The sequence below is a fragment of the Rahnella inusitata genome (assembly GCF_003263515.1).
Lineage (GTDB): Bacteria > Pseudomonadota > Gammaproteobacteria > Enterobacterales > Enterobacteriaceae > Rahnella > Rahnella inusitata.
In genome coordinates this window covers 113,938-171,608 of record NZ_JYDE01000001.1, presented here as the reverse complement: position 1 = coordinate 171,608, position 57,671 = coordinate 113,938, and the positions used below count along the sequence as shown (strand labels likewise).

41 protein-coding genes and 1 pseudogene (2 of these 42 only partly in view) are annotated in these 57,671 nt (G+C 54.5%); 29 read left to right on the top strand and 13 right to left on the bottom strand.

From position 1 onward, the window contains the following. The 3 genes from TU92_RS00720 to TU92_RS22405 all read right to left on the bottom strand — a co-directional run. Window positions 1–322: the 5' portion of a TetR family transcriptional regulator gene (locus TU92_RS00720; RefSeq protein WP_112164058.1), read on the bottom strand. Its footprint begins 281 nt before the window's first position; only the first 322 of its 603 coding nucleotides appear in the window; its start codon is at window positions 320–322; the stop codon falls past the left edge of the window. A gap of 183 nt (window positions 323–505) precedes the next feature. Next, entirely contained in the window at window positions 506–2,104 is a 1,599-nt protein-coding gene (locus TU92_RS00715; RefSeq protein WP_112164057.1) for a tannase/feruloyl esterase family alpha/beta hydrolase, read from the bottom strand. Between the two features lie 100 nt (window positions 2,105–2,204). Then, window positions 2,205–5,999 (bottom strand): autotransporter outer membrane beta-barrel domain-containing protein, encoded by a 3,795-nt coding sequence (locus TU92_RS22405; RefSeq protein WP_244207840.1) that lies wholly within the window; start codon window positions 5,997–5,999, stop codon window positions 2,205–2,207. Here TU92_RS22405 and TU92_RS22400 point away from each other — a divergent pair. After that, window positions 5,983–6,144 carry a hypothetical protein gene (locus TU92_RS22400; RefSeq protein WP_244207839.1) on the top strand — a complete coding sequence of 54 codons (162 nt, stop codon included), beginning with the start codon at window positions 5,983–5,985 and terminating at the stop codon, window positions 6,142–6,144. The two genes, TU92_RS22405 and TU92_RS22400, sit on opposite strands and share 17 nt — an antisense overlap. A gap of 38 nt (window positions 6,145–6,182) precedes the next feature. Here the strand turns inward: TU92_RS22400 and TU92_RS22395 are convergent, their stop codons facing one another. From TU92_RS22395 to TU92_RS00700, 3 genes are all read right to left on the bottom strand, one after another. Continuing rightward, complete coding sequence (locus TU92_RS22395) at window positions 6,183–8,627, bottom strand: beta strand repeat-containing protein (protein ID WP_244207838.1); 2,445 nt, start codon at window positions 8,625–8,627, stop codon at window positions 6,183–6,185. A gap of 564 nt (window positions 8,628–9,191) precedes the next feature. Beyond that, the gene (ovoA, locus tag TU92_RS00705) at window positions 9,192–11,333 is read right to left on the bottom strand and encodes a 5-histidylcysteine sulfoxide synthase (RefSeq protein WP_112164056.1); all 2,142 of its coding nucleotides are present in this window, start codon (window positions 11,331–11,333) and stop codon (window positions 9,192–9,194) included. 156 nt (window positions 11,334–11,489) lie between these two features. Next, window positions 11,490–12,608 carry a tyrosine-type recombinase/integrase gene (locus TU92_RS00700; RefSeq protein WP_112164055.1) on the bottom strand — a complete coding sequence of 373 codons (1,119 nt, stop codon included), beginning with the start codon at window positions 12,606–12,608 and terminating at the stop codon, window positions 11,490–11,492. Window positions 12,609–12,917: 309 nt separating this feature from the next. Here TU92_RS00700 and TU92_RS00695 point away from each other — a divergent pair, with 309 nt between their 5' ends. Then, complete coding sequence (locus TU92_RS00695; protein WP_112164054.1) at window positions 12,918–14,465, top strand: methyl-accepting chemotaxis protein; 1,548 nt, start codon at window positions 12,918–12,920, stop codon at window positions 14,463–14,465. 118 nt (window positions 14,466–14,583) lie between these two features. Here TU92_RS00695 and TU92_RS00690 read toward each other — a convergent pair whose 3' ends face one another. Further along, window positions 14,584–16,131 (bottom strand): methyl-accepting chemotaxis protein, encoded by a 1,548-nt coding sequence (locus TU92_RS00690; protein WP_112164053.1) that lies wholly within the window; start codon window positions 16,129–16,131, stop codon window positions 14,584–14,586. Between the two features lie 862 nt (window positions 16,132–16,993). Between TU92_RS00690 and tssB the strand changes: the two genes are divergently transcribed. The 27 genes and pseudogenes from tssB (at window position 16,994) to TU92_RS00555 (ending at window position 51,719) form a co-directional block, all read left to right on the top strand. Then, window positions 16,994–17,491: a type VI secretion system contractile sheath small subunit gene (gene tssB / locus TU92_RS00685; RefSeq protein ID WP_112164052.1), complete on the top strand. Its 498-nt coding sequence runs from the start codon at window positions 16,994–16,996 to the stop codon at window positions 17,489–17,491. 29 nt (window positions 17,492–17,520) lie between these two features. Further along, window positions 17,521–19,068 (top strand): type VI secretion system contractile sheath large subunit, encoded by a 1,548-nt coding sequence (tssC, locus tag TU92_RS00680; RefSeq protein ID WP_112164051.1) that lies wholly within the window; start codon window positions 17,521–17,523, stop codon window positions 19,066–19,068. 14 nt (window positions 19,069–19,082) lie between these two features. Next, window positions 19,083–20,435, top strand: coding sequence for a type VI secretion system baseplate subunit TssK (tssK, locus tag TU92_RS00675; RefSeq protein ID WP_112164050.1), 1,353 nt, complete (start codon window positions 19,083–19,085; stop codon window positions 20,433–20,435). Continuing rightward, on the top strand, window positions 20,432–21,118 hold the full coding sequence (gene tssL, locus TU92_RS00670) for a type VI secretion system protein TssL, short form (RefSeq protein WP_112164049.1): 687 nt from the start codon (window positions 20,432–20,434) through the stop codon (window positions 21,116–21,118). Before tssK ends, tssL begins: the two co-directional genes overlap by 4 nt. Next, window positions 21,118–22,800 carry an OmpA family protein gene (locus TU92_RS00665; protein WP_112164048.1) on the top strand — a complete coding sequence of 561 codons (1,683 nt, stop codon included), beginning with the start codon at window positions 21,118–21,120 and terminating at the stop codon, window positions 22,798–22,800. Before tssL ends, TU92_RS00665 begins: the two co-directional genes overlap by 1 nt. A 32-nt stretch (window positions 22,801–22,832) precedes the next feature. Next, a complete protein-coding gene (gene hcp / locus TU92_RS00660; RefSeq protein WP_112164047.1) occupies window positions 22,833–23,324 on the top strand; it encodes a type VI secretion system effector Hcp in 492 nt (163 codons plus the stop codon). 161 nt (window positions 23,325–23,485) lie between these two features. Then, a complete protein-coding gene (gene tssH / locus TU92_RS00655) occupies window positions 23,486–26,137 on the top strand; it encodes a type VI secretion system ATPase TssH (protein WP_112164046.1) in 2,652 nt (883 codons plus the stop codon). Then, the gene (locus TU92_RS00650; RefSeq protein WP_112164045.1) at window positions 26,134–28,467 is read left to right on the top strand and encodes a type VI secretion system Vgr family protein; all 2,334 of its coding nucleotides are present in this window, start codon (window positions 26,134–26,136) and stop codon (window positions 28,465–28,467) included. Before tssH ends, TU92_RS00650 begins: the two co-directional genes overlap by 4 nt. Next, the gene (locus TU92_RS00645; protein ID WP_112164044.1) at window positions 28,467–29,339 is read left to right on the top strand and encodes a hypothetical protein; all 873 of its coding nucleotides are present in this window, start codon (window positions 28,467–28,469) and stop codon (window positions 29,337–29,339) included. Before TU92_RS00650 ends, TU92_RS00645 begins: the two co-directional genes overlap by 1 nt. Before the next feature lie 24 nt (window positions 29,340–29,363). Next, window positions 29,364–32,426, top strand: a complete 3,063-nt coding sequence (locus TU92_RS00640) for a T6SS effector BTH_I2691 family protein (RefSeq protein ID WP_112164043.1) — start codon at window positions 29,364–29,366, stop codon at window positions 32,424–32,426. Between the two features lie 23 nt (window positions 32,427–32,449). Then, on the top strand, window positions 32,450–33,232 hold the full coding sequence (locus TU92_RS00635) for a DUF6708 domain-containing protein (RefSeq protein ID WP_112164042.1): 783 nt from the start codon (window positions 32,450–32,452) through the stop codon (window positions 33,230–33,232). A gap of 21 nt (window positions 33,233–33,253) precedes the next feature. Next, entirely contained in the window at window positions 33,254–34,036 is a 783-nt protein-coding gene (locus tag TU92_RS00630; protein ID WP_112164041.1) for a DUF6708 domain-containing protein, read from the top strand. 21 nt (window positions 34,037–34,057) lie between these two features. After that, entirely contained in the window at window positions 34,058–34,849 is a 792-nt protein-coding gene (locus TU92_RS00625) for a DUF6708 domain-containing protein (RefSeq protein ID WP_112164040.1), read from the top strand. Between the two features lie 21 nt (window positions 34,850–34,870). Next, window positions 34,871–35,641, top strand: coding sequence for a DUF6708 domain-containing protein (locus TU92_RS00620; RefSeq protein WP_112164039.1), 771 nt, complete (start codon window positions 34,871–34,873; stop codon window positions 35,639–35,641). Window positions 35,642–35,763: 122 nt separating this feature from the next. After that, the gene (locus TU92_RS00615) at window positions 35,764–36,591 is read left to right on the top strand and encodes a hypothetical protein (RefSeq protein ID WP_112164038.1); all 828 of its coding nucleotides are present in this window, start codon (window positions 35,764–35,766) and stop codon (window positions 36,589–36,591) included. Window positions 36,592–36,738: 147 nt separating this feature from the next. Continuing rightward, a complete protein-coding gene (locus tag TU92_RS00610; RefSeq protein WP_112164037.1) occupies window positions 36,739–37,959 on the top strand; it encodes a hypothetical protein in 1,221 nt (406 codons plus the stop codon). Further along, entirely contained in the window at window positions 37,956–41,378 is a 3,423-nt protein-coding gene (locus TU92_RS00605; RefSeq protein WP_112164036.1) for an ImcF-related family protein, read from the top strand. Before TU92_RS00610 ends, TU92_RS00605 begins: the two co-directional genes overlap by 4 nt. Before the next feature lie 2 nt (window positions 41,379–41,380). Beyond that, window positions 41,381–42,973, top strand: a complete 1,593-nt coding sequence (gene tssA, locus TU92_RS00600) for a type VI secretion system protein TssA (RefSeq protein ID WP_112164035.1) — start codon at window positions 41,381–41,383, stop codon at window positions 42,971–42,973. A gap of 13 nt (window positions 42,974–42,986) precedes the next feature. Further along, window positions 42,987–43,259, top strand: a pseudogene (locus tag TU92_RS00595) (PAAR domain-containing protein); the annotation flags it as partial. Between the two features lie 131 nt (window positions 43,260–43,390). After that, complete coding sequence (gene tssF, locus TU92_RS00590; protein ID WP_112164033.1) at window positions 43,391–45,154, top strand: type VI secretion system baseplate subunit TssF; 1,764 nt, start codon at window positions 43,391–43,393, stop codon at window positions 45,152–45,154. Next, a complete protein-coding gene (gene tssG / locus TU92_RS00585) occupies window positions 45,118–46,206 on the top strand; it encodes a type VI secretion system baseplate subunit TssG (protein WP_112164032.1) in 1,089 nt (362 codons plus the stop codon). The genes tssF and tssG overlap by 37 nt, the downstream gene beginning before the upstream one ends. Then, window positions 46,178–46,717, top strand: a complete 540-nt coding sequence (gene tssJ / locus TU92_RS00580; RefSeq protein WP_244207837.1) for a type VI secretion system lipoprotein TssJ — start codon at window positions 46,178–46,180, stop codon at window positions 46,715–46,717. The genes tssG and tssJ overlap by 29 nt, the downstream gene beginning before the upstream one ends. Beyond that, window positions 46,717–47,151, top strand: coding sequence for a type VI secretion system baseplate subunit TssE (gene tssE / locus TU92_RS00575; protein WP_112164085.1), 435 nt, complete (start codon window positions 46,717–46,719; stop codon window positions 47,149–47,151). Before tssJ ends, tssE begins: the two co-directional genes overlap by 1 nt. 26 nt (window positions 47,152–47,177) lie before the next feature. Next, entirely contained in the window at window positions 47,178–48,545 is a 1,368-nt protein-coding gene (locus TU92_RS00570) for a VasL domain-containing protein (protein WP_112164030.1), read from the top strand. Window positions 48,546–49,108: 563 nt separating this feature from the next. Then, window positions 49,109–50,533, top strand: coding sequence for a cytochrome ubiquinol oxidase subunit I (locus TU92_RS00565; protein WP_112164029.1), 1,425 nt, complete (start codon window positions 49,109–49,111; stop codon window positions 50,531–50,533). Window positions 50,534–50,535: 2 nt separating this feature from the next. Then, on the top strand, window positions 50,536–51,543 hold the full coding sequence (gene cydB / locus TU92_RS00560) for a cytochrome d ubiquinol oxidase subunit II (RefSeq protein ID WP_112164028.1): 1,008 nt from the start codon (window positions 50,536–50,538) through the stop codon (window positions 51,541–51,543). An 11-nt stretch (window positions 51,544–51,554) separates the two neighbouring features. Continuing rightward, the gene (locus tag TU92_RS00555) at window positions 51,555–51,719 is read left to right on the top strand and encodes a DUF2474 domain-containing protein (RefSeq protein WP_208640489.1); all 165 of its coding nucleotides are present in this window, start codon (window positions 51,555–51,557) and stop codon (window positions 51,717–51,719) included. 33 nt (window positions 51,720–51,752) lie between these two features. Here TU92_RS00555 and TU92_RS00550 read toward each other — a convergent pair whose 3' ends face one another. From TU92_RS00550 to TU92_RS00525, 6 genes are all read right to left on the bottom strand, one after another. Further along, a complete protein-coding gene (locus TU92_RS00550; RefSeq protein ID WP_112164027.1) occupies window positions 51,753–52,331 on the bottom strand; it encodes a TetR/AcrR family transcriptional regulator in 579 nt (192 codons plus the stop codon). A gap of 47 nt (window positions 52,332–52,378) precedes the next feature. Beyond that, a complete protein-coding gene (locus tag TU92_RS00545; protein WP_112164026.1) occupies window positions 52,379–53,875 on the bottom strand; it encodes an MFS transporter in 1,497 nt (498 codons plus the stop codon). Window positions 53,876–54,095: 220 nt separating this feature from the next. Then, complete coding sequence (locus TU92_RS00540; RefSeq protein ID WP_112164025.1) at window positions 54,096–55,610, bottom strand: ABC transporter substrate-binding protein; 1,515 nt, start codon at window positions 55,608–55,610, stop codon at window positions 54,096–54,098. Between the two features lies 1 nt (window position 55,611). Beyond that, a complete protein-coding gene (locus tag TU92_RS00535; protein WP_112164024.1) occupies window positions 55,612–56,643 on the bottom strand; it encodes an ABC transporter ATP-binding protein in 1,032 nt (343 codons plus the stop codon). Continuing rightward, the gene (locus TU92_RS00530) at window positions 56,627–57,604 is read right to left on the bottom strand and encodes an ABC transporter ATP-binding protein (RefSeq protein WP_112164023.1); all 978 of its coding nucleotides are present in this window, start codon (window positions 57,602–57,604) and stop codon (window positions 56,627–56,629) included. Before TU92_RS00530 ends, TU92_RS00535 begins: the two co-directional genes overlap by 17 nt. Further along, window positions 57,601–57,671 carry the final stretch of an ABC transporter permease gene (locus TU92_RS00525; protein WP_112164083.1) on the bottom strand. Its footprint extends 790 nt past the window's final position, so 71 of the gene's 861 nt are visible here — the last part of the coding sequence; its start codon lies off the right edge, out of view; its stop codon occupies window positions 57,601–57,603. Before TU92_RS00525 ends, TU92_RS00530 begins: the two co-directional genes overlap by 4 nt.

Genomic DNA, 57,671 nt, shown 5'->3' with positions numbered 1-57,671 from the left:
ACATGGCCTCATGCCAGAGCGGAATGGCCATCATCGATTGTTCATCTTGCGGGTCGATAAGTAGCAGGTTCAGGCGTTCCCGTGCGGTTAGCTGCAGGCTTTTCTGCAGAAGCTGAGCTTTGAGGGTTTTCATCACCTGCGCATAAGCCTGTGCGCGCAATTCGGCGGCACTGGAAAAGTGATGATGAACCTGTCCCGTTGCGACGCCTGCTTCCTGAGCCACGCGGCGAACTGTCGTGGCAGCTAACCCTTCGCGGCGGGCGATGTGCGCCGCGGCTTCCAGCAATGAAGCTCGGCGATCTTTTTTACACAGATAGGCCAAAGAAAAACCCGATATGAAGAACTCACAGCGGACGATAATGCCAAGAGTTGAACGGATGTTCAAGTTTTTTGAGAACGTTCGTTCACCTATGAATTTATACAGGTAAACAGAGGGAATGTAGTTGCAATTTAAGCTAAAAAAGTACCCGTCATAACCGACGGGTACCCTGAGAAGTAAAATAAATTATTGCGTTACGCATTCGAAACTGCTCGCCACGCGGGTATCACCCTGCCCTTTGTACTTCGGGAACAAAGGATAATCGCACAGCGGCATTTCGCGTCCGGCGGTGGCTTTATTGGTGTCGATCATGACTTGCTGGCCAGGGTCGATGCCGTGATCTACCCACTTATCCAGCGTCCCGAGCGAATCCCAGCTCAGACGGAATGGCCCGCTGTAGTGCGTAAATCCCGGAGCAAGATAAAACCGCGCAAACTGGCGCAGCGTTTTTTCACCAAACTGTGTCTTAAGTCTGTCGTAATACGCGACGGTATTTCCTGGCGGCACGGCCATGTCAGCAGTGCCGTGCATCATCAGCAGTTTGCCGCCATGCTGCACAAAAGCGCGAATATCCGCATCGTTGTTATCAACCTGAGAAGCCAGTTCCTGCAAGCGCGCCTGGTGCGTGGCCGGGTCGAAGGTCAGGGAATCGTAGTCCGGCGACCGCATCACTTCATAACGTACCGCCTGATCGCCCATCATGTACGGAAACGAGATGATCAGATTGGAGGCTTCCGGATTGGGTTTATCCGCCCCGGAACCAAACACGCTGACTATCGAGGCAGCGTCTGCGCCCTGTAAAATCGGCCAGGGCGCGAAGCGGTCGCCTGTCGGCAGAGTGACGCCCAACGACACCGGTTTGCTGAGCATCTTTACCAGCGACATTTGCTTATCTGAAAGGCACCCTGCGCCGTCATCTTTCCCGTTCTTGCAACGCAAATGGGCCAATGTAAAGGTCGCGTCGCAGGCTTTGACGTTCGCCACGATGCCATCGCTCAGGCCGTCAAGTTTGTCGCATGCGCCCATCACAGCGTTGGCGATAAGTGCAGATTTCGCCGGAGAAATCCACGCGCCGGGCGTGTTGTAAACTGCCTGGCCGATGCGGATCCCTGCCATATGTAACTCGACGACGTTGTAGACCGGGTGGATGGCAATTGCGCCATCGTAGTCCAGCGGAAAGCGCTGAATGGCGGCGAGCGCCTCGTGGCCGCCCTGCGAGTTACCCTGGAAATACATGCGTGAAGGCTTGCGGCCGTAAGCTTGCTGAATCAGCGCAATCGCAACGTCATGGGTTTTCTTGATCTGCGCACCGGCGAAGTTTTCCCAGGCTTCATCATTGAGGGTAAAGGACGCATCGGAGACGCCACCCTGATGGCCGGAGTCGCTGCCAAAGGTGGCGTAACCCTGCTTCAGTGCGCCGGGTGTTGCTGCGGGAGCCAGTCGTGCGGTGTCAGCGCCTTTAATCGCGCCGTCAAAACCGCTCCCGCCGAGCTGCAATGCTTTACCATTCCAGAGGAGCGGCAAATAGAGCTGAAACTCAATATTGGGGGCTTTCAGATCGACCGGTTTGATCTGACCTTCCAGCTTACAGTGCGGTTCGTTGGGCTGACCGGCCATCGCCACGGCAGTTATCACCGCGCCGCGCGTCGGTAATCCAATGCTGGCGGCATCAACGTGCGCAGTTTTTAGACCGACGCACTGCGCCTGGGTGAATGCTTTTGGGGGAGCGGCGGTGGCGGCACTACACATCAGCAGTAAGAAGCAGGTCAAAAGAGGAGCTTTCATCAGACAGCGTTCATTTCATCGAAGTTAATGCGGCAGTTTGTCACTAAACGTGGTGTGAAAAAAGCCCTGTATCTCTACAGGGCTTCGCGGTGTTGAATTATCAGAACGTCCAGCGAACGCCGCCGGTATAGCCCCAACCTTTTGCGCCATTACTGTTCATCTGTTTACGGTAGTCCACTTCAGCATACAACGACACATCATTTTTAAAGGTGATGGTGCCGCCGCCGCCCAGTTCGCCCATCTGACCGAACTTCCCGCTGGCGAAGGTCTGACTGATGTCTGCGTTTTGCGCTCCGATGGTGGTTTTCGCTTCGCCGCCCCAGCCACGGTAATAGTTGGCGCGCAGGTAAGGCGTATATTGCCGCCCTGTTTCGTCAATCCATGTGCGATCGGCGCGCAGCCCTGCACGGCCAATGGTCTGGCTGTAATCCTGATAATCCACCGTGGTGCTGTCTTTGTCGGTGAAGTTATCCATATTGATGCGCGTATACATCAGCTGTGCCTGTGGCTCGAGTTTCACACCGTTGTCGAACAGGAACGGATATCCCGATTCCAGTGATGCGCTCCAGCTTTTTGCCTTCGGCGAGCCAACCTCCTGTTGACGTGGAATGTCAGTCTGGCCGCGATGATTATCAAACGACAACACGCCGTCCATGTAGAATCCGTTCTGTCGCTGCCAGGTCAGATACAGCGCGATGCTGTCGCTGTCGAAGGTCGTGCTGCTGAATCCGTCTGCTGCTTTTGGCCGCATCCGGCTGTTACCGTGAGTGTAAGCCAGCCCGCCGCGCAGGCTATCTTTGTCACCGTCGAGCCGCAATACGTTTCCGCCCACCTGCACTGCGCTGTAATCCATATCGAAATCATAGCCAAACTGCTTGAAGCTGACGTTGGATTTGTAGGTCATGTTCGAGCCGATGTAGCGCAGGAACATCTCACCGCCGGTGCCGTCAGGACGGCTTTGCTCGTGGCGGAGTTCGCCGAGGCGTTTATGCAAATCATCGATAATCGACGCGTTGTAATAGGCCAGCGCCACCGGCGCGGAGATATATGAAGGCACCTGCGGCGTGACGGCCGGACGTCCCGGCGCGCAATTATCGATACCGTTCACCACGCAACCGTCATCTGGCGGATTCGTCAGCGGCGTGCTGGTGGTATCAACCGGTGTGGACGGATCTTCCGGCGTGCCCGGATTGGTCGGCGTGACCGCAGCGGGCTGGATTGTGCGATTACAGTCGTCCCCCTGACAAACATAGGCATTGCCGATGCGATAATCCCAGAACGTGTTATTGATCCCGCCTGCGACTTCGCGCTGATTGGCATCACTGGCACCCGGCGCGAAGCTGTACAGATCATAACGCCACGGCCCGGCGGCCAGATAGCCGCCCTTAAGCGCAAAGCTGCCTGCGCTGGCGTTTCCGCCAACCTGCACCAGTGAAATCCCTTCATAAGCATCCATCGTCGAAGAGTGATTGAGATCGGTGAGTTTGCCCGTGCTGACGTCCGCCGCAGTCAGGTCGAGCAGTGTCGTCCCGCTGCTGGCGTTGCCGGTAATTCTCAGTGAATCGGTGAACTGATTGCTCAGCACGCCGCCTTCGTTGAGATTAGTGATCATTTTTACTGTCCCGCCATCCGACACCAAATCACCATTGATGGTCAGTGAGTTGCCCGGCGAGCCGCTGCCGTTGGTCAGATCGATAAGACCGGCGTTAGTCACAATCGCCGAGTTTACTTCGCCGCCGGAAATCGTCGGATTAACGCCGTTACCGGCAAACAGCGTCGAGGTGCTGTCGATATTGACGTTGCTGTGCGCAAGTTTGAGATCGCCGGTCAGCTCCCACTGCGTGCCATCGACAAAGTTGATCACGTTCCAGCCGTTACCCAGATTCACGCCACGGGTGAGATCATCGGTATCGAAGGTGCCGCCGCGCGAGACAATCTGCGAGAAGCTGACCTGGTTATCCTCACCAATACCGCTGGTAATGTGGCGGGTCTGGGACAAATCAACATTATTGATATATGCCCGGTTAGCATTGCCAGCGCCGAGCGACAGGCTACCGTCGAGGGTGCCGCCGTTCCAGGTAATGGTGTCATCACCTGCACCGGTATTGATATCACCGAACACGTTGCCGGAGGTCAGCAGAACATCATCATTGCCTGCGCTGCCGGAAACCGCCACTGCACTGGCAGAAGACGGCGTAATGATGCCCCGGTTTTCAAACCGTGCTGTGCTGCCGTTACTGAGATCCACCACCGGCGCGGAGAGGCTGGCGGAGGTCAGCACGCCAGTATTGAGCACAGTGCCTGCCGTGCCCGCCACCAGCGCTGAGCCTCCCGCCGTATCGGTGACATTTACCGTAGCAGACGTGACAATGTCACCGGTAGTATTGGCATTGATCCCAGTTCCGCCTGCGCCGGTAACATTAAAGACATAGTCTTCGCCCAGTGTCAGCGCGCCGGAGGTGGTGCTGAGATCGGCATTGGTGAAGTTGAACGCCGTACCACTTCCGTTGACGTTGACGCGCAGCGTGGACGCCGGATCAAACGACGTGGCGGTTCTGATGCCGTTACCGTTGGTGACATTGATAGTGGTGTTTTGCAGCGTCACATTGCCGGTTTCCGTACGATTCTCAATGCCACTGCCCGTGCCGTTGATGTTCAGCGTGGTGTTATTGAGAGAAAGACCCGCCGCGCCGGTATCGAGCAACACGCCGTGAGCAGTGCCGCTGGTCGTGATGTTATTTCCTGTTCCGGTAAGCACCAGCTGCGTGCCGTCAGAGAGACGCACACCGGCGATGCCATTATCGACCGTGATATCACCGGCGCGGGCGACCGACGTACCGCCCCCGCTGGCATCAATCCCCGTACCTTGTGAAACATGTAGCGTGCCGTTGTTGCTGAAAGTACTGCCTGACGACAGGCGTGCAGCGGTGCTGCCAATACCTGATAAATCCACGCTGGCGTTATTTATCACGATGCCATTTTGCGTTGCGCTTATGCCTGTACTGTTAGCCCCGCTGAGGATCAGTGCTGAATTATTTGTCGCGACGCCGTTTTGTGTGGCACTTAAACCGGTGCTGTCGGCGCCGGTCAGCGTGATCTGGTTATTACTGGTGACCGTTCCGCCCAATTGAGAGGTCATGCCGCTGCTGCCTGCTCCGCTCAGGGCTATCACACCGTTGTTGATCACGTTGGCCAGATTGGTGGCCATGTACCCCATAGCGCCGGATGCACTGGAAATCAGTGAGGCCGCACTGGTCAGCGTTGTACTGGCGTCAGGAGCGCCGGTGGCGGTGCCGTCAAGCTGATGTTTCTGCCCGTCAGCGACGCCGCCAATACTGTTTGTTCCGCTAAGCGTTAATGAACTGGCCGTATCCAGATTCCCCTGCGCGCCACCTTCCACGGTCACTGCCCGCGCGCCGGTACCGCTGGCAATGAGTCGGGTCCCGGTGGTATTAATCCGCGCATTTGGCCCCGTGCTGACCAGTGCCATGCTGTCGGTGCCGGATGCGGTTAAAGAAGAGCCGCTTCCAAGTGTCAGGGTGGCGCCGTCGGCAATGCGATACAGCGTGGAACGGTCGGTGTCGACATTCAGAACGCTGGTGGCGCTGTTAATAGTCGACCCCGCGCCGCTCGCACGGTAAGCAATCTGATCGGTATTGTTGAAAGTTGGCGTAGCGGTGCTGGCGATATTGACCGTCGCACCATCGATGGCTTCCGCGCCCAGCGCGCCAACGCCATTGAGATTAATCAGCGAGCCATTACTCAGCGTCGCTACAGCTTTTGCCCCGCTGGCAGTAACGCCACGGGTGCGGCTGGCGATGCTGCCCCCGTTTGCATCAATCGTTCCGCTGGTCGTTGCCGTCGTGGTCAGGCCGCTGGTGCCGCTGTTAACCATTATTCCTGCGCCGCCGTCGTTGACGCTGATATTACCGGTATTGATGCCAGTCGCACCGGTTTCGACCCGCAGGCCGGTCGCACCTGCGCCGGTAAAGGTGATATCGCCGGAATTAGTGAGCGTGGCGCGGTTACGGGCGATGTAGCCAGTCAGCCCGTTCTGTGCAGAAGTGAGAACAGCTGCCTAAGTCAGCGCAGTGCTTTGCACCGGTGACCCGGTATTGGTGCCCGCCAGCGTATGCCGCTGACCGTCAGCGATTGCGGCGACCGCGTTGGTGCCGGAAAGATTAAACGTGGTGTCGGTGTCGATACTGCCGGTGGCACCGCCTTCGATCACCATCCCGGTCGCGCCGTTGCCGGAAACTTCAAAGGTCGCATTCTTACTGGAAATGACCGTGCTGCCGGTGCCGGTACCCAGCACGCCGACGGAATTCGCGCCGGATGACGTCAGGGTCAGGTTGGTGCCGTCAAAATCAGCGCCCTGTTCGAGACGGAACATGGTTGAACCGGTGGTCGTCACATCAAATGCGTTATTACCAATACTGTTGATTTTTGCATTCGGGCCGAAAGCAAAGAAGCCAATCTGATTACTGCCTTCGCTAAACGTAGGAATGGCGGTTGAAGCGACATCCACCGTGGCGTTACCGCGTGCATGAACACCAATTGCCCCGTTGCCGGTGAGATTGACCGGGCCATCGACGCTAGCCGAGGCCGTGCCGCCGGTGCCCTGACCTTCTACCCACACGCCGTAATTGCGCGTGCCGCTGGCCGGATCCGAACCGCCTGCGACGTTAATCGTGCCGGTGGACGTCGCGGAGGCGGTATTTCCCTGCGTAGCCACCACTTTGACGCCGGTGGCGTTAACACCGGTCAGGTTGATGATGCCTGCATTATTAATATTTCCGCTGGCATTCAGTACTGACATCGCGATATTTTCGCGAGGAATGGCGGTTGCCTTGCCGGTTACATCGATATTACCGTTATTGAGCATGGTGATGCCGGTGCCTCCGCTGGCCAGCATCCCCGCACCATTTTGAATTCTCGAACCCAGCACGATGCTGCCATTATTGATTGCGCTGCCGCCGCTGGTGACCTGCACACCCGCCGTTGTTCCACTCTGATTTACAGCGGTATCCGCGGTGCTGTCGGTCAGACTGTTTTGCGGGCCACGCCCGAGATAAATCATGCCGCCCGCGTTGTTGATAAATGAGGCTGTCGCATCCCCCACCAGCACGCCGCTGGTGCTTCCCGTCGCGCTCGAACCATTCACCCCGACGTTAATATTGCCGCTGTTGGTTGCCGCTGAACCTGCACCAAGATTGACCGCCGCGGTCGTGCCGCCGGTGGTGGCGAAGTTGACGATACCGTTGTTATCGAAGGTACTGCCGTTTTGTACCTGAACGCCGTTCGAACCAAAACCGGCAGAACCGACGCCGGTACCGTCGACGCGGTTAATAAATCCGCCGTTGATGACACCGTTGTTCGTCGCGCTGCTGGCATCAAGATATACGGCTGAGCCTTCAGAACCCAACGAACCAGAGCTGCTGACTTTGCCGTTTACCGTCGCTTCTGCACCATTACTCCCGCGGATGGCACCGCCATTTGCGCCAATGACTTCAAGCGTTTTCCCCGCCGCGACGTTTACTTTTGCATTGGCACCGGTGGCGTTAATCACTATGCGATTGCCGATGGATTGAGCCACATCGTCAGTCGGATCATCAGCGGAAATCAGGTAATCGACGGTGTTAGTGCTGCGGATAAACGCTTTGTTGAAGTTAGACAGATAAGTACTTTTATCCAGATTTCCGGATTTGAGCTGTGTGATCAGCCAGTCGTTGTAGGTTTTCAGGCCTGCTGCATTGGTCACGTTAAAGCTGTTGGTTGCGCCATCCACGGTCTGAACGGTGAACGCGCCGTTATAGGTCATCAGGTTTTGTACGGAAAGCTGGCGGGGAACGGTCGGGTCAGCAGCGGTACCGGTGAAGGTAATGCGGTTATTGGAATTCCAGTTCAGGGTGGAATCTGCACCGCTGGTGCCATCGACATTAAATAAGGTGCTCTGCTTGGCCGCCATTGTCCAGGCATTGGTGGCCGCATTTGCCGCTGAAGTCGTCTTTCCAATATTCACGTTTAACGTACCGCCGGTATTCACATCAGCAATACGGGTATTGATGTATTGATTGTCCTGCACGTTCACAACGTCGGCGACCGATGTACTCGCATCGATGGGTGCCAGTGCCACAAGACTGGCCGGGTTATAAACCTGAAAAGTGGTATTCCCGCCAGTCGTCGGATCTGGAATGGTGATACCAAAGTTCGCAGGTCCTATATCCAGACGGTTCGCACCGAGCACGCCGTGATCGTTAACAATTCGGTTGAGGCCTTGCAATGCACCGAGTGTGGTATTCACCGAGCCATCAACACCGGGCGCGAATTGCTGATTCCCGGTGAGCTCAGTGACCGCACCACCCGTTACCAAAAGATTACCGTTTAACTGGTCATTATCGACTGGATTAAAAGCCTGCAAGGTCACGGCATAAAGCGGGCTGGAAAATAAAGACACTGTTGGAGAACCGATCACGGCAAGGACGGCAATGGCTACTTTGGATAAGGGCAATCGGGTATGCATAAATTCCTCTGAATGGGATAAAGGCCTGGCTGTCGGAAACTCCGTCTCCCCTGTCACCAATTAAAGCCAGTTAATCAAAATGATAAAATTAAAAGCCATCCTCAGAGATAATGCACATAGCCTGCTAAATGTACAATTTGAGTTAATTTTATGTATAGATTAAGTAAGAACTTTGTGCAAAAAAATACGATGATTTAAGTGAAATTAATCATTGATAATGAGAGCTTTTCTTATCTTTGATGCTAATCCCTGTCATGAAATCCATTCTGAAAATGAGCCTGATGACTTCTCTCTGTGGTTTCTTTCATTCATCTAAAAACCGAATATCGCGAAATAATGTCATTGTGGTGGCGAGCCGACTGATAAATAAGTGATACCAAAGTCGGGTAGTTATTAAAGGTTATTTAGTTACAACATTCTATTGGCGTCATTAACAAACAGGACCGAGAACACCTTAACTATCATGAATAACTTCGTCTTTCAGAGATAATGAGGAGGCAAAAAAAAACGGCCACATTTGCGGCCGTTTTAGTGTTGAGTTACTGCTTTGGCTTACTACAAGATTTAGCGCTTACGCCAGAGTGTCAGTTCTGCAACAGTATGCTGGAATTTACGGGCAGTCTCCCGGATAACAAACGGCACATTTTGAGGCCCCTGTACTTCCTCAAATTCGGCGGCCAGTATGCGTCGCAATGCCTGATGCGTGGTCACCGCTTCACCATTTTCACGAAATCCACCGAGCCAGTTTTGCTTCGGCGTGTAATCTTCCTGCCAGGTATAAGGCGATGACAGCATCAGCAAACCGCCAGAACGAATCATTGGGGCAATATCTTTCAGGAAGCACGCCGGTTCCCGCAAGCGATCCAGCAGATTAGCGGCAAGAACAAGATCGTACAATTCGGCCTGCGGTTTGAGGTTACAGGCATCGCCTTGTACGAAGCTCACGCGTCCGGTTTCCCGTTCAGTGATATTGGATTCTGCCAGCACCGCCTGACAATAATCCACCAGTTCGCCCTCTTCCGGGATCACATAACGGCAGGCTTCACCACGCGCGAGTGCCAGAGCGACATCGATAAAGCGGGCGGAATAATCCATCCCGACGACCGTATCGAAATGTCGTGCCAGTTCAAAACTGGCTCGGCCAGTAGCACAACCAATATCCAGCGCTCTCGTGCGCGAAGAAACGTGTTTTATCGCGATATCAACCAGTTGCGTCGCATAGTTTGGTACATCAAAATGGCGTGGGCCATACTGAAAATCGAGGTACTGCGCGACCAGTCCGTCTGTTTCATACGGATTTACTGTCTGAACTTCCTGATGACTGGACACCACATAGCGGAAGCCAGCGTGCTGGAAGAAGTGACGGCGGAAAGCATAACGCGCAGATTTCAGCGCTTCATTGCCGGTCGAAATCCAGCTGCCGCCTTTGATCATCGAATGTTTCCCATCGAAGGTCGGCGTTGAGAAATCGTCATATAATGGATGAACGCGGAAACCGTTATAACCCCCGATTGGCGTGGATGACCACTGCCACACGTTCCCCACCACATCGTAAAAATCGCCCTGCGCAAAGTGATCGACCGGACACGAAGAAGCCCAGTATTCCAGATTGATATTGCCCGGCGCCTTTTCCCAGTCAGGCTGATCGCCCGGCACCTGTTGACGCAGAATCATCCATTCAGCCTCTGTCGGCAACTGCACGGATTCACCTGTCTGCGCTGCTTTCCAGCGACAGAACGCCGCGGCTTCCAGCTGGTTAACTTCCGCTGGCCAGTCCCAGGGCATCGGCACTTCTTCTGTCATCAGCCGGAGTTTCAGTTGCTCAGGCTCGCGCACCGAACCGACCCAAAATGTCGGCATTTCTGCCTGAGTAAAGTCACGCCAGCCTGCCCCTTCGTCATCCCACCATTGCGTATCCTGGTATCCCCCGGCAAGCATGAAAGTATAAAACTCAGCATTGCTCACCAGCATCTTGCTGGCGCTAAATCCCTGAATTTTATGCTCAGATGAGCCGTATTCATTATCCCAGCCATAGGTATCATCAACCTTGCCGAGAGTGACAACGTCACCTTTCACTGTCACCATCTGGTTCTCAGGCACGGTTTTGCGGTCAGTTCTTGCTTCTTTGCACGCGGGCCAGTGTGGCTGAGTTTTTACCCATTCCACCGGCAACTGGCGGATCAGCACGCTGGAGGTTTCCAGATGGATACGCTCATGTTCGATGCCCATCAGAATCACCCACGCCGGACTGTTCCAGTCGATCGGCAAACTCAGCGGCATGGTGTCAATAATGCCTGTCACTTCCTCGCGCACCCTCTTACGATATTCACGCAAGTTCGCCACGGACGGCCAGTTGTAGTTTTGATCATCGAGATCGTCCCAGCTCATTTCATCCACGCCAATCGCCAGCATCGATTCAATTTGTGAATCGATGCGCTGCGGCAATTGCCCCGCGGCCATCAATTTATTAATAAAGAACGTGGCGGTGTGGCCAAAATAGAAAATCAGCGGATGACGCAGGGTAATCGCTTTGTTGTAATACGCTCTTTCATCAGCCAGGCAGTCAAACAGGCTTTCGTATAATTCCCAAGTCTGAATAAAGTATTTACGAATTTCATGACGTTTTTGCTCCGCCGTCCCGGTGCTCAGCAGGAGTGTTTTTGTCGCTTCTGGCAGCCCGATAGCGTGCGGTTGTTGTGGATGCATCATTTATTCCTCAGTCTTCTGGCATTGCCAAATCAATCTACAAGTGTAGCAGCTCAGATCCGCTGTCCCGTCGATGCGCAACCTTACCGCGTGTTGGTTATTATTCCTGGGCATTCTTTCAACAGTGTGAAAAAAACGTTATGGCGTTAAAAGCGGTTAATTCTCCATATACAGCAGCGATATTTCAGGAATCTGCAAGAACTCGCCTTCATACTTATGCCGTAATGATAAATAATCTGGCGCATTAATGATGCCCTCAATATTGTCAGAAAATGCGTCGAGCGCCTGTTTCATCTGCGGTAAATAGTCATGGGTGTCATAAACGCGGTCGATCCCCTCCAGCGAGTGATTCATGATTTTGCGCGCGACATCATTGGAAACATCCAATGAGGAAAGTTTTGAGCGGGCGGTCCGGCGAAGATCCCTTGTGGTAAAAGGCGCGATACCCAGCCCGCGTTCAGCGCGCAGCATTCTGCGAATCACCTGAGTAATGGCCCCGCGAGATAACGGTTTCTGAGCATCTTTCGGCGACGGCACCAGCCATGGCGTCTCTTTCGGGCTGGCGGCGATAAGCTTATCAATGCAAATTCGCATCAACGGCGTCAGCGGCAGACTGTGATCACGGGCCGACTTGTTGCGTGTCCCCTGTCGCCAGACATTAATCCGCAAATGAAACTCATCTTTACGCGCACGAACGACTTCGTCCGGGCGACGCGCGGTAAGTAAACAGAGTCTCAGCGCCCAACGACATTGCTCTGAAATATCCCACAGATCTAATCCGTGCCAGAAAATCCAGATTTCAGCATCGGTTAATGTCCGTTCGCGTGGCGGTGTATTTCGCCCGCCGACGTCCCGACGTTTCATCGCGCCGAGCGGCGAATAAGGCAGATAACCCTGGGTTTCCGCCCAACTAAAAAATTGCTTACACAGCGCAAACACCCTTTTCGCCTCGGAGATTTTCCCATCGGCCAGCAGCACGTTGAACAAACGGTTCAGCCGCAGGCGGGTGATTTTATTCAGCGGGACGTCGCCTATCACCGGCAGCACATGTTTCATGATCGACGAAACGGCAATTTCAGGGCGCCGGCGTGTGAGGAGTAATGAAAGCCGGATCCACACTTTGATTACCTGACCGACGGTCGCATTTCCCTCTTCATCGAAGTCATCCAGTTTTGCCAGTGGCGTGGCTTTGATTTGCTGAAGATAGGCCAGCACATGACGCCCCACATTTTCAGAGGCGAAGTCAGTATCGGTATCAGAGAGAGGGTCATTCATCAGCGATGTTTCACAGGAAAATCATGGGCTGCAGTTATAACAAGCCTGATGATCATAGGCAAAAGGTTTATGACTCCAGACCTATTAAGTCTGGAGTCACAATGACAACGAAGCATGAAAAATAAGGGACTTAGCACGGGAATTATGAACACCTGTATCGTCGAAAATATGCACAGATTTGTTATCTGATGCTCTTTTATCTCAACATCTGTGTGATATCCCTAAAGAAAATTTCTCTGAGGCCGACAACCTGATAGTTAAGGAACAGTTATCTACTTCAACCGCAGCCTGACAAGGGAATAAGTCACCATGCGCAATAACCAGCCTGTATCTCAGCAGGAATATCAGTATCCCGACGATGCCACATTAATGTCGACGACGGACGCCAGCAGCCAGATAACTTACGCCAACGATGCGTTTATTGACGTCAGCGGTTTTGCCAGCGAAGACATCATCGGCCAGCCGCATAATATTGTTCGTCATCCCGATATGCCGCCTCAGGCATTCAAAGATATGTGGTCGACGCTGCAACAAGGTTTTCCGTGGACGGCGCTGGTGAAAAATCGCCGACGTAACGGAGATCATTACTGGGTGCGCGCCAACGTGGTGCCGATCATTCGCGGCGGCCAGACCCGCGGTTATCTTTCGGTACGGACAAAACCGACCGCGGCGGAAATCACCGGGGCTCAGTCGCTGTACGATAAAATGAATCGCGGTGAACTCAACAACCGCAGACTGCATAAAGGTTTACTGATCCGCACCGGCGTCACCCGCGGGCTCTCCGTACTGAAAACACTTTCCGTTCGCTGGAGGATCCGCAGCGGATTACTCGCACTTCTTTTGATCAATTCCGTCATGGTATCGATGCTCTCCGCACTGACCGCGTCACAAATGATTTCCGTTCTGGCATTTAACGCGTTGGTAATCTTCTTTCTTGGCCTGTGGCTCGAATGGCAAATTACCCGACCGCTTGAACAACTGTGCAAACAGACTCTGCAGGTTGCGAGCGGTGCCAGCCATACGATCGCGCCAATGGAGCGGACGGATGAAATTGGTATGACGCTGCGGTCAGTCGGGCAACTTGGTCTTATTTGCCGGTGGATGGTGGACGATGTTCACAGTCAGGCGCAGAAAGTGAAAATCGCCAGTGAGTCTCTGGCGCAGGGAAATGATTCCCTCAGTCAGCGGACCGAACAGACGGCAGCCAACGTTGGCGAAACCGCTGCCGCAATGAATGAAATGAGTGCAACCGTACAAAGCAACACGCAAACCGCCGCCGAGGCCGATAAGTTATCGCTCGATGCCAGTCAGGCAGCAGAAAAAGGCAGCAGCGCGATGCAAGCCGTGGTCGGCACGATGCAGGAAATTACTGCCAGTTCTGAGCAAATCGCATCAATTACGAATGTGATAGATAGCATCGCGTTCCAGACCAACATTCTGGCGTTGAACGCTGCCGTCGAAGCGGCGCGTGCGGGTGAACAGGGTAAAGGATTTGCCGTCGTCGCCGGAGAAGTGCGTAGTCTGGCGCAACGCAGCGCATCTGCTGCCAGTGAAATTAAACGTCTGATTGATGCCAGTGCCGATACGGTTATTTCCGGTTCAAAACAGGTGGCGCAGGCTGGAAAAACCATGGAGGAGATTGTGTTGCAGGTTCAGAACGTTTCAGCGCTTATTGCCCAAATCCGAACGGCCACCGGCGAACAAAATTTGGGATTATTGGATATCGCTAAAGCCATCGAGGAGCTAGATCGCATTACTCATCAGAATTCCGTTCAGGTGCAGGAAGGTGCACTGGCTTCATCCGGTTTGAAAAAGCAGGCGGAAAGACTGGTTGATGCGGTAGGCGTATTTCGATAACTGATTTGATGGCGGCTTTCTAGCATTTAAATCTCGTAAGTTTCGCGATTTATCTTATCTTCAGATGACGGGTATATTTGGGACATAAATAGCCGGGCGATTAAGCCCGGCGTAATCATTACACCGCCGCTAAGCGGAACGCCGACACAGAATTAGTCAGGTGATGCACCTGCTCTTCAAGCGACGCGGCTGCTGCCGCGGATTCCTGAACCAGCGCCGCATTTTGCTGCGTCACACCGTCAATTTCTGTCACCGCCTGTTCTATCTGACTGATCCCACGACTTTGCTCATCCGACGCCGTCGAGATGTGCTCCATCAGCACGTCCACCTGTGTTACCGACGTAATGATCGCCGTAATGGAATCACCGGTACGGGAAACCTGATCCGACCCTTCTTTTATATTGGCAACCGATTCAGAAATCAGGTTCTCGATCTCCTTCGCGGCCACGGCGCTGCGCTGCGCCAGGTTACGCACTTCACTGGCGACAACGGCAAAACCGCGCCCCTGTTCACCCGCACGGGCGGCTTCCACGGCAGCATTCAGTGCCAGAATATTGGTCTGGAACGCAATACTGTTGATCACACCGGTAATATCTTCGATTTTTTTAGAACTACTGTTGATGCGACCCATAGTCTGAATCACTTCCTGAGCTACTTTCTCACCGGCGCGGGCATTCTTCACCGCTTCACGGGTCAGACTACTGGCTCGAACGACGTTTTCGGTATTCTGTTTTACCGTTGCGCCCAGCTCTTCCATACTGGCAGCGGTTTCTGTCAACGCCGCCGCCTGCTGTTCCGTGCGCGAGGCCAGATCGATATTCCCCGCCGAAATTTCCTGCGACGCGTGCGCCACCGTGTGGCTGGTATCACGTACCTGACTGATAATCTGCGTCAGCGCCAGGCGCATATGCTCCATCGATTTCATCAGCTCCTGGATCTCACTGCGGGAATTCGCTTTTACCGGTACCGGCGTGTCCAGATAGCCTTCGGCGATCTGACGACAATGGTCACGTGAACTTATCAGCGGGTTCAGCACGTAACGTTTCAGGAAAATTAACACGGCAAGGATCACCACCAGGAATAACAGACAGAACGCGACTGTCAGACCGATGCCAGAATTGAAGTTGCTTTGTGCTTCACTGTTGAGGTTTTTAGCGTATTTTTCATGCAACGCCAATACTTTATCAAGCACGATTTCATACTGACGATCCAGTGTCACCACCGCCGGAATACGCGCTTTGAACTGGGCCTGATCCCCTGCCTGCGCGGCCTGGATCAGAGGCTGGATACCGTTCTGGCGATAATTCAGGTACGTTTCGCGATACGCATCGGCAAGAGGCGCCTCCCCCGGCAACTTTGGCGCATTAAGATACGCCTGGAAGGCAGCATCGGCTTTGCCGGTGGCTTCAGTGACTCCGTCCAGCGCCGGTTTCAGCTGCTGGTCGTTACCGTTCTCGATTTCTTTCATATATTCCATCACCCGCACGCGAGACGTACGGCTGTGGTTGATCGGATCAATGATAGAAAGCACCACGCGGATTTCTTTATTCACATCATCCAGCGAATGATTACTTCGCGTAAGCAACCAGACATTTGACATCATGCTGGCGAAAAAAAGAGCAAAAAGGACAATAAGAACAAGCAAAGAAGACTTTTTAAGCGACATAGATGGACTCTTGTGCATCAGACTAGGAGTCTATTTATCGGCATATTCCGCAAAAAGTTTAGAATAACGTGCGTGTTATCACAAATTTACGGCAGGATGATCGATCTGCGGGTCTCCCAGGACAGAGTGAATATTCTGCTAAATATTCCCTGATTACTCTAGCGCAGGAAAATTCTTATCATCTGTACGATTTTTTAACTTTCACGTTAGAATGGGCATGATCAATACTTTATATCCTCATCATTCACAGTCACATGAACCCTAAGATTTATGACGTATATAATTCAAAATTGTAATTAATGCGTTAAAACGCTGCATGACCTTGCTGAGTGAGAACTTCACGTTACGAATATTACTGCATCTCAATGAGAAAAATTCTTATAATTAACCCACCTTCCAGCGGTTTCCAAAAATTTATTTTTTGGAAAAAATTGGATTAATTTATCCTAAACTGTGCGCCAGTTACGAAAAATCCTAGATAATTAAAAAAGAATTGAAACAGTCAAACCCTTACCCCGTGCACCTTGCGGGTTAATGTGAAGAAAATTCCTATAAATCAGTAAAATGATCGTTATCGTCACGCCTCTTAAGTAGCAATGTTTAGTTACATTTTTTAGTTTTCAATAGAATCACTAATGTTTCTAAGATACCAACCACAGGTACTTATCTTAAATTTCTCTTTAAAGATAAATTCAAAACACACTGCGAAATGTCTCCATAAATATTTTGTCTCGCTTGTGACCCTAATTTAAATTGCATACACAGGTGCGTATATGGATGTCGTTGCATGGCAGGGTTGCCAGTCTTTCATTTATTTACTGACACATTGGCAGCGTTTATCACTCCATAGTAAGGGATAGGCATGTCTAATAGCTTTCAGGAAGAAATACCCAAAGCGCGCGTTAATATCAAACTGGACTTACACACCGGCGGCGCACAGAAGAAAGTCGAATTACCTTTAAAACTTATGGTAATGGGCGACTACAGCAACGGTAAAGAAACCCGCCCTCTTTCCGAACGTGAAAAAACTAACATCAACAAAAATAACTTTAACAGCGTATTAGCGGAATTCAGCCCGGCGCTGGACCTGACTGTGGAAAACACGCTGGCCGGCGATCGCAGTGAAGAAAGTATCAAGCTCAGCTTTAAAGACATGAAGGATTTCGAGCCTGAGCAGGTTGCCCGTCAGATCCCGCAACTGCGCGCCATGCTGGCGATGCGTAACTTGTTACGCGACCTCAAATCTAACCTTTTAGACAACGCCACCTTCCGCAAAGAACTCGAAACCATCCTCAAAGATGACCATTTGAGTGATGACCTGCGCGCGGAACTGGCGGCTCTGGCGCCTCAGAACGTTTAACTCTTCCTGAATCGGATCAACTCGAGATCATGCTCATGTCTGTGAACACAGAAAATACGCAAGAAAGCCGCACAACCGTGCTGGAACGTGCCGACGCAGGAAGTGTTTATGCGTCTTTGTTTGAAAAAATCAATCTGACCCCGGTCGCCTCTCTGGTCGACGTCAATATCTTCCAGGACAATCAGGCGATGTCTGATGTCACCACCGACGAACGCGTCACCGCGGCAGTTCAGGTGTTCCTTGAGCGCCTGAAACTCTCAGGTCAAAAAGTCGAACGTCTGGATAAAACCCTGCTGGACGGTCACATCGCCATGCTCGACGATCAGATCAGCCGTCAGCTGGACGAAGTGATGCACCACCCGGATTTTCAGCGCGTGGAGTCTGGCTGGCGTGGCCTGAAGTTCCTGGTCGACCGCACCGATTTTCGTCAAAACGTGAAAATCGAGTTGCTGGACGTCTCCAAAGACGACCTGCGTCAGGATTTCGAAGATTGCCCTGAAATCATCCAAAGCGGCCTGTACCGTCACGCTTACATTCAGGAATATGACACGCCGGGCGGCGAGCCGATTGGTTCTGTGATTTCCAACTACGAGTTTGATGCCAGCGCACAAGACATCGCGCTGCTGCGCAACATCTCCAAAGTTTCTGCGGCGGCGCACATGCCGTTCGTAGGCTCCGTCGGCCCCGCATTCTTCCTGAAAGATTCTATGGAAGAAGTGGCTGCGATTAAAGACATCGGCAACTACTTTGACCGCGCGGAATACACTAAGTGGAAATCCTTCCGCGACTCTGATGACGCCCGCTATATCGGCCTGACCATGCCGCGCGTGCTCGGTCGTCTGCCTTACGGCCCGGACACCGTTCCGGTACGCAGTTTCAACTACGTCGAAGAAGTGAAAGGCCCGGATCACGAGAAATATCTGTGGACCAACGCCGCGTTCGCTTTCGCCGCCAACATGGTGAAAAGCTTCATCAAGAACGGCTGGTGCGTGCAAATCCGTGGCCCGCAGGCCGGTGGCGCAGTGACCGATCTGCCAATTCACCTGTATGATCTGGGTACCGGCAATCAGGTGAAAATTCCGTCCGAAGTCATGATCCCGGAAACACGCGAGTTTGAGTTTGCCAACCTGGGCTTCATCCCGCTGTCTTACTACAAAAATCGCGACTATTCCTGCTTCTTCTCTGCTAACTCCGCGCAGAAACCCGCCCTGTACGACACCGCTGATGCCACGGCCAACAGCCGCATCAATGCGCGTCTGCCGTACATCTTCCTGCTGTCGCGCATCGCGCATTACCTGAAACTGATTCAGCGCGAAAACATCGGTACGACCAAAGACCGCCGCCTGCTGGAGCTGGAGCTGAACACCTGGATCCGCACGCTGGTCACCGAAATGACCGATCCGGGCGATGACCTGCAAGCCTCTCACCCGTTGCGCGATGCCAAAGTGACCGTAGAAGATATCGAAGACAACCCTGGCTTCTTCCGCGTGAAACTGTACGCCGTACCGCATTTCCAGGTCGAAGGCATGGACGTGAACCTGTCATTGGTTTCTCAGATGCCTAAAGCGAAAGCGTAAAGCCGGGAGGCGCAATGAAGATTGAACGTCCCCTGTGGACACGCGGAATTCTGGTTTCACCGCAACAGTTTCAACAACAGGCCTCCCTGGAGGCCTGGACAAACGAATGCATCGCGCAAATGGGCATCCTCCATCCTTGGGGGGTGCTTCATGCTACGTTCGAGCAGGATGCGCTGGCGCAAGGGCGTTTGAAAGCAGAACGTCTAAATGTCCGTTTTCAGGATGGCGTTCTGATCGATACCGATTGTGCCGATTTACTCCCACCTACGCTAACGCTTGCCGCCAGCCTTCCCGCTGACGCAGTTGAAACCACGGTGATGCTGGCAATGCCTCAACTGTATGCCAACGGTGGCAACTGTCTGCAACCTGATGAGCGCGCCGAACGTCCGGTGCGTTATCGTCAGGCGTGGCGGGATATACAAAACTATTACGGCGACGATAAGAAGCAGGTCGCCGTCATGACGCACGAACTGACGCTGCGACTTGATTCACAGGAAAACGGCGATTATCAGGTCTGTCCTGTCGCCCGTTTACTGCGAGATGCGCAGGGTAGCTGGGCGCTGGATACTCACTTCATTCCTCCGCTGCTGAGCCTGCAAGCCAGCCACTGGTGCGGTGAGCAACTGGAAATACTGATGGTACAACTACGGGCGCGATTACAGCGCCTGATGGGAATGCGCCGTGAAAGCAATGCCCGCATGGCCGACTTTGCCGTCGCTGACGTGTCACTGTTCTGGCTGTTGAACGCCCTTAACGGCGCTGAGCCCGTACTGGGGAATTTCCAGCGCTATCCGCAGGTGCATCCTGAACGTTTGTATCAGGAACTGGCACGTCTGGCCGGTAACCTGCTGACGTTTTCGCTCGAGCACGACGTCACGGCAATTCCCGCCTATCAGCATGACCGCCTGACAGCCGTTTTTCCGCCGCTGTTTGCGCTGCTCAATGTCCTGCTCGAAGCCAGCCTGCCTTCCCGTGTTGTCGCGATTGAACTGGTACATGACTCCCGCATTAACCAATGGCGCGGTAACCTGCACGATCCGCGTCTGCGCGAAGGGGTGGATTTCTATCTGTCCGTCCGCTCAACCCTCTCTTCTGCCCAGTTGCAAACGCAGTTCCCACGGCTCTGCAAAGTCGGTGCGCCGGATGACGTGGGTAACGTAGTAAACGTGGCGCTGAGCGGGATCCCGCTGACGCCTCTGAGCCATGTACCGGCAGCAATCCCGTTACGACTGGAAAACCAGTATTTCTCCCTAGACCTCAACCATCCTGCCGCGAAGCAGATGATGGAAGCGGGTGCCTGCGTATTCTATGTTCCGGGCACACTGGGTGAGATCCAGCTTGAACTGTTTGCGGTGTTACGCGCATGAGCCAATCCATAAAAGATAAAACGCAGTCCGTGGATATTGATGCCCTGCTTCAGGACACTTGGTTACAGGTGATCAGCCTGCGTCAGGGCGTGAGTTGGCCAGACGGCGAAGGGCGTACATTCTGGAAAAAATGCGTGGCTGATGTCGAACGCGTCTGCCAGCACCTCAAAAATGCAGGGGTCAGCGAGCAGAGCATCCAGCATATCCTTTATGCCCAGTGCGCTTTGCTGGATGAATCCGTCAAAGGGCGCGGCGTGCAGGATGATGCGTATTTCGTCTGGTGCAATTCGCCGCTGCAGGCGCATTTCTTTAATACGCTTGACGCCGGTAACCTGCTCTATGAACACATGCGTACCGTCTTGCGCGAACCTGCGCCCGACATTGCCGTGCTGACCTGTTTCCATCGGGTACTCATGCTGGGTTTTCAGGGGGGTTACAGCTCCCCGGATGTAGCCGAGCGAGAGCAGTTGGTGGATCAACTTACTGCGCGGGTGCCAGCGTTGACAATTTCGCCAACCTGTCCGGCACTCGCCGTGGCGGCTTCTCGCAGTCGCATGAGTGTCTGGCTTCGTTACTGGCCGGTGCGTCTGTGTCTTGCGAGCTGCATCGTGGCCCTGCTCTGGTGGGGGCTGGATCACTGGCTTTCAGGGTTATTGCCGACCTTATTACCGGGGTCAGTGTAATGAGTCCACTGAGGCGACGGGTTTTATGGCTGTGGGCCGGATTACTGGCAGGCATGTTGTGCCTTGTATTTCTGCCCTTATCTCCCGCAGCGCGCTGGCTGGCGTTTTTGCTGACCATCATTATTTGTGTTATCGGCCTGTGGCGTGCAGGTCTTCAACCAGACGCTGAGCTGACAGACACTTTGTCAGCCAATCTTCCCGCAGAAAATTATCGTCTGCCGGTGGTTCTGGTTTGTGGTGATGACCTGGCATTACTCTTCGGTGACAACGCGGTACAACAGACCGCACAGGGCTGTTGGGTACGCGTCGATGACAGTGGTTCACTTCGCCAGTTGGTGAGGCAGATCCTCTGGCAACGCCCTGAATGGATCAATCAGCTGGCAATGATGCAGGTGGTTAATCCGCAGCAACATGGTAATGAACGCGCATTAACGTCCGCCCTGCATGAACTGCGCTGGCAGATGGTTCAGCTACGACGTGACACCCGCCGCACCATCCCTTTGGTGCTGATCAGCACCGTAGCCACCAGTCTGACGCAAAGTCCGGTCTGGCTTTCACAGCAGAAATCTCAATCGGTGACGCTGTGGTCAACCCTGATCATGCCCGAAACGCTGGCAAACTGGCAGCGTCAAGAGGGGCCTTCTGAGCAAGCTCAACGCCTTAAACAAACAGCGTTATTCAATGAGCACAGTGACTGGCTTAAAGCGCAGGTGATGCCGGTATTGCAGGAAAGCAATGAAGATGTGGCACCCGTATTCGTTCAGCAGGTGATCCTACATCAGGTAAGCAAAATGAACCACGTCGTGCCGGGTTCCCTCTGGCAGCGCTGGCTGGCTGACCGGACTGCTCTGACGCAGGTGGCAGGCTGGCATCCGCAGGCGGACGGCGGTCATCTGCACTTCCCAGAGTTCATTTTCCCTGACCTGCCTTCTGGCAGTGGTGTGACATCCCGCCGCAGGATGCTGCGCCATGCCGTTACATTGCTGACGCTGGGGGCTGTCATCGCACTGTGTTGCAGCGCCTGGCACAACCGGCAGTTATTGCACCGCGTCGCTTTCGACATCCGCCATTACGAGAGTATCGGCATGCAGGATTACACAGCGAAAGCGAAGGCCGTGGAGATATTGCGTCAGGATGCAGCACAGCTTAATGACTGGTTCCGCAACGGCGAACCGCTTCGCCTCGGGCTGGGACTGTATCAGGGCGAACGGTTGAGATTACCGCTGATGGCGGCAATCAAAAACTATGTTCCACCGCCGCCTCCCCCACCCGTGGAGAAAAAGACGCCGAAAACCGTGCGCCTCGATGCTCTGTCGCTCTTTGACACCGGCAAATATCAGCTCAAACCCAACAGTACAAAACTGCTGGTCAATGCGCTAATCGACATCAAGGCCAAGCCGGGCTGGCTGATTGTCGTCGCGGGCCATACCGATATCACCGGCGATGCGCGGGCGAACCAGATTTTATCCGAGAAACGCGCTGAAGCGCTGCGTGACTGGATGCTCTCAACCAGCGATGTCTCCCCGACCTGCTTCGCCGTTCAGGGCTATGGCGCAACGCGCCCGATTGCAACCAATGATACCCCGGAAGGCCGCGCGGCCAACCGCCGTGTCGAAATCAGTCTGGTGCCGCAGGCCAATGCCTGTCAGGCAGCAGCAATCCCACATTCATCAAATGATTGATGAATGCTTAACCTAGAAATGGAGATTTACTTATGGCAATTCCTGTTTATCTGTGGCTGAAAGACGACGGCGGTGCGGACATTAAAGGCTCCGTAGACGTTAAAGATCGTGAAGGCAGCATCGAAGTGGTGGCACAGGATCACAACCTGTACATCCCGACCGATAACAATACCGGCAAACTGACGGGTACCCGTATTCACACCCCGTTCCTGTTTACCAAGGAAATCGACTCCTCCAGCCCGTACCTCTACAAAGCAGTGACCACCGGTCAGACCCTAAAATCTGCAGAGTTCAAATGGTATCGCATCAATGACGCAGGCCAGGAAGTGGAGTACTTCAACACCAAACTGGAAAACGTCAAGCTGGTCAAAGTCGCGCCAAAAATGCACGACATCAAAGATCCGGCAATGGAAAAACATAACCACCTCGAAGCGATCGAATTGCGCTACGAAAAAATCACCTGGACCTACAAAGACGGCAACATCATTCATTCCGATTCCTGGAACGAACGTACTACCGCGTAAGACTTTTCAGCAGACGGTTCGCCGTCTGCTGTTTTTGTTTCCTGAGCCGCTGCTTGGCGGTTGAGCAAACAAAAACATCACCGGACATCGACCTTATGGGCCTGGGTTTCCCGCAACGGAAAAGGCTATGGGCGGTAGCGTACCTGAAAAAGGAATTCAGCATGGAAAACCAGTCAGCCGTTTTACTTCGTCGTTTAAACCCATACTGTGCGCAGGCTCTGGAAGCCGCCGCAACGCTCTGCCAGACCCGCGCCCATGCGGAGATCTCCATCGAGCACTGGTTGCTTAAGCTGCTGGAGCTGGGCGAAGGCGATATCACTGTGATCGCCCGCCGCTACGAGTGGGACATGGACGCCCTGTGGCAAAGCCTGCTTTCACACCTCGACGCCCTGCCGCGTTCGGTGCATTCCCGTCCGCAACTTTCTCAGAATTTACAATCGCTGATGAAAGCGGGCTGGCTGGCGGCATCACTTCAGGAAGATAACCAGACCATCCGCAGCATCAATCTGCTGGAAGCGCTGCTGGCTCAGCCCCGCCTGTTGCATTGCGAAGGCGCGTGGCCACTTTTCAGCCTGAGCGAAGAACATATCCGCCGCCTGAAACCTATACTGGACGCACAGTCCGACGAGCGTCCTGAACTGCAGCAGCAGGCCAGTCTGAGTATGCCGGTCTCTTCCCTAAACGTCGTGGCCCCTAAACCCAATGCCGATACCCTTTCTGGTCAGAACCTGAGCGAAGCCCTTCAGGCCGCGCTGGATAAATTCACCCTCGATGTCACGGCCAAAGCCAAAGCCGGGCAGATCGACCCTATCTTCGGGCGCGACACCGAGATCCGCCAGATGATCGACATCCTGTCCCGCCGCCGTAAAAACAACCCGATTTTGGTCGGTGAGCCCGGCGTCGGTAAAACCGCGTTGGTCGAAGGTCTGGCGCTGCGCATTGCCGAAGGTAACGTACCGGACAGCCTGAAAACCGTCAGCCTGCGCACTCTCGATCTTGGTCTGCTACAGGCCGGTGCCGGTGTGAAGGGTGAGTTCGAACAGCGCCTGAAAAACGTCATCGACGCCGTGCAGCAGTCGCCGACGCCGGTGCTGCTGTTTATCGACGAGGCGCACACCATCATCGGCGCGGGCAATCAGGCCGGTGGCGCAGACGCCGCCAACCTCCTCAAACCTGCCCTCGCCCGCGGCGAACTGCGTACCATCGCGGCAACCACCTGGTCAGAGTACAAACAGTATTTTGAGCGCGACGCCGCCCTTGAGCGCCGCTTCCAGATGGTCAAAGTCGACGAGCCGGACGACGCCAAAGCCAGCCTGATGCTGCGCGGCCTCAAAGGTCGCTACGCCCAGCACCACGGCGTGCATATTCTCGACGCCGCCATCACCGCTGCCGTGACCCTGTCACGTCGTTTCCTCACCGGCCGCCAGCTGCCAGACAAAGCCGTTGACCTGCTCGACACAGCAGGTGCCCGCGTGCGCATGAGCATCGACACCTTGCCAGAGCCGCTGATGGCGATTAACGCCGAGCTGGCCGCGCTTTCGATGGAACAGCAGGCCATCGAACAAGATTTACTGCTGCTGCCGGACGTAGGCACCGACCGCCTGCACCAGATCGAAAAACGTCGCGAAGAGCTGGCCGTCAGTCAGCAAAAACTCGAACAGCAGTACGAGGCTGAAAAACATCTGACCGCGCAGATTATCGACGCCCGTCAGGAGGCAGCCGACCCAGCGCGTCTGGCGGCATTGCAGGAAGAGCTGAGCGCCGTGCAGGGCAACGCGCCGCTGCTGTCGCTGGACGTAGATGCCCGCACCGTCGCCACCGTGATTGCCGACTGGACCGGTGTTCCGCTCTCCAGCCTGCTCAAAGACGAACAGACCGATTTGCTACAGCTGGAACATCACCTCGCCACCCGTGTGGTCGGGCAGGATGCAGCGTTGATGGATATGGCGCAGCGCATGCGCGCCGCCAAAACCGGCCTGACCTCCGAGAACGGTCCGCTGGGCGTGTTCCTGCTGGTCGGCCCAAGTGGCGTCGGTAAAACTGAGACCGCGCTGTCGCTGGCCGATACCCTGTTTGGCGGCGAGAAATCGCTCATCACTATCAACATGTCCGAGTATCAGGAAGCGCACACCGTGTCCCAGCTCAAGGGCTCGCCTCCGGGCTACGTCGGTTACGGTCAGGGCGGCATTCTCACCGAAGCCGTGCGCAAGCGTCCGTACAGCGTGGTGTTACTGGATGAAGTCGAAAAAGCTCATCGCGACGTCATCAACCTGTTCTATCAGGTGTTTGACCGAGGCATCATGCGCGACGGCGAAGGGCGCGAAATCGACTTTCGTAATACCGTAATCCTGATGACCGCGAACCTCGGCAGTGACCATCTGATGCAGTTGCTGGACGAACAGCCGGAGGCGACTAACAGCGACCTGCATGAACTGCTGCGCCCGATCCTGCGCGATCACTTCCAGCCTGCGCTGCTGGCCCGCTTCCAGACGCTTGTCTACCGCCCGCTCGATGCCACCGCCCTGCACACCATCGTCGAAATGAAGCTGGCGCAGGTCGCCAAACGCCTGAATAAACATTACGGCCTGAGTTGCAATATCGAAGAGAGTCTGTACGACACGCTGGTCGCCGCCTGCCTGCTACCGGACACCGGCGCGCGCAACATCGACAGCCTGCTCAATCAGCAGATTCTGCCGGTGCTGAGCCAGCAACTCCTGAGCCGCATGTCGCAGAAACAGCGGACGACGTCACTGACGTTAGGCTGGGATGAAGAGGAAGGGATTACGCTGGCGTTCAAAGGGGAAGAACAATGAGTATTGCCTCGGTATTTTTCGACCACAGCCACCATAAGCTCACCGTTCGCGGCAGCGGCGCACCGCTGGATGTGCTGAGTTTTGAGGCCGAAGAGTGGCTGAGTTCACCGTTTAAGTACGACATTCAGTTCACCAGCGCCGATAAAAACATCGACCCGACAACTATGCTGATGCAGGACGCCTCGCTGACGCTTCAGGCACCCGTCGCCGAAGCCTTTGGCGTCTCCGTTCAGCAGCCACAGCGCGTGATCCAGGGCGTGGTCACCGCGTTTACGCATCTCTCCACTTCTAAAGATGAGAGCCGCTACGCGCTGTGTCTGCAACCGCGCCTCGCCCTGCTTTCCCGCAGCCATCAGAACCGTATTTATCAGGACATGTCCGTGCCGGACATCGTAGGTAAAATCCTGCGCGACCGCCACGATATGCGCGGACAAGATTTTGTTTTCACGCTCGCCAAAGCGTATCCGCGCCGCGAACAGGTGGTGCAGTACGGCGAAGATGATCTGCGCTTTATTTCACGCCTGCTGGCCGAAGTCGGTATCTGGTTCCGCTTCACCGCTGACCCGAAACTCAACATCGACGTCGTCGAGTTTTACGACGACCAGCAGTTCTACCAGCAGGGGCTGACGCTCAACGCCGTGCCGCCTTCCGGCATGCACGACAGCGGGGTCGAGTCCGCGTGGGCACTGTCGAGTATCCATCAGGTGGTGCAAAAATCCGTCAGCACCGGTGATTATAACTACCGTACCGCGACGTCAGACCTATCCGGCAGCGCCGATATCACCCGCGGCGATGCCACCACCTACGGTGAAGCCTATCACTATGCCGATAACTACCTTTTCGCCGGTGCCGAAGGCCGCGAGCCACAAACCGAAAGCGGCGCATTCTACGCCCGCCTGCGCCACGAGCAGTATCTGAATAATCAGGCGCGCTTTAACGGTATCGCCAACGCCGCCACCTTAGTACCGGGTATGGAGCTGAAAGTGACCGGCAGCGATGCCCCTCCGGCATTCGTCAAAGGCGTGATTATTGTTCACACCCATTGCTCGGCGCGCCGCGACAAAAGCTTTGAGGTGGAATTCGACGCCATCCCGTACTCCGAGGATTACTGCTTCCGCCCTGCTCCGGCCAGTAAACCGGTCATGGCCGGCACCCTGCCCGCCCGCGTCACCAGCACCACCGCCAATGACACCTACGGTCATATCGACAAAGACGGACGTTATCGCGTCAACATGCTGTTCGACCGGGACGCGTGGGAACAGGGCTACGAAAGCCTGTGGGTACGTCAAGCGCGCCCCTACGCCGGTGACACCTACGGCATGCATATGCCGCTGCTGGCCGGGACCGAAGTGGCGATTGCGTTTGAGAACGGCAACCCGGACCGCCCTTACATTGCGCACGTCCTGCACGATTCGGCGCACAGCGACCACGTCACCATCAAGAACTACAAGCGCAACGTCCTGCGCACGCCGTCAAACAACAAACTGCGCCTCGAAGACGAGCGCGGTAAAGAGCACATCAAGCTCAGCACCGAATACGGCGGCAAAAGCCAGCTGAACCTGGGGCATCTGGTAGATGCGGCGAAGCAGCAGCGCGGGGAAGGCTTTGAACTACGCACCGACAGCTTCGGAGCCATCCGCGCACAGAAAGGGATTTTCATCAGCGCTGATGGCCAAGCAAAGGCTCAGGGGAAAGTGCTGGAGATGCAGGCAGCGATGGATTCGCTGCAACAGGCTCAGGGGCTGGCGAAATCCCTCAGTGATGCGGTGCAAACCGCCAAAGCTGAATTAGCGCAGATAGCCGCGCAAAAAACATTAATGGAATCCGCAATGAAAGACCTCCAGCAGTCAGCATTGCTGCTGAGTGCGCCGGCGGGGATTGCACAGGTTTCGCCTCAAAGTATTCAGATCAGCACTGGCAACAATTTTATTCAGACCTCGGCAGAAAACAGTGATTTCAGCGTCTTTAAGAAATTCACCGTGGCCGCAGGCGAAATCATTAGCCTTTTTGCCAAAACGCTGGGCATCAAGATGTACGCTAACAAAGGCAAGGTCGACATTCAGGCGCAGGGTGATGCGATGGCGTTAACATCGCTCAAAGATATGAAAATCATCAGTAAAGATGATGAGGTCATTATTCAGGCAAGCAAAAAAATTACCTTAAGCTGCGGTCAGACAGCACTGGTTATCGAAAGCTCGGGCGTCACTGTACTGACGCCAGGTGAAGTGAATGTGAAAAGTGCCAGCTTTAGCGAGGTTGGCCCGCAAAGTTATCAGGTATCACCACCAGAACTTCCGCCAGAAGCGAAATGTGTAGAGAGTGCTCGCTGATGCAAACAGATAAGTCACTCTTTGAGTTGTTAAACGCGAAACACTCTGAATACCGGTACCTGTTGCTAGATCCGCTGAAAAGCGTTGCATCGTGGAACTCCCTGCATCTTACATACCTTCAGGAGAAATGGGGGTGCGAGTCGTTACTTAGAGTTCTTCGCCCTGACCTGGCTTACTCTCCTGAACACTGTCCCGTGTTACTGCTGCTAGCTTCCCCCGAAGCCGATTGCGATGAAGCGATAGTGCTCGAAAGTGAGGCATATTCGCGTGATGAACGGCTCTATGAAAGGCGCTATGTCTGCGGCTGGATAAGTTCACCACTTGCACTTGATGCACTCGCCGCAGAGTTAGCGGGCCTGTGTAAACAAATAAAACGTGAAGGTATCGTCCCGTTTTATGAGCCGCTGCGGCTTGAACTGTTACAGACATTAGGCGAGGCAGAGGAACTCTCTTCCCTCATGAGCCCGATTAGTCAATGGTGGCGGGTTTCCTGCAGTGGTTACCTCACTGCACTTTCCGGCAAATCAGGGGGCGAGGAATGGCGACTAAAGTGGGGTGCAGAGCGGGCCCAGAATGAGGTACGCAATATCTGGCGGTTATTGTTTGCGTGGCAGAAAACTCAGGAAACGCTGCCACCGGATGCCGCGTTACAGGCTGCTGATGCCTGGGCAAGATCCGCCACGGCAAAATTTCACCACACGGGTGATCAACTATGCCTTGCTCTGTGCTATCTGACATTCCCCTGTCATATCACCGAGCATCCTGATGTTCAGTCACTGTTACGTCAGGTGGCCAGTGATCCCAACCTGCATTTTACTCAGCTGTTCCCCACGCTTCCAAATGCCGTATGGCAGACGCTTATCCAGCCATAGTGCAAAAGAAAAGGAATTTTGATCATGGGTTCACAAACAAAAGCCTCTCAGAACGCCGCGGCGAGCGAACAGGCAGCAAGCACGCCTTCAGGCTGTAAGGCCTGCCAGCGAAAGGGGGTGGCGATTTACCCGCTTCGTGTGGCTGCAGTGCCTAAATCATTGGTCAGTACCGGCTGGCACCCTGCAGTGCCCGCCCAGGAAACCGCGTTAACCGGCGGCGAGTTTAAATACGCGCTGCGCACGCTTCGGGAAGGCTACGTCTATGTTCTGCTGGATAACACCGTATGGCAGGGTTATCAGGTGACGGCGGAAGGTGCCCTGCGTCAGTTCAATGCCGATGAAATGCCGGAAGCGGAGAAAATCGAGTCGCTTAGTCCTGCGTGCCTGACGCAAAACCACGAGATCATGGCAAGTTTCATCAATATCGACCCGAAATACAAAAAAGCGGCCGTGGCATTCAGCAGTGATCCGTGGAGCAAAACCGTGCTGAAGGAATACCAGAACGGAAAGCGCCCCGTTAGCCGTTTTACGCAGCTGACCTTGGCCGGTGGAGTGGTCACCGCTCAGGGCGCAAACCGCAGCCTGACACTGGATCCCTCGCTGTCTGCCTTGAAAAGTCATGTGCTGGAATTTGCCACCGAGTCATTCCCGAGTATCACAGGTAAAGAAGGCTCACCGAATGGGGCACACGGCTTCTCTCCATGCATGGCCCCCGAAAAGCAAACGGCATTGGGAAACCGCATTGCTCAGCTTACGCAAAAGTACAACGCCCCAGTTACCGCAGTGGTACTTGATGATCAGGTGGGCGTCGTTCAGGAACTCAACGGTGCGCGGATGGATTGCGTGCAGGCGCTGGCCTTATTTACAGCAAAAACCGAGAACATTCACCAGAAGATGATTTCTGATGCCATCCTGCAGATTAAGAAATCAACGGCTGAACAGATTGCAAATGACCCAGCCATAAAAGAACGCACTATTTACACAGGCTATGGTAATTCGTATACCGCCACCCGCGAAACCCAGGTTGCTAACGAGGTCCGTAAAGCCCTGAGCCGCATGGAAGACTATTACAGTGAAACTCAGCGGGCAGAGTTTGCGCGTACTTATCAATCAACCATTGACGGCTACAACCGCAAAATTGTCGCTATCTGGCAAGACCTGAATGCCGCTTATCGCGCCTCCCTCTGGCTGGCTTTGCTCAAAAACGATTACGCTCCCCAGACCAGCGCCGTCAGTTGGGTGGCACAGCTGAGAACCATCACCCGCTGTCTGCAGGGCAGTCTTGCAGGGTTTGATATGGCAAACACCGGCAAGGACAGCAATAAACCCGTGTGGGCAGAATGGCTGGAAGATGCCAAAAGCCCACCCTATTTAGCGCTGTTGCGCAGCAACCCCGGAGTGTCCGATTTGCCATCGCAAGTCTTCGGTGGCAGCCTGACCTACGCCAACCTGAAGGCTGTACTCAACAGTGATGAAATAAGTGACTTTATTAACAGTAAAGCCTATCAGCAAATGATCGCCAGCCTGATTACCTCCATTAACGGGGCATTTAGCAAACTGAATAATGTTCTTTCTGCGCAGGCGAAAAGTGGAATGGTGCGCGTGCTTGAGGCCGTGGCTTTCGTATCAAATGGCGGGCCGGTGACTACCGTCTTTTCCGGCGTGCTCACTGTACGGGAATATCAGGATGTACTGCGCAGGCAGCTCGACGCCCACGGGAAACCGGCATGGAATGTTGCAGCCGAAGAGAACGGGCGGGTTATCCGCTCTTCCCGTATCGGCCATTGGTCAGAAATTACCGATCCGGCCATCCTTAAGCGTAAAATTTCGGTCAGATTAACGGCACCGTTGAATAACTCAGGTTCTCTGACCGGTATATCGGGCCTGACACCAACCACCATTGACCGCTCACTGAAAACCGGTGAAATTCCGATGAGTGAAGGGGATATGCGACACGCCGCCCACTCCGATGTAGCAATATCGGAGAAACTGCAAAGTGGCGCTCTCGGGGTGATACTGGCCGGGTTTATGCTCTATACCACCTACGAAACCCTTGATGGCCTGAAAACCGCCATGCCCGGTGATACGCAAAATGAAATGTCACTGGCATCGAAGTCATTAATTATCCTGGCTTCCGCAGTTGAAATTGTCGGGCAAAGCGCGGCTGTCGCCGGGTTGTTTAAGAATGGCGATTTGCTGATACGAGGCGCTGGCGTGATTGGCGGCATTGCAGCCATTGTTGACGGTATTGCACTGGGGATGAAGGCTTATGATTTAATGCAAGTCAAAGACACCACAGCGGCCATGATCTACGGTGGGGCAGCTGTCGCAACACTGGCTTCTGGAGTTGTGGGGATTTGGTTTGGTGCCGCCGGTAATTTTGCCTTGTTTGGCCCGGTTGGCTGGTGTATTGCCCTGGGTATTCTGGCCGTCACGTTGGTCGCAGTCGGTAGTGTTTTTGTCCGTTCTCCGCTGGAACATTGGCTATCGCAAACCTGTTTTGGTGACGATCATAAATCGGACAATAAAAAACCTATGTGGCACAAGAACAGTCTTGCCGATATGCAGGAGGCGATGATGCAGTTGCATATCATCACCAGCGGTATGTCGGCACAATTGAATGGTGATTGGACCACCGAATTGATGAGCAACACCCGTCTGCTGGGTAACCGGATGCTGGCGGCACGGGTGACGCTGGCGGATTGCAACCCGGCGGGCTCTGACTGGCTGGTTGAACTGACCGCCACCGGCGGCGGCAGTCGCTTGTTGCTGGCTCGCAGTGCCTCCCCTGCGAAACTGGCCGGGCTCGCGCCACCGGCACCGCAGACATACCAAACAATGCCGATCACGTTTGGTTCTGCGATTAAGACAATGGGGGCATTACCCTCAATTACCGACGTAAAGGCGGCCAGTTCTCTGGCTGCAACCTGGGGCGTGATATCAGGTAACACTCCGCACGGGCTGCAGCTTGACGGCGAGTTTCCGCTGAATACTTCCTATACCGGTGCTGAACTGACGGTCACCTACTGGCCGGACAAAAACCAGCAGGATGATAGCCTGCAATTGACCACCCAACTGGACAGCTAAACCAAAAAAAGGATTGCACAACCATGCCTCTGTTTTCATTTGAAGAACCCAAACCGAAGCTCAACCCGCCTATTAAAAACTGGCGGGAAGATATGCCGGAGAGCCACGAGCCACAGCTGGTGCCACCACAACTGCACTGGCTCACTACACTCAACGATACCTTTCTGGAAATACCCCGTTACAGTACAGAAGTTGCCTGGGGAGGAGTTCTTGCGTGGGCGATTTTAGTGTTCATTCTCGGTATAGGTATTGGGATTTCTGGTTTTGTCATACAAGCGGGGCACGATGGTTACGGGATGATAGTTATAGGATTATTCGGAGCATTTATTTTTTTTGCCATGATGTCTTCTGGCCTAAAAATGTATTTTGTCCAGCCCCGCGATCAGCCCCTCCGCCTGAACCGGAAACGACAAAAAATCTATATTTATGAATTCAAACGTACCTTCTTCCCCTGGCTGAAATGGCCGGTCACCATCCGCTCCTACAACTGGGCCGACGTGCATGGGGAAATTCGCTATTCCAGCGCCCGTTATGACTCGGGTTACCAGCTTTTTGGTTCCGTCTGCGAGCCCGGCACTAATAAAGTTGTCACCCGCTTTCTTATCGCCAAAGAGCGAAGCTCGCGGGAACAGTTGTGCCAGATCTGGAGTTACCTCTGCGTATATATGCAACACGATAAGGTCGTTGCAGAACCTGACAGCCCTGGCCGCCCGGACGACTGGCGACCGCGCAAAGCTGACCAGTGGCCTGCGGAGATGGAACTGGAATCAACCACTGCGCCTGAACACGCCGTCACTCAAAAGTAAGCCTCTGACAAGGAAGTATGCATGCCACTATTTTCATTTGAAGAACCCGAGCCAAAGCTCAACCCTCCAATTTCCTGCTGGCGGGAAGATATGCCGGAGAACCATGAGCCACAGTTGGTGCCACCACAACTGCACTGGCTCACTACACTCAACGACACCTTTCTGGAAATACCTCGGTATAGCACGGAGGTTTCCTGGGGGGGAATGCTTGCGAGTGCAATTTTAATGTTCACTCTTGGTATTGGCGTGGGGGCTTTTGGTTTTGTCATACAAGGAGGGTACGATGATTATGTGATGACTGTTATAGGATTAGGGGGGGCATTTATTTTCTTTTGCCTGACTCTTTTTTGCCTAAAAATGTATTTTGTCCAGCCCCGCGACCAGCCCTTCCGTTTGAATCGCAAAAGACAAAAAATCTATATCTACGAATACAAACATACATTCTTCCCCTGGCTGAAATGGCCGGTCACCATCCGCTCCTACAACTGGGCCGACGTGCATGGGGAAATTCGCTATTCCAGCGCCCGTTATGACTCGGGTTACCAGCTTTTTGGTTCCGTCTGCGAGCCCGGCACTAATAAAGTTGTCACCCGCTTTCTTATCGCCAAAGAGCGAAGCTCGCGGGAACAGTTGTGCCAGATCTGGAGTTACCTCTGCGTATATATGCAACACGATAAGGTCACCGCGGAGCCTGCAAACCCTGGCCGCCCGGACGACTGGCGACCGCGTAAAGCGGACCAGTGGCCTGCGGAGATGGAACGGGAATCGACCACTGCGCCTGAACACGCCGTCACTCAAAAGTAAGCCTCTGACAAGGAAGTATGCATGCCACTATTTTCATTTGAAGAACCCGAGCCAAAGCTCAACCCTCCAATCTCCTGCTGGCGGGAAGATATGCCGGAGAACCATGAGCCACAGTTGGTGCCACCACAACTGCACTGGCTCACTACACTCAACGACACCTTTCTGGAGATACCACGTTACAGTACTGAAGTTGCTTGGGGGGGAATGTTTGTATGTGGAGTTTTCATTTCAATTTTTGCTATAGGTTGGGGATGGTTTGGTTTTGTAATGCAAGATGGACTTGATGGTTATTGGATGATTGCAATGGGTTTGATGGGTTTGATGGTTTTTTCTGGATTAGCACTTTTTTGCCTAAAAATGTATTTTGTCCAGCCCCGCGACCAGCCCCTCCGATTGAATCGCAAAAGACAAAAAATCTATATCTACGAATACAAACATACATTCTTCCCGTGGCTCAAATGGCCGGTCACCATCCGATCTTACAACTGGGCGGATGTGCATGGTGAAATTTGCTACCCCGGCGCGCGGTTAGATATGGGGTATCAGCTATTTGGCTCAGTCTGTGAACCGGGAACAAACAACGTTATTGCCCGCTTTATTATCGCTAAGGATTCCAGGGAGCGCAGCTCGCGGGAACAGTTGTGCCAGATCTGGAGTTATCTCTGTGTGTATATGCAGCACGACCAGGTTGTTGCAGATCCCGACAGCCCTGGTCGCCCGGACGACTGGCGACCGCGCAAAGCTGACCAGTGGCCTGCGGAGATGGAACTGGAATCAACCACTGCGCCTGAACACGCCGTCACTCAAAAGTAAGCCTCTGACAAGGAAGTATGCATGCCACTATTTTCATTTGAAGAACCCGAGCCAAAGCTCAACCCTCCAATCTCCTGCTGGCGGGAAGATATGCCGGAGAACCATGAGCCACAGCTGGTGCCACCACAACTGCGCTGGCTCACTACACTCAACGATACCTTTCTGGAAATACCCCGTTACAGCACGCAAGTTTCCTGGGGTGGGGTTCTGGCGTGGGCGATTTTAGTGTTCACTCTCGGTATTAGTTGGTTTTTATTTGGTTTCGTCATGCAGGAAGTAATCGATGGTTATGGGATGGTTGCTATGGGATTCGGCGGGGCATTTATATTCTTTGCCATGGCGCTTTCTGGAATGAAAATGTATTTTGTCCAGCCCCGCGATCAACCTCTCCGCCTGAACCGGAAACGACAAAAAATCTATATCTACGAGTATAAACGTAGGTTCTTCCCGTGGATCAAATGGCCGGTCACCATCCGCTCCTACAACTGGGCCGACGTGCATGGAGAAATTCGCTATTCCAGCGCCCGTTATGACTCGGGTTACCAGCTTTTTGGTTCCGTCTGCGAGCCGGGAACAAACAACGTTATTGCCCGCTTTATTATCGCTAAGGATTCCAGGGAGCGCAGCTCAAGGGAACAGTTGTGCCAGATCTGGAGTTATCTCTGTGTGTATATGCAGCACGACCAGGTCGTTGCAGAGCCTGACAGCCCTGGCCGCCCGGACGACTGGCGACCGCGCAAAGCTGACCAGTGGCCTGCGGAGATGGAACTGGAATCAACCACTGCGCCTTAAACCGGTTTCCATCGGCAGCTGGAATTGCTTCTCTTACAATTATTCTGCTCAAACCGACACGTAAAACTGTGCCGCGTCATTATAAATAAACAATTTTTTATTTATCTAAAAAGGAATTTTACATGAAAAAAATAAGCTTAATACTTTGGATCGGTCTGTTTGTTAATATATTCATTACATGCATTGCTTGGCTTAATTTATCTGTGGCGCCGGGCGACTACGATTATGACAGTTCAAACCGGTTATGGTCTATTATACTCCCGTTATTCATTGTTGCGTTGATTATGCAAATTGCAAGCATTGGGTTATTATTTAGAGCGCCTAAAGCAGGGCGAATTATCGCAGGCATTGGCGCATTCTTCATGATGCCTATTGGTTTGGTATTTTTCATGGGTTACATGTCTAGTTATGAAAAAAAATCTAATCAGGGTATGGCTATATTTCCCTCATCAGAAGAAGAGGAAAATATAAATACTGAGAAAAAGCCAAGTTCAAATACACCTACAGAAGGAAATGGGGATGAAAACGTAGAGACGAATGAAAGCTTGAAACTATACTTCAAAACAACCCCGTTCTTTATTAATGGCGTAGTGTTTATTGTGCTCGGAGGGGCGATAATGGCCATGGGTCTCGGAACCGGTGGAATTTTGGTAGGGGCTGGCGTGCTGGCTCTGGTTAATGGTTTCCGCCTTAAAAACCGGATTGTCATCGGTTTGTCAAAAAAAGAGTTAATCATTACCCCTGGTCTATATTCCGAAACCTACCGCGTCCCGTATAATAATGTCAAAGTCACGCATATGGATAACCGCCTCTTTAAGTTACACATACAAACACCTGATGTGGATAAGACCTGTACACTGCGTAAGGCTTGGCTTGAGGGAGAGCGCGACTATGTTTCGACAGCCATGAAAAATATTTTATCTAAACTGACTGAAGACAATGCCGCGTAAATAATAAATCACGATAACTTCTACATTACTTTTGAATAAACTCAGGGGCGAAATAAATGTAAGGCATAGGGAAATACTGTTACCTATAAATCATTACCTGCCTCTGCCATTTAACTCCCCATAGTTTTCTCATACAAGAAAAAAGATATGGCCGTAGATTTAAAAAATATTCCTAAAACCTGCATCAGATCCACCCCACCACGACTGTCACGCTGGATGGTAGTGCTTGTTATTCTCGTCGGTTTAAGCATTTTACTGTCTCGTCTATTGACGGGAAAAAATAATATGTGGCTGTCTGTCGGTATCCCCGGACTGTTTATGGGAGCCTTGCTGCTTATTCTTTTTTTGATTTACCTGCAGAGACAGATTTTTGCCAACGCCTGGGACAGACAAAGAGAAAAAACTGTTATTCAGGAAACCCGGCGGGGACGCAGAGTGTTGCAAATACTGGCAGCAGAGTGTTGCACCGCACATTCTTCAGCAGACGCACCCTTTGCTTCAGTAGCCAGCAACCTCCTGCGCAACGAAAATGTGCTCTTCCCCCAGCGATCCTGGCGGGGTGAAGAAAATATTCGCCTGAGCCAGCTAGCCAGAACCGCAGGCATGTCTGAGGAAAGTCATCTTGAGTTGTTATTTTCCGCATTGGCAAAACAACTAGCGCTGCGCCTTGCGCTGCTGCCTGAGAACAAACCTGTCAGGCTGATCTTCGAGTGCTCGTCCTCTTTGGCAGAAGAGCAAACAGAGGCAATTTGGTCGCGCGCCTGGAAGAGCCGAGGGATCACCCAGCCCTGTTCCCTTATATCTGTTTCCGGCATGCAACCTATTGATCATTGGTTAGATTATAACATCCAAAGCGAGGCTCTTTTGCTTATCGTGTCATGCCAGTATGCCGCTGCGGACACACATCTGTCGGCAGAGGCCGTGACTGGGGTGTTGATGGGTAACCGTCTGACTCAGCACGTGCTCCCACCGATAGCTTTGCTCCACAGACCAGAACTGGTAGGGGAAACATCCAATGCATTTGAATATGCGATCGTGCAGGCACTCGATTGGGTACCTGTCGCACCTGAAACACCAGAGCATCTTTGGCTTAGCGGGATGGCGGCAGATAGTGATGAGTACCTTGCAGTGATGAAGGCCATCAGTTCTTCATCGTTAAGCCGTATTGAACCACAAACAACTCACAACTTGCATGATTTCATGGGCTACCCCGGTAAAGGGGCGGTCTGGATTGCTGTTGCCGCTGCAGCTCAGGCAATACAACAACATCCGGCACATCACCTGCTGATATGCCACGAACAACAAAATGGAAAGGTATGGAACATGGTGGTATCCCCGGTAGCTTCAGTTAAGGAGAGCGGACTATGAGGCGGATCCTTTTGCTATTGAAAAAACCGGAACTGATATTTTGGTGTCTGATACTAATGGCCTCACTGGCTGGAGCGGTTGTTTTATGGATAGTGTGCTTTCAACCATATAACTTGAAGTTAGTTCCACAGACGCCTGCCTGGTATGCGTGGCTGAGTGGTTCTGCTGCAGTGTGTATCGCCTTTTTCCTGCTGGCCTTTTTCTTGTTCTGGGGAACCCGTTTTGAGGCGCGAAGGAGCTTCAAAATTGACCGTCAGCAAGCTCAGGGCGACGACGCCCCTGCCCCGGAAAAAGTGGAGAAGGCAGAAGACATAACACTGAGCGAAGTTGCCCAGCTGAAAACCCGCCTGCGCCGCCGCTACGGCTTTTTCTGGTGGTATAAAGTTCGTCTGCTGATGGTGGCAGGTGAACCGGAACAAATCACCGCCCTGGCCCCTAAGCTGGCGACACAATGCTGGCTGGAAGGCCAGCGCACCGTGTTGATTCACGCAGGCAGTCTGCACCGGGAGGTTGACGAAACCCGTCTGGCCGAATGGCGAAAACTCCGCCGCAGCCGCCCGCTCGATGGCATTGTCTGGGCGATGACAGAATCACAAAGTAAGAGCGCGCAGTGGCTGGATGACGGCCTGCGGACGCTGGAAAAAACCGGTGAAGCGCTGCGTTATCAACCTTCGGTGTATCTGTGGCAGGTCTGCGACAGTGCGTGGCCGCAGGCTGAGCGCGCTGAACAGCCGGTAGGCGCGGTTTTTGCCGCGAATGGTTCCCCGGAATCGGTAGAATCGCAGCTGAAATCGCTGTTGCCTCAGCTTCGCGAACAGGGGCTACAGCAGGTCTTTCTCAACCGTCAGCATGATTTCCTTCTGCGTCTGGCAAACACGCTGCAAGAATCCGCTGCATTGCGCTGGCGAAGGATCCTGACGCCGTGGTTTAGTGAATACGCTCAGCGCATTCCCCTGCGCGGGCTGATGTTCAGCCTGCCGGATAGCTCAACACCGGCGACGGACGTGCATGAAAAAACCTGGGCGGTGCCAGCCAGCTGGCAGGGTGTGCTGGAGGACTGTCGGTCTGCGCAAGGTCGCCGCGTCGGTCTGCCGTGGGAGCAAACACTCTGCTACGGTGTACTGGCGCTGATTGTTCTGTGGGGCGCGGGCTGCGTAATGTCTTTTGCGGTGAACCGTCATCAGATGGTGTCTGCCGCCGATCAGGCTAAGGCTCTGGCGAAACTCCAGCCGGTATCGGACGAACAACTGCTCGCCTTACAAACGTTGCGCAATGACATTGGCCGGATGCAGGCCCACGTGGCAAGGGGAGCGCCGTGGTATCAGCGTTTTGGTCTGGATCACAATGCCCAACTGCTCACTACCCTGATGCCCTGGTATGGCAACGCCAGCAACCGTCTGATCCGTGATGCAGCCGCGGCAAGTTTGCAGCAAAAACTTAACGAACTCGCCAACCTGCCCGCCAATAGCCCGAAACGTGCGGCGCTGGCAAAATCAGGTTATGACCAGCTGAAAGCCTATCTGATGATGGCGCGCCCTGATAAAGCCGAGGGCGCATTTTACGCGCAGGTGATGAAGACCACAGAACCGGTTCGTCCCGGCGTCTCTCCCGGCCTGTGGCAAAGTCTGGCACCGGATTTATGGCAGTTTTATGCGGTAAATTTACCTGCCCAGCCATCATGGAAAATCACTGCCGATAAATCCCTGGTATCACAGGCGCGTCAGGTGCTTCTGGGAGAAATCGGCCAGCGCAACGCCGAAAGTACGCTGTATGAAAACATGCTGCTCTCGGTGCGCCGCAATTACGCAGACATGACGCTCGTCGACATGACTGGCGGAACCGATGCGCAGCGGCTGTTTACCAGCGAAGAAGTGGTGCCGGGCATGTTTACCCGCAAGGCATGGGATGAACAGATCCAGCAGGCGATCGACAAAGCGGTGGAATCCCGCCGCGAAGAAATTGACTGGGTGTTGAGTGATAACCGCTACTCGGTCGCCGATAACATCTCCCCCGAGGCGCTGAAAAAACGTCTGACTGAACGCTACTTCACCGATTTTGCCGGCAGCTGGCTGAACTTCCTCAACAGCCTGCGCTGGAATGAAGCAAAAAACCTCTCTGACGTTATCGACCAGCTGACGCTGATGAGCGACGTCCGCCAGTCACCGCTCATCGCCCTGATGAATATGCTGGCGTGGCAGGGGCAGACCGGCCAGAAAGATCAGGCGCTGACCGACTCTCTGGTGAAATCCGCCAAAGCGTTGATCAACAGCGACGCGCAACCGGCTATCGATCAGCACGCCAGCGGCCCAGTCGGCCCGCTCGATGAGACCTTTGGGCCGCTGCTGGCCCTGATGGGCAAAGGCAGCGCGCAGAATATGATGTCCTCTGACACCTCCCTCAGTCTGCAAACGTTGCTGACCCGGATTACACGCGTGCGTCTGAAACTCCAGCAGGTCGCGAACTCCTCAGACCCGCAGGAAATGACGCAAATACTGGCGCAAACCGTCTTTCAGGGGAAAAGCGTCGATCTGACCGATACGCAGGAATACGGCAGCCTGATTGCCGCCAGTCTAGGTGAGGAGTGGAGCGGGTTTGGTCAGACCATGTTTGTCCAGCCGCTGACACAGGCGTGGGAGACCGTATTACAGCCCTCCTCCGCCAGCCTGAATGACCAGTGGAAAAACGCCATCGTGGCGAACTGGAAATCAGCCTTTGACGGGCGTTATCCGTTTGCGGTCAGTAAAAGTGATGCGTCGCTGCCGATGCTGGCAGAGTTTATCCGCAAAGACAGTGGCCGAATCGACAGCTTCCTGACCCGTCAGCTGAGCGGCGTTCTGCACAAAGAAGGCACGCGCTGGGTGCCGGACAAAGTGAACAGTCAGGGGCTCACGTTTAACCCGGAGTTCCTGACGGCGATTAATCAGCTGAGCCAGATCTCTGACATTTTGTTCACCGACGGCAGTCAGGGTATGCGCTTTGATTTGCTGGCGCGCCCGGCGCCGAACGTTGTGGAAACCAGTCTGTCTATCGATGGACAAAAACTGCATTACTTCAACCAGATGGAAAGCTGGCAGAGCTTCCGCTGGCCGGGTGATACCTATAAACCGGGCACCATGCTGACGTGGACCTCGACCTCTGCCGGTGCGCGTTTGTACGGTGATTATCAGGGAACCTGGGGGCTTATCCGCTGGCTCGAGCAGGCTAAACAGCAAAAGCTGGACGAAGGTCGCTATCAGCTGACCTTCATCACGCCGGACAAACAGCCGCTTCAATGGATATTGCGCACCGAGCTGGGTAAAGGCCCGCTCGGTCTGTTGCAGTTACGTAACTTCACGCTGCCGACAAAGATTTTTCTGGTACAAGCAGCATCGACGCAGACCGAACGACCTTTTGATCCTGATGCGATCGCTGAGGAATAGTAATGGCCACATTAATCACACTCCAAACCGCCTGTGGCGTAGAACGTGAAGCGCTTTTAACGCAGGCGCTTCTACAGGCTGAACTCTGGGATAACTGGCTACAACCGGTCTCGGCAGATAATCCCACCGGAACCGATCCCGGCTATGACGATGATTTTCAGCAGATGCGCGAAGAGGTCAACAAACTCTCTGGCGCAGATACCACCCTCACCTGCGAGCTGGCAGAAAAACTGTTGACCAGTCAGTGCAAGGACGTGCGCGTCGCCACCTATTACATCTGGGCGCGTCTGCATCGTGACGGTGAGGCCGGTCTGGCCGACGGCCTTTCCCTGCTGGCCGGGTTAATCACCCGTTTTGGCGAAAGCTTGCATCCCCTGCGTGCCGCCAGTCGTAAAACGGCGCTGGAATGGATCTCCGGGTCCCGCGTACTGGACAGCCTGTCGTTGTATCCGGAAGTGGAAAAAACTGATTTTACCCGCATCGTCGGCGCGCTGACGGTCATCGACCACGCACTGAACAAATGGGACGAAGCCTCCCCTCCACAGCTGGGCGCATTGTTTGCCACGCTGGAAAACAGGCTGGTACAGTCCGGCGGGATGAACGCCGTCGTCCCGCAAAACAGCAGTTCGTCTTTTTCCACGCCAGAAAGCAACAGTGCTCCTTCCTTACGCGCGGTTCAGTCCGGACGCGATCTGATGGAACAGGCCAAAACGCTGGCGAAATACCTTCGCGATCAGCCGCAGGGTTGGCTCTCCGGCCATCATCTAATCAAAAGCGTGCGCTGGGACACCGTGCACGAATTGCCACCGCTGGATGCCAGTGGCCGCACCCGTTTGATGCCGCCGCGCCCTGAATATCGCGCCCAGCTGAAACGTCTTTACCTTCAACAAAGCTGGTTGGAATTGCTGGAGCAGGCGGAATCCATGTTTGGTGAAGGGGTAAACCACTTCTGGCTGGATGTGCAGTGGTATTTGCATCAGGCACTCACGAAATCTGGCACACCTTATGAAGGCTGGGCCACATGCATCACGCAGGATCTCAACCTGCTGCTGACCCGTCTGCCGGGGCTGGAAACTTTATCCTGGAGCGACGGCACACCGTTCGCCGATGAAGTGACGCAAAGCTGGATTAATCAGCACGTACTGGAATCTGCCAGTGGATGGGATAACGAAACCGCCGCTGCGGTCACTTCCGGCGAAGACGACATCCTTCAACTCGAATCCGAAGCACTGACACAGGCCGACAGCGACGGCGTCGAAACGGCCCTGCGCTGGTTGCAGTCACGTCCCGGCATCAGTACACCGCGACACCAGTGGCTGATACGTCTGGTGATGGCCCGCGTTGCGGAACAATACGGTAAGAATGATATGGCTTTGCATTTATTAGGCGAACTCGATAACGGGGGTGCAGCGCTCACTTTGCAGCAGTGGGAGCCAGAATTAATTTTTGAAGTCAAAGCCCGCCGCCTGAAATTATTGCGCATGAAAAATCAGCGCGGCGACGGTAATAAGAACCGCTTACTGACCGAAATGGACAACCTGCTCAGCGGGCTGATAGCGCTGGATCCCGCACGTGCAGCGGTGTTGTGCGGTTAAAAAGGAGAACATCATGGCAAAAGGTTATTACCTCGTCATCGGCGATAAAACGACGTGTGGAGGAAAAATCATCGGGGGTGACCCTTCTCACACCCTCATGGGGAAGGCAATTGTCCGTGAACAAGAACAGGTTACCTGCGGTAAAGTTCCGGGAATTTTCGTTATCGTCGGCCCAATACCGGCTAATTCGATTCATGGACGAAAGTTCGCAGGCACCTTACACAGCCAAAGCAGTTGCCCTTGTCAGGCGCGCTTCATTCCTTCGATAACAACGAAAACGTATGAGAGATAGGCAATCATCTTAGGGCTAAAAAAATTTCCGCCCCGTATTAACGATGTCACATCCTCTTCTTATGCAGTGTCATGCATCCCGCTTTCCGGGCTCTCCTTTTGCTCACCAAACCTGATAAGACAAACATGGACGACTTAACCCTCCGATACTTCGACGCTGAAATGCGTTATCTGCGCGAGGCGGGCGAAGAATTTGCCCGTGCGCACCCTGACCGCGCTGCCGGATTGAATCTGGATAAAGCCGGTGCCCGCGACCCGTATGTGGAACGCCTGTTTGAGGGCTTTGCCTTTTTGATGGGACGACTGCGGGAAAAACTCGACGACGATCTGCCTGAGCTGACCGAAGGACTGGTCAGCCTGCTGTGGCCTCACTATCTGCGCACCATCCCTTCCCTTTCCATTGTGGAATTCACCCCCGAATGGCAGGGAATGAAAGAGCGCATGGCGGTGAGCAAAGGCTTTGAAGTGCTTTCCCGCCCGATAGGAGAACGTCGCACGCGCTGTCGCTACACCACCACGCAGGATATTGAACTGCTGCCACTTTCGCTCAGTCGCGCGGTGCTGGATACCGAACCCGACGGCCGCTCGGTGATCCGTCTGCGTTTTCACTGCGGCGAACTGGCCGACTGGAGCAAGATGACCCTGAGCCATCTGCCGATCTATTTTGATGCCGATGCGCCTCTTGCCTGCGCCCTGCATGAAGCTTTAACGCTCAATACCGCCAAACTGTGGATCCGTCTGCCGGGACAATACGACCGTCAGCCGCTGGACGCATTCTTCGCGCAGCAGGGCTTTAGCGAGCAAGACCAGCTGTGGCCAAAAGGCGACAGCGCGTTCAGCGGTTATCAGTTGCTGCTGGAATACTTCACTTTCCGCGAAAAATTTATGTTCGCCGCGCTGAAAGGGCTCGAAACCGTGGTTTTACCAGCAGAACTGGCGTGGTTTGAAATCGATGTCGTGCTGGAAAAGCGCTGGGAACATGATTTCTCGTTCTCGGAAAAACATCTGCGGTTGCATTGCGTGCCGGTCATAAATCTGTTCCCGCTGGAATCTGATCCGCTCTCGCTCTCCTCCTTGCAGACGGAATATCTGTTGCGCCCGATGCGCGTGCAGGATGGCTACACTGAGATCTACTCGGTGGACTCGGTTATCTCTTCCAAACATTCGGGACATCAGGTGTATGTACCTTTCACCAGCTTCCGCCACAAAGGCGGGATGCTGCGCCACGACGCACCGGAGTATTACTACCACACGCGCGTCAAACGTGGTCCTTCCGGCCTGCACGATACGTGGCTGGTGCTGGGTGGTGAGGCGTTTGATAACCACACCGTGCCGGAGAACGAAAACCTGTCCCTTAGCCTGACCGGAACCAACGGCCAGCTGCCGCGAAAATCACTGCAAAGCACGGTGCTGGATACCGCGGTGAAATCCACCGGGGCCAATGTGCGGGTGCGCAATCTGTCCGTGCCGTCGATGCCGTGTTATCCGCCGAACCGCGACCGTTTTCACTGGCGGGTGCTGAGCCATCTGGGCAGCAGCTTCCTGTGGATGATGGATAACGCCGAAGTCCTGCGCGGCACGCTGGCGCTGTATGACTGGACGGGAAATGAGATGAACCGCCGCCGTCTGGATGCAATCGCCGAAGTGAAGCACAGCGAGATCGAACGCTTTGAACGCGGTTATCTGCTGCGCGGCGTGCATATCGAAATCACGCTCGACAGCAACGGCTTTGCCGGTACCGGCGATATCTGCCTGTTCGGGGAAATGCTCAGCCGCTTCTTCGCACTGTACACCGATATACACCTGTTTAACCGCCTGACCCTGATACTGCAACCGACAGGAGAACGTCTGGAATGGGAAGAGAATCACAAGCCGCGCATTCCCGGCTAAACGCCAGGCTTGAGCGCGACATCGGCAAGATCAACTTTTTCCGTTTCTGTCAGTTACTGGAACAACAACCGGGTAGCCAGCCGCTGGGGAGCACTGCCAATCCTGCCGACGATCCGGTGCGTTTTCGCCCGCATCCGGGCATGGGGTTCCCGGTCAGTGAACTGAAGGCCTTCGAAACGGATGAAGAACATCCCGATGCGCCGCCGACGGTGCGCACCACGTTTATGGGGCTGTACGGGGTGGATTCGCCGCTGCCGACATCGTATATCGACGACATCACCCAGCGGCGCGAAGGACATGAGGCGCTCGAAGGTTTTCTCGATATTTTCAACCACCGCATCATGACGCAGTTCTACCGCATCTGGCGGAAATACTCGTATCCGGCCACCTTCGAAGCAGGCGGCAAAGACAACACATCGCAAAGCCTGCTGGGGCTGATTGGTATGGGGATCCCCGGTTCGCAACAACATTTTGCGACACCTTCCTCACGCTTTCTGGCATTGCTCGGAGTTATGCGCCAGCCGGGAAGAACGGCGGAAGGCGTGCAGGCGCTGGTGCGGCTGTTAGCGCCCTTCACCCAAGCGGATATTACGCCGCATTGCCTTCGATCTGTGCGCATCACCGCGCCGATGGCGTTTGCTGAAGAAGGGGCTAACTGGCTGGACGGCTACACCGTGATGGGAGATGAGGCGACCGATGCCAACAGCCAGTTGCTGATTTCCCTGCACACCTCAGACCCTGACGAGGCCAGTGAATGGCTGCCGGACGGTCAGATTTATGCGGATTTTCAGGTGCTGTTGCGAGTGTATCTGGGGTGGCGCTATAAGGCCTGTATTCAGCTGACGGTGCCAACGCACCTGCTACCCGCCCCCGTGCTGGGGGATACACCGATACGGCTGGGGCTGACCGGCGTGCTGGGGCTGGACAATGACGCACCGTCAGAGGATATCCCCGAATACTTTACCGTGGAGCTGGGCCGCTACAGCGGAATGGCTCGTGATATGCATCAGGAAGGAAATAGTCGTGTTATTACATACCTCTTTGAAAAGTAAACTCTGGTTGCCTGCGCTGGCTTTACTACTGAGTGGCTGCGGGCTGACCCAAACGGTGACAGACGGCACCGTCTCAGCCACAAAAGCTCTATTTTATAAACAGATAAAAGTGTTGCATCTGGATTTCACCGCCCGTGAAGCCCTGAATACCGATGCCACCGAGACAAACTCGTCCTCGCAGCCAGTGATGGTTCGCGTTTATCAGCTGCGCGATGATAAAAATTTCCAGAAAACGGTATATCAGCAACTGGCAGGCGACGGCGATGATGCCCTGAAAGACGATCTTCTCGCCAGTCGCAACGTGGTCGTGAAGCCGGGCACTGCGGCATCACTTGATATGCCGATGGAAAAGGATGCCAAATTTGTGGCGGTCGTGGGTCTGTTCCGTAATCCGGATATGGCCAAAGATCAGTGGCGTCTGGTGTTAACCCGTGAAGATTTGGATCCGGATAAACCGCGCACTATCGAACTGGGTAATAACGCGCTGACCCTGCTTGCGGAGAAAAAATGATGCCAGGCTCCCACTCTCCCTCACTCTACGAAATGCTGCTCGGCAACTTTGCGGGCGGCCTTGAGCTTCATCAGGTCAGTGAAGAGAATCAGGTGGTGCTTTCGGTGCTGGACAACATGCAGCGTATTCTCAACTGTCGCGCCGGAACGCTCAGCCATTTGCCGGATTATGGCCTGCCGGACATGAGCAAAATTTTGCAGGGAATGCCGGGCACGGCGCATTCCCTGTTAACCACCCTCTCCGCCACGTTGCTGAAATACGAACCGCGCCTGAAAAGTCTGAACGTGGTGCTGTTGCCTCAATCCACGCCCGGTCATCTGGAATACGGCATCGACGCCGAACTGAAAGAGGTGGGACTGGTGCGCTTTGGCACCGCGTTTATGCCTGAAGGGCGTGTATTGATCCGCCATCTGAAACAACAGCACTTCATCTGAACAGACGCCTGTGAAAGGAATCGATTATGTCTATTGAACGCCAGCTGCGCACCGGGGGTGACCCGCGTGCGCTGGCTGAGTACGCCGTTTTACGCGAAGAGCTGAGCAAACTCACACATCCGGCGCGCCCGGATGTGAACTGGAAAAAGGTCGAGCAGCTTTGCCTGAGCCTGTTCCAGCAAAACGGTATCGAACTGCAAACCGCATCGTGGTACACCCAGGCGCGGGCGCAACTCGTCGGGCTGAACGGGCTGAATGAAGGATTAGCCATCCTTGAAGCGCTGATCTCCCGTCAGTGGCCGGAGTTGTGGCCGCAACCGGTGCATGCGCGGATGGAGATCCTCACCGGATTGAGCCAGCGGCTCCAGCAATCCCTGCGGGGAATGACGCTGGAATACCGTGACCTTCCGCAGATTTATCAGGCAGAAAAGCTGATCAATGCGCTGTGTGACGTACTCCAGCGTCTGGAGCTGAAACATGTCAGTCAACTGGCGACACTGAGCACCTCTATGCACGGCGCAGCGGTTCGACTCGAAAATATGCACGCCACCACAGATGTGGGAGTCGTGCTGCCCGCCGCGGCAATGCAGGCGGAAAAGGAATCCTCAGACAGCACAGGCGAGCGCTGGGTATACGTTGCACAAGCCGAAACCGTTGAGCCACTGGTGGTAACTTCCCCGCCCGCAGCGTCCAGACGCCTGCCACAATGGAAAGGATTTATCGCGGGTGTGGTGGTGACGATATTGGCGGGCAGCAGCGTGATGGCGGGTATCAAGACCTTTTATCGTCAACCGCCCGGTGAACAGCTGATGGCGACGCTTCAGGGAATACCGCAACCGCTGACCCCAACGGCGATAGAAACGTTAAAAAAACGCCAAACTGAAATGCTTAACCGTGAAGCTCAGCAGCTTATTGCAGCAACGCGGCAGCAAACCCTTCGTCTGGCAAAACTCTCGCCGCGCTGGGCGCAGGATACCGGCACGCAGCTGGTGTATCAGACTCAGGCTCTGTGGCCGGATAACCCGGCAACCCAAAAGCTGACGCAGGAATGGACGCAGCAACTCTCCGCCAACGCCCTCCCTCTGGAAAAACTCGACGGCTGGTACTCGGCAGGCACGCAGTTACAACAGCTGGCAGATAAGCTCAACGGACTGGACGAGCAGCGCGGCAAATATATGACTGTCTCACAGCTGAAATCCTCCGTTTTTGCCATTCAGCAGGCACTCAACAGCGCCACGCCTGTCGAAGAATCACTGCGAAAACTCGCCGAAGCAAAACGCCAGAACACTACCGTCTCACCGCAACTGCTGATGCAACTCGACGTTCAGTTTGCACAGTTAATAAATCGCTACGCGATGCTGGATCCGGCGCCCCCGTTTTCACCGCCCCAGTAAACCCGCCATACTCCCGCCAGCTGCGACTTTCTGCTGGCGGTTCCCCCTCTGTTCTTTTACTCAAAATGTAAAAATTTGCTACAACCGTTACCCCTTCGCACCGCATTATTATCAAAATCGATGACATAAATTTACATTGCATTAGGATCATAAAGCGAAAAGGGCATTGGATTTTTAACCATTTGGTAACGGCTTTGGTACACAAAAAGTCACTACTGTACGCAGGGTAATTACATCCCTAAAACATCCAAACTGTTTGATCCAGATCAACGCAACATTATTTCCACGCTGTTTTTAAGGTTACTCGCGCTTTCTTCAACGCCTGCCCCATTTAGTTTTTGCCGCCTTTCTTCCCCTCTGATTCGAAAGTGTTTCAGGGACTGATTTCCCTGCGAAACCGTCCCTGTTAATGCCTTTGCCCGCTGTGGTTTAATCGCCCTCTCGCAAAACCCCGTTATACCTTCCTTTCATTCAAGACTTCACCTGCGAATGTCAGACATCGCCGGTTCCCGTGCCGGTGCCTGTGTTTGAAAGGATTACCTGACGCACAAAAAGAGGTTGTTATGTTTGGTCTTGATGCGCTTGAACTGGCCCGTATCCAGTTTGCGTTCACTGTCTCTTTCCACATCATTTTTCCCGCCATCACCATCGGGCTGGCCAGTTTTCTGGCGGTGCTCGAAGGGATGTGGCTGAAAACCAAGAAAGAGGCTTACCGCGACCTGTACCATTTCTGGTCGAAAATTTTTGCCGTTAACTTCGGTATGGGCGTAGTCTCCGGTCTGGTGATGGCGTACCAGTTCGGCACCAACTGGAGCATGTTCTCATCGTTCGCCGGGAGTATTACCGGCCCGCTGCTGACGTACGAAGTGCTTACGGCGTTCTTCCTCGAAGCCGGCTTCCTCGGCGTGATGCTGTTCGGCTGGAACCGTGTCGGCCCCGGTCTGCACTTTTTCTCCACCTGCATGGTGGCGCTCGGCACACTAATGTCGACGTTCTGGATCCTCGCTTCCAACAGCTGGATGCAAACACCGCAGGGCTACGAGATTGTGAACAATCTGGTCGTGCCGGTCAGCTGGATGAAGATTATCTTCAACCCGTCATTCCCGTTCCGCCTGATGCATATGACCACGGCGGCGTTCCTCGCCTCCGCGTTTTTCGTCGGATCGGCGGCGGCATGGCATTTACTGCGTGGCCGTGATACCCCTGCAATTCGCACCATGTTGTCGATGGCGATGTGGATGGCGCTGATTGTCTCTCCGATCCAGGCCTTTTTGGGCGACGCCCACGGTCTGAACACCCTGAAATATCAGCCCGCGAAAATCGCGGCAATTGAAGGCCACTGGGAGAATAAAGACGATAAACCGACGCCGCTGGTGCTGATCGGTTACCCGGACATGAACCGCGAAGAAACGCGTTACGCAGTGGAAATCCCCTATCTTGGCAGCCTGATCCTGACGCACAGCCTGACACATCAGATCCCGGCGCTGAAATCCTTCCCTAAAGAAGACCGTCCGAACTCCTCGGTGATTTTCTACACCTTCCGCATCATGGCCGGTCTGGGTATGTTGATGATTTTGCTTGGCGTGCTGAGCCTGATCCTGCGTCGCGGCGGCAAAATGTACACATCAAAAGCGTTCCTGCGCTTTGCTTTCCTGATGGGGCCGTCAGGTCTGCTGGCGTTGCTGGCGGGATGGATAACCACAGAAATGGGGCGTCAGCCCTGGGTCGTTTACGGCCTGCTGCGCACCAAAGACGCGGTCTCGAACCATAACGTGTTGCAGATGAGCGTCAGCCTGATCCTGTTCATCGTAATCTACTGCTCGGTATTCGGCGTCGGCTACGGCTACATGATGCGTCTGATCCGCAAGGGTCCGCAGGCGCATGAAGGTGAAAGCGTCGATCACGGCGGTCCCGGCCAGCACCGAACGCCTGCGCGTCCGCTGTCAGCCATCAAAGAATCACTGTCCGACGACGCTAAGGGAGTTTGATAATGGGTATCGATTTACCGCTGATCTGGTTTTTGATCATCATCTTCGGGGTGATGATGTACGTGGTGATGGACGGCTTCGATCTGGGTATCGGGCTGCTTTTTCCGCTGGTAAAAAAAGAGCACGACCGTGACGTCATGATGAACACCGTCGCACCGGTCTGGGACGGCAATGAAACCTGGCTGGTGCTCGGCGGCGCGGCGCTGTACGGCGCTTTTCCGCTGGCCTACTCGGTTATTCTGGATGCACTGACTATTCCGCTGACGCTGATGCTGTTCGGGCTGATATTTCGTGGCGTGGCATTTGAGTTTCGTTTCAAAGCCAGCCCGGCGAAACGCCATGTGTGGGATAAATCCTTCATCGGCGGTTCAGTGCTGGCGACGTTCTGTCAGGGCGTGGTGCTCGGCGCGGTCATCAACGGCATTCCGGTGGTTAACCGCACCTATGCCGGTGGTGCGCTGGACTGGCTGACGCCGTTTACGCTGTTCTGCGGCGTTGCGCTGGTGGTGGCTTACGCCCTGCTCGGCTGCACCTGGCTTATCATGAAAACCGAAGGCGAGCTGCAAGACGCGATGCATAAAATCGCCAAACCGCTGCTGGTACTGTTTCTGCTGGTGACGGCGGCCGTCAGCCTGTGGACACCGATTTCGCACAGCGATATCGCAACCCGCTGGTTCACGCGCCCTAACCTGTACTGGTTCCTGCCGGTGCCTGTGCTGGTGGTACTGGTCTCTACATGGATGTATCGCGCCATCAGCAAAAAAGCGCATCACGCGCCGTTCCTGCTGACGCTGGCGCTGGTGTTCCTGGGCTATACCGGCCTTGGGATCAGCATCTGGCCGAACATCATTCCGCCGTCCATCTCCATCTGGGAAGCCGCGTCACCGCCGCAAAGTCAGGGCTTCATTCTGGTCGGCGCGCTGTTTATCATCCCGATCATTTTGGTGTACACCTTCTGGAGCTACTACGTATTCCGCGGAAAAGTCACGCCGGATCAGGGTTATCACTGAGGGCACGCATTATGAATCTGATTCAGAAAATGGATGACAAGGTCATCACCAAAGCGCCTTTCTGGAAACGCGTCGGCTGGATGGCGATCATCTGGGGCGGCAGCGTTCTGGGGTTGTTTGTCGTCGCGACGGTATTCCATGTGCTGATGTATATGGCGGGAATGCGGGAGCATTAAATTACAAAAAGGCCGCTGCAATAGCGGCCTTTTTTACTTCTCCAGCACCAGTCCCACAAAATCCAGAATATCGTCCATGGCTTCCTGACGGGCTTCGGCGGAGGGCATGACGATCAGCTGATCGGAGTAGCCATTCATGATGGCGGAGAGTTGGCGGGTAACGCGTCCGGCGTTGGTGGAGCGGAAAACGCCGGTGTGAATGCCCGCGCTGATGATTTCGGCCAGCAGCTCCAGCCACTTCTGCACCATCAGTCGCGCCAGCTCAGCATAAGCCTCATTGTGCGCGGCAAGCTGCCATAACGAACCGTAGAGTTGCCAGATGTCACCCTGCGTGTCCGGCAAATAATTGCGCACCAGCGTGTGGAGTTTTTCCTGAGGATGCAGCAGGGCGATCTCTTCGGTGAACTCTTTTAGTTCCGCCAGCATCACCACGGATAACGCCTCAATGCATAAAGTCTGCCAGTCGCGGAAATAGTGATAAATATGGCTGCGGGAAATACCGACGTGCTCGGTCAGTTCCCGCGTGGTGACTTTCTCAATCCCCTTTTCGATAAAGAGGCTGATCGCGCCGTCGAGAATTTTGGTTCTCAGCGAGTCCGGGTTTTCTTTCATCATCTTTCCTGTGCTGGCCTTGAGCAACCGCTCTGGCCAGCATTTTATCAGGAAGGTTGGCGCGCGCCCAATGACTTACGCAATACCATTTTCAGCACCACTACGCTTGCGACAACCAGCACCGCCGCGCAAATCAGCACCGCCATAAAGGCCTGGTCAAACGCCGTTCGCGCCAGATCGGTAATGAGCGACGCGTGTTCCGGGCTGAGACTGGCCGCGATGCGCAGCGCTTCGTCGAGACTGTCATATGCGCCGTCTCCGGTGACTAATTCCGCTGGCAGCGACAGGCTGCGGCTGTAGACTGCCGTCATCAGGCCACCCAGTAAGGTTACACCTAATACCCCGCCCATCTCCCACGAAACGTCTTCGATTGCCGCGACCATGCCCGCTTTTTCTTCCGGTGCGTTAAGCATAATTGACGTCGAGGCCGCCGTGATCGCCCCGCCGAGGCCGAAACCTAACACCGCGAGGCTAATAAGTTGCATCGCCGTGCCGGTCTGGTGCCACAGCGCATAACTCACGATCCCCAGCGCCGCGAGAGCAAATCCTCCCACCATCATCGCGCGGGCACCGTAGCGCGGCAGCAACATACCGGCCAGCGGCGAGGCCAGCGCGGAGGCTACCGGGATCGGCAGAATAAACATCGCCGCCATGATCGGCTGTAACCCGAGCACCAGTTGCAAGCGCTGCGTCAGCACCAGTTCGATACCGACCATCGCGATCATCGAGGTGATTGCCACGCCGACGCCGCAGGCAAACGCGCGATTACGGAACAGTGAGAAATCGATCATCGGCTGCGCTGAATGCGCCTGGCGGCGGGCGAACAACCAAAGGAAGAATACGCCCGCAGCGGCAGCGCTGAAGATAACTGTCCATGACGAGTTAATCTGGCTCAGCTCTTTCAGCGCATAAATCACGCCGACCAGTCCGGCCATGACCATCGCCGATCCGACGAAATCACACGGACGCTGTTTGTTACCCTCGCCGCGAGGGATCAGCAGCAGCGCCAGCGGGAAGACGGCCAGCACCACCGGCACGTTAATCAGGAACACCGATCCCCACCAGAAATATTCCAGCAGAACACCGCCGACTACCGGCCCGAGCGCCGCGGCACCTGAGGCGACGGCTGCCCAGATGCCGATGGCCAGCGCCCTTTCGCGTTCATTGGAAAACACCTGACGCACAATCGCCAGCGTCGCGGGCATCATCATCGCTGCACCGACCGCAAGGAATACGCGTGAAGCGATTAGCATATCGGCGGAAGGTGAGAACGCCGCGCACAGGGAGGCCAGCGCAAACACCGGCAGCCCGCACATAAACAGTTTTTTGTGGCCGAGCCGGTCGCTCAGCATGCCCGCGCCGGGCAGCAAGCCCGCGACGACCAGCGGATAGGCATTCACTATCCATAATTTTTCCGAAGACGATGCGCCCAACGCCAGCGTGAGGCGCGGCAATGCGGTGTATAACACCGTCATATCGACGACGATCAGGAAAAGCGTACTGGTGACGACAGCCAGTGTCAGCCAGCGGTTATTGAAAAACATAAAAGCCTCAGAAGTTTTTGAGCACTTGCTCAAGCGCGAAAGGTACTTGAGCGGGCGCTCAAAAGCAAGGTGAGTCTGCCCGTTGGTTGAGCAATGATTTAACCCGCGAGGCGGGAACGGATGCGTTTTACGGACATGAAAAAGCCCGCTCGAAAGCGGGCAAAAGCATAGTACGATCTGATTTTAAGCTACGTCTTATTTTTCCCTGGTGTGGCAAAAACTACTCTTTCACCGTTTCCTCTAACGTGAAACGGCCTAACGGGTTCTGATGGAATTGTTTGATATTTTTGCGGGTCACGTTGCGGTAAGGGCTGTAATACAAATCGATCCAGTTCACGTCGGCTTTGGCTATTTTCTGCAAATCGATGTACATCTGTTCGCGTTTAACCGGATCCATTTCGATACGGGCGGCGGCGACCAGCGCTTTCACTTTTTCGTTATGGTAGTGAGTCATATAATTGTTGTTGGAATCGTGGCCCAGCGTGAACGTGGTTTTCTGATCCGGATCGAGAATGTCGTTGGTCCAGTACATCACCGAAATGTCGTAATCCCCCGCTACCAGCATGTCCCAGCTCTGACTCGGATCCACTTTTTGCAGATTGGCGGTGATCCCTGCTTTTGCCAGTTGTTGCTGTAAAAGTACGGCAATCTGCTCATCCACTTCATCCCCGGCATTCACCAGATATTTCAGCGTCAGGTTTTTTACGCCCGCCGCAGCCAGCAGTGCTTTGGCTTTTTCCGGGTCATAAGGACGCTGCAGGTTAGCGGCGTAGTGATACAGCGCACCGTCAGGGATATAAGAGTTAGCGACTTTGCCGTAGCCAAAGGTCACAGTATCGATGATTGATTTTTTATCAATGGCGAAATCCAGCGCCTGACGCACTTCCACTTTGGCGAGATCACCGTGGGCATGATTAATCAGCAAGTGATCTTCACGGGTGGAGGTGTCCAGCTCGACATCCAGTTTCGGGTCTTTTTGCAAGGATGAAATGCGCGAGAACGGAATCGACAGCGCCGCATCAATTTCACCGGCCTGTACCTTCAGCATGCGGGTGTTGTCATCCGGCAGCGTCAGCCATTCGACGCCGTCCAGTTTCACTTTCGCCGCATCCCAGTAATACGGGTTTTTCACCAGTTCGACTTTCTCACCACGCGTCCATTCCTTCACGCTGAATGCACCGGAGCCGACCGGATGCTCGGCGAAATCGTCCGCGCCCTGTTTGGTCAGCGCCTGTTGTGAAATTACCGAGGCGTTCGGCAGCGCCAGCTGGGATAAAAATGCCGCCGACGGGGTTTTCAGGGTGATCACCAGTGTGTGCGGATCGACCGCTTTCAGCGTATCAATAATGCTGTACGAATCTTTCCACAGTGAGCCCGCATCGTCACGAATGCGCGTCAGGCTGAACACGGCATCTGAAGCTGTCACCGGCGTGCCGTCGGAGAATTTGGCTTCGCGCATTTTCAGCGTATAAGTTTTGCCGTCCGGTGAAATCGTCCAGCTTTCCGCCAGTCCCGGCAGCAATTTGGTGCCGGTGTTATCGACCCGCACCAGCGGATCGAAAACGTTAGAGAACACCCAGTTATCAGCGTTTTGTGCGGATTTAATCGGGTCAAACGTGGTGCTGTCCTCGCGACGGCCAATGGTTAATACGCCGGCAGCCTGCGCCATTTCGCTGACCAGGCTCAACGCCAGCAACACCCCGGCGGCCACAACGTTAAAATGCTTTTGCTTCATGTCACATTCCTTCAGTCATCGGATAAATCCTGTCGCGGCTGTGGCCGTCAAGCACACAGGCGAAGGCATGGTCGGCGATATGCCGGGTTTCGGGTGCCACGCCGTGCCGGCACGCGGGAAGCGCATGAGCACAGCGTGGATGGAAAGCGCAGCCTGCGGGCAACGAGACCGGGCTGGGCGGCTCGCCGGGTAAAGAATGTTCGGGCAAGGGGCGGTCAGGATCGATTTCCGGTATGGCCGCCACCAGCGCGGCGGTATACGGATGGCGCGGCGTGTTAAACACCGTTTGCGTCGGGCCGCTTTCAACAATGCGCCCCAGATACATCACCGCCACGCGGTCGCACAAGCGGCGGACAATCGCCAGATCGTGGGCGATAAACAGGATCGCCAACCCCATGCTTTCGCGCAGATCCATCAGTAAATTAATGATTTGCGCCTGAATCGAGACGTCCAGCGCCGCAACGCACTCATCGGCGACGATCAGCCGGGGTTCGATGGCCAGCGCACGGGCAATTCCGGCGCGCTGGCATTGCCCGCCGCTCAGCGCCTGTGGCCGTTTGATTGCATGTTCCGGGCTGAGGCCGACCAGCGTCAGCAGCTCGCTTATCCGCGCGGGGATCTGCGCTTTCGCCACTTTCTGATGCACCCGCAACACTTCGCCAATACTTTCCCCCAACGTCTGACGCGGATTCAGCGAGGAATACGGATCCTGAAAAATCATTGCCGTTTGCTGACGCAGACGGGCGATGTCCGGCTTCACGCCGTCGGTGATCAGCTGTCCGCGAAACCGCACGCGTCCGGCGCTGGCGGTTTCAAGATGCAGCATCGCCCTGCCGAGCGTACTTTTGCCGCTGCCGGACTCGCCTACCAGCCCCAGCGTTTCGCCCGCGTTGATGTACAACGACACACCATTTACCGCCTGCACATAGCGTTTTTTCAGACCAAAACCGCCGGATACCAGAAACGCCACCGACAGTGCTTCGACTTCCAGCAGCGGATAAGGCTGCGGGGTGTTTTCAGATGGAAGACTCATTTTCCCTCCCGCTCAGCGGATGGTGGCAGGCGGCAACGTGGCCGTGGCCGGTTTGCATCGCAGGTTGCATCCGCTGGCACTGCGCCGTGGCGTTTGCGCAGCGCGGATGGAAACGACAGCCGGTGGGGAAGCGTGCCGCGACAGGCGGCTGACCGGGCAGCGTGATAAGCCTTCCACTGCCACCCTCGCTGACCGGCTGGCAGTCAATCAAACCGCGGGTGTAAGGATGTATCGCCTGCGCCAGCACCGGACGTTTATCACCTGTTTCGCACAGCCGCCCGCCGTACATCACGGCGATGCGGTCACAGGTTTGCGCCACCACGCCAAGATCATGCGTAATCAGAATAATGGCGATACCGAGACGATCGCGTAGATCGCGCAGCAGCCGTAAAATCTGCATCTGCACGGTGACGTCCAGCGCCGTGGTTGGCTCGTCGGCAATCAGCATTTTCGGTTCGCAGGCCAGCGCCACGGCAATCATCGCGCGCTGACGCATGCCTCCGGAGAACTCGTGCGGGTAGTTATCCACGCGGCGCAGCGGATCGGGGATGCCCACCTGCCGCAGTAATTCCACCGCCTGAAGATGTGCCTCACGATGGCTTGCGCCAAAATGCAGGCGACGGCTTTCGGCGATTTGCTGGCCGATGGTCATCACAGGATTGAGATGGCTGGCCGGATTTTGGAAAATCATGCCGATTTCCCTTCCGCGAATCGCCGTCATTTGTTTGTCGTTCAGCGTCAGTAAATCCGTGCCGTTAAACAGGATCTCACCGCCGCTGATAGTCAGCCCTTCGCCCGGCAGCAGCCGCATCATGGCGCGGCAGCTGAGGGTTTTACCTGAACCGCTCTCGCCGACCAGCCCGAGAATATCCCCTGCACTTAGCGTCATGGAAAGCTGATCCACCAGCGCGATGCCCTGCCGGTCTTGAATGGTTAAACCGCGAACCTGTAACAGCGTCATGGGCGCTCCCCCAGTTTGTCGCCGAGACCGTCGGCCAGCAGGCTAAAACTCATTGCCAGCACCACAA

Coding starts and splice junctions, on each gene's coding strand:
- ovoA (WP_112164056.1), bottom strand. CDS start 11,333: ATGCATCCACAACAACCGCACGCTATCGGGCTGCCAGAAGCGACAAAA.
- TU92_RS00695 (WP_112164054.1), top strand. CDS start 12,918: ATGCGCAATAACCAGCCTGTATCTCAGCAGGAATATCAGTATCCCGAC.
- tssA (WP_112164035.1), top strand. CDS start 41,381: ATGGCCACATTAATCACACTCCAAACCGCCTGTGGCGTAGAACGTGAA.
- tssL (WP_112164049.1), top strand. CDS start 20,432: ATGAGCCAATCCATAAAAGATAAAACGCAGTCCGTGGATATTGATGCC.
- TU92_RS00635 (WP_112164042.1), top strand. CDS start 32,450: ATGCCTCTGTTTTCATTTGAAGAACCCAAACCGAAGCTCAACCCGCCT.
- TU92_RS00570 (WP_112164030.1), top strand. CDS start 47,178: ATGTCTATTGAACGCCAGCTGCGCACCGGGGGTGACCCGCGTGCGCTG.
- TU92_RS00620 (WP_112164039.1), top strand. CDS start 34,871: ATGCCACTATTTTCATTTGAAGAACCCGAGCCAAAGCTCAACCCTCCA.
- TU92_RS00530 (WP_112164023.1), bottom strand. CDS start 57,604: ATGACGCTGTTACAGGTTCGCGGTTTAACCATTCAAGACCGGCAGGGC.
- hcp (WP_112164047.1), top strand. CDS start 22,833: ATGGCAATTCCTGTTTATCTGTGGCTGAAAGACGACGGCGGTGCGGAC.
- tssK (WP_112164050.1), top strand. CDS start 19,083: ATGAAGATTGAACGTCCCCTGTGGACACGCGGAATTCTGGTTTCACCG.
- TU92_RS00540 (WP_112164025.1), bottom strand. CDS start 55,610: ATGAAGCAAAAGCATTTTAACGTTGTGGCCGCCGGGGTGTTGCTGGCG.
- TU92_RS22395 (WP_244207838.1), bottom strand. CDS start 8,627: ATGCATACCCGATTGCCCTTATCCAAAGTAGCCATTGCCGTCCTTGCC.
- tssB (WP_112164052.1), top strand. CDS start 16,994: ATGTCTAATAGCTTTCAGGAAGAAATACCCAAAGCGCGCGTTAATATC.
- TU92_RS00700 (WP_112164055.1), bottom strand. CDS start 12,608: ATGAATGACCCTCTCTCTGATACCGATACTGACTTCGCCTCTGAAAAT.
- TU92_RS00550 (WP_112164027.1), bottom strand. CDS start 52,331: ATGAAAGAAAACCCGGACTCGCTGAGAACCAAAATTCTCGACGGCGCG.
- tssE (WP_112164085.1), top strand. CDS start 46,717: ATGCCAGGCTCCCACTCTCCCTCACTCTACGAAATGCTGCTCGGCAAC.
- TU92_RS00555 (WP_208640489.1), top strand. CDS start 51,555: ATGAATCTGATTCAGAAAATGGATGACAAGGTCATCACCAAAGCGCCT.
- TU92_RS00630 (WP_112164041.1), top strand. CDS start 33,254: ATGCCACTATTTTCATTTGAAGAACCCGAGCCAAAGCTCAACCCTCCA.
- tssF (WP_112164033.1), top strand. CDS start 43,391: ATGGACGACTTAACCCTCCGATACTTCGACGCTGAAATGCGTTATCTG.
- TU92_RS00640 (WP_112164043.1), top strand. CDS start 29,364: ATGGGTTCACAAACAAAAGCCTCTCAGAACGCCGCGGCGAGCGAACAG.
- TU92_RS00715 (WP_112164057.1), bottom strand. CDS start 2,104: ATGAAAGCTCCTCTTTTGACCTGCTTCTTACTGCTGATGTGTAGTGCC.
- TU92_RS00645 (WP_112164044.1), top strand. CDS start 28,467: ATGCAAACAGATAAGTCACTCTTTGAGTTGTTAAACGCGAAACACTCT.
- TU92_RS00605 (WP_112164036.1), top strand. CDS start 37,956: ATGAGGCGGATCCTTTTGCTATTGAAAAAACCGGAACTGATATTTTGG.
- tssH (WP_112164046.1), top strand. CDS start 23,486: ATGGAAAACCAGTCAGCCGTTTTACTTCGTCGTTTAAACCCATACTGT.
- TU92_RS00690 (WP_112164053.1), bottom strand. CDS start 16,131: ATGTCGCTTAAAAAGTCTTCTTTGCTTGTTCTTATTGTCCTTTTTGCT.
- tssG (WP_112164032.1), top strand. CDS start 45,118: ATGGGAAGAGAATCACAAGCCGCGCATTCCCGGCTAAACGCCAGGCTT.
- cydB (WP_112164028.1), top strand. CDS start 50,536: ATGGGTATCGATTTACCGCTGATCTGGTTTTTGATCATCATCTTCGGG.
- TU92_RS00610 (WP_112164037.1), top strand. CDS start 36,739: ATGGCCGTAGATTTAAAAAATATTCCTAAAACCTGCATCAGATCCACC.
- TU92_RS22405 (WP_244207840.1), bottom strand. CDS start 5,999: ATGGTTAACAGCGGCACCAGCGGCCTGACCACGACGGCAACGACCAGC.
- TU92_RS00535 (WP_112164024.1), bottom strand. CDS start 56,643: ATGAGTCTTCCATCTGAAAACACCCCGCAGCCTTATCCGCTGCTGGAA.
- TU92_RS00665 (WP_112164048.1), top strand. CDS start 21,118: ATGAGTCCACTGAGGCGACGGGTTTTATGGCTGTGGGCCGGATTACTG.
- TU92_RS00615 (WP_112164038.1), top strand. CDS start 35,764: ATGAAAAAAATAAGCTTAATACTTTGGATCGGTCTGTTTGTTAATATA.
- TU92_RS00650 (WP_112164045.1), top strand. CDS start 26,134: ATGAGTATTGCCTCGGTATTTTTCGACCACAGCCACCATAAGCTCACC.
- TU92_RS00625 (WP_112164040.1), top strand. CDS start 34,058: ATGCCACTATTTTCATTTGAAGAACCCGAGCCAAAGCTCAACCCTCCA.
- TU92_RS00545 (WP_112164026.1), bottom strand. CDS start 53,875: ATGTTTTTCAATAACCGCTGGCTGACACTGGCTGTCGTCACCAGTACG.
- TU92_RS00565 (WP_112164029.1), top strand. CDS start 49,109: ATGTTTGGTCTTGATGCGCTTGAACTGGCCCGTATCCAGTTTGCGTTC.
- tssC (WP_112164051.1), top strand. CDS start 17,521: ATGCTCATGTCTGTGAACACAGAAAATACGCAAGAAAGCCGCACAACC.